44 protein-coding genes (1 of these 44 running past the window's edge) are annotated in these 46463 nt (G+C 69.3%); 14 read left to right on the top strand and 30 right to left on the bottom strand.

The window, feature by feature from the left end; genetic code table 11:
• Positions 1-144: 144 nt before the first annotated feature.
• From rocD to AC6CHX_RS10215, 8 genes are all read right to left on the bottom strand, one after another.
• Positions 145-1356: an ornithine--oxo-acid transaminase gene (gene rocD / locus AC6CHX_RS10250; RefSeq protein WP_498272729.1), complete on the bottom strand. Its 1212-nt coding sequence runs from the start codon at positions 1354-1356 to the stop codon at positions 145-147.
• On the bottom strand, positions 1353-2231 hold the full coding sequence (gene ddaH, locus AC6CHX_RS10245) for a dimethylargininase (RefSeq protein WP_498272728.1): 879 nt from the start codon (positions 2229-2231) through the stop codon (positions 1353-1355). The genes rocD and ddaH overlap by 4 nt, the downstream gene beginning before the upstream one ends.
• 171 nt (positions 2232-2402) lie before the next feature.
• Positions 2403-3404, bottom strand: coding sequence for an NAD(P)-dependent alcohol dehydrogenase (locus tag AC6CHX_RS10240; protein ID WP_498272727.1), 1002 nt, complete (start codon positions 3402-3404; stop codon positions 2403-2405).
• Positions 3401-3637 (bottom strand): helix-turn-helix transcriptional regulator, encoded by a 237-nt coding sequence (locus tag AC6CHX_RS10235; protein WP_498272726.1) that lies wholly within the window; start codon positions 3635-3637, stop codon positions 3401-3403. Before AC6CHX_RS10235 ends, AC6CHX_RS10240 begins: the two co-directional genes overlap by 4 nt.
• A complete protein-coding gene (locus tag AC6CHX_RS10230; protein WP_498272725.1) occupies positions 3637-4071 on the bottom strand; it encodes a hypothetical protein in 435 nt (144 codons plus the stop codon). Before AC6CHX_RS10230 ends, AC6CHX_RS10235 begins: the two co-directional genes overlap by 1 nt.
• Positions 4072-4276: 205 nt before the next feature.
• Positions 4277-7933 (bottom strand): proline dehydrogenase family protein, encoded by a 3657-nt coding sequence (locus AC6CHX_RS10225; RefSeq protein ID WP_498272724.1) that lies wholly within the window; start codon positions 7931-7933, stop codon positions 4277-4279.
• 142 nt (positions 7934-8075) lie between these two features.
• Positions 8076-9473, bottom strand: coding sequence for a Re/Si-specific NAD(P)(+) transhydrogenase subunit beta (gene pntB / locus AC6CHX_RS10220; RefSeq protein ID WP_498272723.1), 1398 nt, complete (start codon positions 9471-9473; stop codon positions 8076-8078).
• Entirely contained in the window at positions 9470-11023 is a 1554-nt protein-coding gene (locus AC6CHX_RS10215) for a Re/Si-specific NAD(P)(+) transhydrogenase subunit alpha (protein ID WP_498272722.1), read from the bottom strand. The genes pntB and AC6CHX_RS10215 overlap by 4 nt, the downstream gene beginning before the upstream one ends.
• Positions 11024-11209: 186 nt before the next feature.
• Here AC6CHX_RS10215 and AC6CHX_RS10210 point away from each other — a divergent pair, with 186 nt between their 5' ends.
• Genes AC6CHX_RS10210 through AC6CHX_RS10200 form a run of 3 tightly spaced genes read left to right on the top strand, consistent with a single transcriptional unit; the run spans position 11210 to position 13067 of the window.
• Positions 11210-11914 (top strand): hypothetical protein, encoded by a 705-nt coding sequence (locus AC6CHX_RS10210; RefSeq protein ID WP_498272721.1) that lies wholly within the window; start codon positions 11210-11212, stop codon positions 11912-11914.
• Entirely contained in the window at positions 11911-12471 is a 561-nt protein-coding gene (locus tag AC6CHX_RS10205; protein ID WP_498272720.1) for a DUF4352 domain-containing protein, read from the top strand. The genes AC6CHX_RS10210 and AC6CHX_RS10205 overlap by 4 nt, the downstream gene beginning before the upstream one ends.
• Positions 12468-13067: a hypothetical protein gene (locus AC6CHX_RS10200; RefSeq protein ID WP_498272719.1), complete on the top strand. Its 600-nt coding sequence runs from the start codon at positions 12468-12470 to the stop codon at positions 13065-13067. Before AC6CHX_RS10205 ends, AC6CHX_RS10200 begins: the two co-directional genes overlap by 4 nt.
• On the opposite strand, the gene AC6CHX_RS10195 is transcribed toward AC6CHX_RS10200, so the two are convergent.
• A complete protein-coding gene (locus tag AC6CHX_RS10195; protein WP_498272718.1) occupies positions 13022-14422 on the bottom strand; it encodes a hypothetical protein in 1401 nt (466 codons plus the stop codon). The two genes, AC6CHX_RS10200 and AC6CHX_RS10195, sit on opposite strands and share 46 nt — an antisense overlap.
• Before the next feature lie 43 nt (positions 14423-14465).
• Entirely contained in the window at positions 14466-15026 is a 561-nt protein-coding gene (locus tag AC6CHX_RS10190; RefSeq protein ID WP_105723880.1) for an acyl-CoA thioesterase, read from the bottom strand.
• A gap of 131 nt (positions 15027-15157) precedes the next feature.
• Here AC6CHX_RS10190 and AC6CHX_RS10185 point away from each other — a divergent pair, with 131 nt between their 5' ends.
• On the top strand, positions 15158-15667 hold the full coding sequence (locus AC6CHX_RS10185; protein ID WP_168429446.1) for a GNAT family N-acetyltransferase: 510 nt from the start codon (positions 15158-15160) through the stop codon (positions 15665-15667).
• 66 nt (positions 15668-15733) lie between these two features.
• Here AC6CHX_RS10185 and AC6CHX_RS10180 read toward each other — a convergent pair whose 3' ends face one another.
• The 3 genes from AC6CHX_RS10180 to AC6CHX_RS10170 form a co-directional block, all read right to left on the bottom strand.
• Positions 15734-16885: an acetyl-CoA C-acetyltransferase gene (locus AC6CHX_RS10180; RefSeq protein WP_498272717.1), complete on the bottom strand. Its 1152-nt coding sequence runs from the start codon at positions 16883-16885 to the stop codon at positions 15734-15736.
• Positions 16886-17036: 151 nt separating this feature from the next.
• Positions 17037-18191, bottom strand: coding sequence for an MFS transporter (locus AC6CHX_RS10175; protein WP_498272716.1), 1155 nt, complete (start codon positions 18189-18191; stop codon positions 17037-17039).
• Between the two features lie 8 nt (positions 18192-18199).
• Entirely contained in the window at positions 18200-19375 is a 1176-nt protein-coding gene (locus tag AC6CHX_RS10170) for an L-tyrosine/L-tryptophan isonitrile synthase family protein (protein ID WP_498272715.1), read from the bottom strand.
• Between the two features lie 555 nt (positions 19376-19930).
• On the opposite strand from AC6CHX_RS10170, the gene AC6CHX_RS10165 reads away from it, so the two are divergent.
• The gene (locus tag AC6CHX_RS10165; RefSeq protein WP_498272714.1) at positions 19931-20365 is read left to right on the top strand and encodes a hypothetical protein; all 435 of its coding nucleotides are present in this window, start codon (positions 19931-19933) and stop codon (positions 20363-20365) included.
• On the opposite strand, the gene AC6CHX_RS10160 is transcribed toward AC6CHX_RS10165, so the two are convergent.
• Genes AC6CHX_RS10160 through AC6CHX_RS10145 form a run of 4 tightly spaced genes read right to left on the bottom strand, consistent with a single transcriptional unit; the run spans position 20340 to position 24375 of the window.
• Positions 20340-20780 carry an ASCH domain-containing protein gene (locus tag AC6CHX_RS10160; protein WP_498272737.1) on the bottom strand — a complete coding sequence of 147 codons (441 nt, stop codon included), beginning with the start codon at positions 20778-20780 and terminating at the stop codon, positions 20340-20342. The genes AC6CHX_RS10165 and AC6CHX_RS10160 overlap by 26 nt on opposite strands.
• Positions 20781-20835: 55 nt before the next feature.
• Positions 20836-22623: a cytochrome b/b6 domain-containing protein gene (locus tag AC6CHX_RS10155; protein WP_498272713.1), complete on the bottom strand. Its 1788-nt coding sequence runs from the start codon at positions 22621-22623 to the stop codon at positions 20836-20838.
• A 2-nt stretch (positions 22624-22625) separates the two neighbouring features.
• A complete protein-coding gene (locus AC6CHX_RS10150) occupies positions 22626-23597 on the bottom strand; it encodes an electron transfer flavoprotein subunit alpha/FixB family protein (RefSeq protein ID WP_498272712.1) in 972 nt (323 codons plus the stop codon).
• 1 nt (position 23598) lies between these two features.
• Entirely contained in the window at positions 23599-24375 is a 777-nt protein-coding gene (locus AC6CHX_RS10145) for an electron transfer flavoprotein subunit beta/FixA family protein (RefSeq protein ID WP_498272711.1), read from the bottom strand.
• 140 nt (positions 24376-24515) lie between these two features.
• Between AC6CHX_RS10145 and AC6CHX_RS10140 the strand changes: the two genes are divergently transcribed.
• Positions 24516-25052 (top strand): MarR family winged helix-turn-helix transcriptional regulator, encoded by a 537-nt coding sequence (locus tag AC6CHX_RS10140; protein ID WP_136040610.1) that lies wholly within the window; start codon positions 24516-24518, stop codon positions 25050-25052.
• 54 nt (positions 25053-25106) lie between these two features.
• Positions 25107-25550 carry a YdeI/OmpD-associated family protein gene (locus AC6CHX_RS10135; protein ID WP_498272710.1) on the top strand — a complete coding sequence of 148 codons (444 nt, stop codon included), beginning with the start codon at positions 25107-25109 and terminating at the stop codon, positions 25548-25550.
• Between the two features lie 96 nt (positions 25551-25646).
• Here the strand turns inward: AC6CHX_RS10135 and AC6CHX_RS10130 are convergent, their stop codons facing one another.
• The 4 genes from AC6CHX_RS10130 to AC6CHX_RS10115 all read right to left on the bottom strand — a co-directional run bounded on the left by AC6CHX_RS10130 (position 25647) and on the right by AC6CHX_RS10115 (position 30193).
• Positions 25647-26423, bottom strand: a complete 777-nt coding sequence (locus AC6CHX_RS10130) for an enoyl-CoA hydratase-related protein (RefSeq protein ID WP_498272709.1) — start codon at positions 26421-26423, stop codon at positions 25647-25649.
• Between the two features lie 164 nt (positions 26424-26587).
• Entirely contained in the window at positions 26588-27475 is an 888-nt protein-coding gene (mmsB, locus tag AC6CHX_RS10125; RefSeq protein WP_498272708.1) for a 3-hydroxyisobutyrate dehydrogenase, read from the bottom strand.
• A complete protein-coding gene (locus tag AC6CHX_RS10120) occupies positions 27472-28653 on the bottom strand; it encodes an acyl-CoA dehydrogenase family protein (protein WP_498272707.1) in 1182 nt (393 codons plus the stop codon). Before AC6CHX_RS10120 ends, mmsB begins: the two co-directional genes overlap by 4 nt.
• A 37-nt stretch (positions 28654-28690) precedes the next feature.
• Positions 28691-30193, bottom strand: coding sequence for a CoA-acylating methylmalonate-semialdehyde dehydrogenase (locus AC6CHX_RS10115; protein WP_498272706.1), 1503 nt, complete (start codon positions 30191-30193; stop codon positions 28691-28693).
• Between the two features lie 418 nt (positions 30194-30611).
• On the opposite strand from AC6CHX_RS10115, the gene AC6CHX_RS10110 reads away from it, so the two are divergent.
• Positions 30612-31196, top strand: a complete 585-nt coding sequence (locus AC6CHX_RS10110) for an antibiotic biosynthesis monooxygenase (RefSeq protein WP_136040623.1) — start codon at positions 30612-30614, stop codon at positions 31194-31196.
• A 1-nt stretch (position 31197) separates the two neighbouring features.
• Here AC6CHX_RS10110 and AC6CHX_RS10105 read toward each other — a convergent pair whose 3' ends face one another.
• From AC6CHX_RS10105 to AC6CHX_RS10080, 6 genes are all read right to left on the bottom strand, one after another.
• On the bottom strand, positions 31198-32679 hold the full coding sequence (locus AC6CHX_RS10105) for an MFS transporter (RefSeq protein ID WP_498272705.1): 1482 nt from the start codon (positions 32677-32679) through the stop codon (positions 31198-31200).
• Positions 32680-32834: 155 nt separating this feature from the next.
• Positions 32835-33968 carry a bifunctional 2-methylcitrate synthase/citrate synthase gene (locus AC6CHX_RS10100; protein WP_498272704.1) on the bottom strand — a complete coding sequence of 378 codons (1134 nt, stop codon included), beginning with the start codon at positions 33966-33968 and terminating at the stop codon, positions 32835-32837.
• Positions 33969-34045: 77 nt separating this feature from the next.
• Positions 34046-34954 (bottom strand): methylisocitrate lyase, encoded by a 909-nt coding sequence (gene prpB, locus AC6CHX_RS10095; protein WP_498272703.1) that lies wholly within the window; start codon positions 34952-34954, stop codon positions 34046-34048.
• A 124-nt stretch (positions 34955-35078) separates the two neighbouring features.
• On the bottom strand, positions 35079-36605 hold the full coding sequence (locus tag AC6CHX_RS10090; RefSeq protein ID WP_498272702.1) for an MmgE/PrpD family protein: 1527 nt from the start codon (positions 36603-36605) through the stop codon (positions 35079-35081).
• 3 nt (positions 36606-36608) lie between these two features.
• The gene (locus AC6CHX_RS10085; RefSeq protein ID WP_498272701.1) at positions 36609-37274 is read right to left on the bottom strand and encodes a GntR family transcriptional regulator; all 666 of its coding nucleotides are present in this window, start codon (positions 37272-37274) and stop codon (positions 36609-36611) included.
• A 38-nt stretch (positions 37275-37312) separates the two neighbouring features.
• Positions 37313-38314: an EamA family transporter gene (locus AC6CHX_RS10080; RefSeq protein WP_498272700.1), complete on the bottom strand. Its 1002-nt coding sequence runs from the start codon at positions 38312-38314 to the stop codon at positions 37313-37315.
• A 39-nt stretch (positions 38315-38353) separates the two neighbouring features.
• Here AC6CHX_RS10080 and AC6CHX_RS10075 point away from each other — a divergent pair, with 39 nt between their 5' ends.
• From AC6CHX_RS10075 to AC6CHX_RS10050, 6 genes are all read left to right on the top strand, one after another.
• Complete coding sequence (locus AC6CHX_RS10075) at positions 38354-38890, top strand: CGNR zinc finger domain-containing protein (protein ID WP_498272699.1); 537 nt, start codon at positions 38354-38356, stop codon at positions 38888-38890.
• A gap of 329 nt (positions 38891-39219) precedes the next feature.
• Complete coding sequence (locus tag AC6CHX_RS10070; RefSeq protein WP_498272698.1) at positions 39220-39795, top strand: glucose-6-phosphate isomerase family protein; 576 nt, start codon at positions 39220-39222, stop codon at positions 39793-39795.
• 9 nt (positions 39796-39804) lie between these two features.
• Entirely contained in the window at positions 39805-41295 is a 1491-nt protein-coding gene (gene xylB / locus AC6CHX_RS10065) for a xylulokinase (protein WP_498272697.1), read from the top strand.
• Positions 41295-42302 carry an NAD(P)-dependent oxidoreductase gene (locus AC6CHX_RS10060; protein ID WP_498272696.1) on the top strand — a complete coding sequence of 336 codons (1008 nt, stop codon included), beginning with the start codon at positions 41295-41297 and terminating at the stop codon, positions 42300-42302. The genes xylB and AC6CHX_RS10060 overlap by 1 nt, the downstream gene beginning before the upstream one ends.
• Entirely contained in the window at positions 42299-43255 is a 957-nt protein-coding gene (locus AC6CHX_RS10055) for a shikimate dehydrogenase (protein ID WP_498272695.1), read from the top strand. Before AC6CHX_RS10060 ends, AC6CHX_RS10055 begins: the two co-directional genes overlap by 4 nt.
• Complete coding sequence (locus tag AC6CHX_RS10050) at positions 43255-44226, top strand: phosphotriesterase family protein (RefSeq protein WP_498272694.1); 972 nt, start codon at positions 43255-43257, stop codon at positions 44224-44226. Before AC6CHX_RS10055 ends, AC6CHX_RS10050 begins: the two co-directional genes overlap by 1 nt.
• Positions 44227-44280: 54 nt before the next feature.
• On the opposite strand, the gene AC6CHX_RS10045 is transcribed toward AC6CHX_RS10050, so the two are convergent.
• From AC6CHX_RS10045 to AC6CHX_RS10035, 3 genes are all read right to left on the bottom strand, one after another.
• Positions 44281-44862 carry a VOC family protein gene (locus tag AC6CHX_RS10045; RefSeq protein ID WP_136043260.1) on the bottom strand — a complete coding sequence of 194 codons (582 nt, stop codon included), beginning with the start codon at positions 44860-44862 and terminating at the stop codon, positions 44281-44283.
• A 250-nt stretch (positions 44863-45112) separates the two neighbouring features.
• Positions 45113-46114, bottom strand: a complete 1002-nt coding sequence (locus AC6CHX_RS10040; RefSeq protein WP_498272693.1) for an ABC transporter substrate-binding protein — start codon at positions 46112-46114, stop codon at positions 45113-45115.
• Positions 46115-46272: 158 nt separating this feature from the next.
• Positions 46273-46463, bottom strand: partial view of an ABC transporter permease gene (locus tag AC6CHX_RS10035; RefSeq protein WP_205820392.1) — the 3' portion only. It continues 844 nt past the right edge of the window; only the last 191 of its 1035 coding nucleotides appear in the window; the start codon falls outside the window, past its right edge; its stop codon occupies positions 46273-46275.

Genomic DNA, 46463 nt, shown 5'->3' with positions numbered 1-46463 from the left:
GCATCCGGCATCCGGCATCCGGCATCCGGCATCCGGCATCCGGCATCCGTGCCACATGTCGGACGGATGCACGGATGCAGGGCGACACGCCGTGTTCCGCCCCGACATCCGTCCGTTCTCCCGACATCCGAGCCGGGACCTCGATCAACCGAGCACGAGCTTGAGCTGCTCCACCGCCCAGTCCAGTTCGGTCGCGCGGATCACCAGCGGCGGCGCGATGCGGATGGTCTGACCGTGCGTGTCCTTCACGAGCACGCCCCGATCGAGCAGCTTCTCGGCGATCTCGCGGCCCGTCCCCTTGGCGGGGTCGATGTCGACGCCCGCCCAGAGACCGGCGATGCGGACGCCTGTCACACCGTGGCCGATCAGCGGCTGCAGCGCCTGCTCGAGATGCGCGCCGAGTGCCCGGGCACGCTCCTGGAACTCACCCGTCTGCAGCATCTCGACCACGCGCAGGCCCACCGCCGCAGCGAGCGGGTTGCCGCCGAAGGTCGAGCCGTGCTCACCCGGACGGATCACACCGAGCACGTCGCTGTTTCCGACCACGGCCGAGACGGGGAGGATGCCGCCGCCGAGGGCCTTGCCGAGCAGATACAGGTCCGGCACGACGCCCTCGCGGTCGCAGGCGAACGTCTCGCCCACGCGTCCGAGTCCCGCCTGGATCTCGTCGGCGATGAACAGCACGTTCTTCTCGTCGCAGATCTCGCGGATGCGGCGCAGGTAGCCCTCCGGCGGGATCACGACGCCGGCCTCGCCCTGGATCGGCTCCACGAGCACGGCGGCCGTGTCGTCGGTGATCGCCGCGGCGATGGCATCCGCGTCGCCGTACGGCACGACGTCGAATCCCGGCGTGTACGGACCGAAGTCGTCGCGTGCCTGCTCGTCGTCGCTGAAACTCACGATCGTGGTCGTGCGGCCGTGGAAGTTGCCGGCGGCGACGATGATGCGCGCCTTGCCTGCAGCGATGCCCTTGACCCGGTATCCCCAGGCGCGGGCGACCTTGATGCCGGTCTCGACGGCCTCGGCGCCGGTGTTCATCGGCAGCACGAGGTCTTTGCCGGCCAGCTCCGCGAGCGCCGCGGCGAACGGCTCGAGCCGGTCGCTCTGGAACGCGCGGCTGACGAGCGTGACCCGGCCGAGCTGCTCGGTGAGCGCGGCCACGAGCGCCGGATGCCGGTGTCCGAAGTTCACGGCCGAGTATGCGGCGAGCAGGTCGAGGTAGCGCTTGCCCTCGACATCCGTCACCCAGGCACCCTCACCGCGGGCGATGTTGACCGGCAGCGGGTGGTAGTTGTGCGCGACGTGCGGCTCGGTGTTCGCCTCGACGGCGCCGTCGGCGATGTCGACCGCGGTCACTCGGCACCCCGCAGCTCGAGCGTGCAGCACTTGATGCCGCCGCCGCCGAGCAGCAGCTCGGAGAGGTCGACGGTGATGGGGTTGTATCCGCGCTCGCGCAGCTGCTTCTCGAAGCCCTTGGCGCGCGGCGAGATGATCACGTTGTAGCCGTCGCTCGACGAGTTGAGGCCGAACACCGCGCCGTCTTCGTCCGACACGAGGATCGCGTCGGGGAAGCGCTTCTCGAGCTCGGCGCGGCTGGCGTCGTCGAAGGCGCCCGGGAGGTAGGCGATGTTCGCGCGCTCGGGGCCGCCGTTCTCCGTGCCCTGCACCGGGTCGAGCACGGCGATGGCGGTGTCGAGGTGGTAGAAGCGCGGGTCCACGAGGTTCAGCGAGACGACCTCGCGGCCGAACACTTCGCCCACCTCGCTGTGGCTGTCTCCTGTGGAGCGGAAGCCGGTGCCGGCCAGGATCACGTCGCCGACGAGCAGGAAGTCGCCCTCGCCCTCGTTGACCTCCTTCGGCATCACGGTGTCGTAGCCCGCCGCGCGGAACCAGTCGGCGAACGCCGGGGCCTCACCCTGCCGCTCGACGAAGCGGAACTCGGGCACGTATGCGCGGCCGTCGATGAGGAATCCGCCGTTGGCCGTGTAGACCATGTCGGGGTAGCCGGCGAGCGGCTCGATGAGTTCGACCGTGTGGCCGAGCTCGAGGTAGAGGTCGTGCAGCTTCTGCCACTGCGCCACTGCGTTGGCGGTGTCGGTGGGCCGCGACGGCTCCATCCACGGGTTGATGGAGTAGTTCACGGTGAAGTGCTCCGGCTTGCACATCAGGTAGTGACGGCGGTGCGCGGTGCGGGCAGGTGCGGTGGAGACGGCGGCTTCAGGCGTCGACATGGATGCTCCTCGAATGGACGGGCGCGGCGGACGCTGTCCTGGGGCCCGGCGGTCCTTCGACCCGCTGCTCGTTCAGAGCCGGCGACGGGGAAGATGCGACTCGGGCACGCCGGAGTCCATTGTGTCACCCGCCCCCTGTGCGCCGCCAGAGCCGCGCCCCATCCGAGGCCGTCACACTCCCGAGCTGCGGACGATGACCTTCCCGACAGTGTGCCCGGCCTCGAGGTGGGCGAGGGCGGCGGATGCTTCCGCGAACGGGTACTCGCGCTCGATCACGGGCACGATACGGCCGTCGGCGACGAGCTCGAGGAGCTTGGCCAGCACCTCGGGTCGCGGCGTCGCGGCGAGGGGACGGATGCGCCGCGAGCCGATCGACAGCACCGCAGCCCGCAGCATCCGCGGGATCGGTCCCAGCACGTGCCCGCCGTCGCCGGTGACCAGCACGATCCGGCCGCCGTGCCCGACGAGGCGCTGCAGCTCGCGCAGCGGCATCCCTCCGGCGATGTCGACGATCGCGTCGAAGCGGCCGGCCGGGATCTCGCTCAGCGGCGACTCGCGGTGGTCGAACGTGCGCACGGCGCCGAGGCGCTCGACCAGCGGGGCGTTGCGGGCGCTGCACGCGGCCCAGACCTCGGCCCCACGGAGCGCGGCGAGCTGCACCGCGAACGTGCCGACGCCGCCGGATGCGCCGATGATCAGCACCCGCGGAGCCTCTCCTCCACGCAGGCCGACGCCGGCGAGATCGAGGGCCTGCCACGCGGTGCCGCCGGCGATCGGGAGGGAAGCCGCGGCCTCGGCCGTGATGTCGGGCGGGGTCGGCACGAGCCGGGAGGCGGGCACCCGCACGTACTCGGCGAGTCCTCCGCCTCCGACCAGCTCGCCCACGACGTCTTCGCCGATCTCGGCGCTCACGACGTCGGGACCGACCGCGACGACGGTGCCGGCGACCTCCATGCCGCGCACCGGGTGCTTCGGACGGGTGAGGCCGAAGATCGGGCGCACGAGCAGTGGATCACCGAGCAGCAGCCGCACATCACCCGCGTTCAGCGAGGTGGCCCGCACCTTCAGGAGCACTTCTCCGCGATGCGGCACCGGCACCGGGATCTGCTCGAGACTCACCCCGGACGACGGGCCGTAGGTCTCGCGTCGCCAGGCGTTCATCGTCTCGGTCATGATGCTCCTCCGGATGCGGGTGGGGCGGGGTAGGTGAAGAGGTCATCGAGCCCGACCCCGAACGCCCGCGCGATCTGGAACGCCAGCTCCAGTGTGGGCGAGTACTTCTGCTGCTCGATGGCGATGAGCGTCTGCCGGGTCACACCGACGGTGCGGGCGAGCTCGGCCTGGGTGAGGCCCGCCTGCTCGCGATGTGCACGGATGCTGTTGGAGACGAGGGTCGGCTTGACCATCAGATGAGCCCCCGCCGGTAGGCGATCACGCGGGCGACGCCGCCGACGAGCGCCGAGATCGCGAAGCCCAGGTACATGGTGTTCGCGATCCAGAAGACGTCGGCACCGACCGCGCACAGCGCGATGACCCCGAGCCCGGCGATCACGACGAAGGCCTGCTCGACCCGCCCGCCCATGCGGCTGATGTCACGGTCGCGGATGTCGGAGCGGCCGGCGCCGTCCGGGTCCTTCATGCCGGCGAGGATGCCCCAGACGATGCTGATGACGATCGTCGCGACGATGCCTCCGACGATGGTCCACAGCATGAGCGGGAACCAGTCGACGGTGGTGAGCGGCGCTCCCCCGGCCTGCTGGAGCACCAGCACGACGTAGACGATCAGCGCGATCGGGCTGACGATGAGTCCCGCCCAGGCGTTGCGTTCTTCGTAGACCATGATGCCTCCGATGTAAAAGATTCTTGACACTCACGCTACGCCCGCGGGGCGGTTGTGTCAAGAATTCTTTACACGCCTACGCATTCCGGTCGCAGTTCCTGCCGCACCCACGCGAATCGGGCGGCAGGAAGTGCGACCGGAGCATCAGCAAGCGGCAGGAAGTGCGACCGGAGCATCAGCAAGCGGCAGCGGGCGGCAGCCGAGCTCAGATCACGTCGCTGCTCCAGGGATCGAGGTTGCCGTAGCGGTGCGCGGTGATCGAGATCGACTGCTCGTGCACGAACGGCAGCAGCTCGATCCGGGCGGCCGCCGTGACCTCGCCGTCGTATACCGCGAGGTCGGGATCGCCCCCGGATGCCGTCGCCAGGGCCGTGTGCAGCGCGGCGACCGCGGCGCGACCGCCGACCAGCCGCACCCGGTCGCTCACGGGCAGCGCGGCAACGCCCTCCACGGCATCCTCCGCGCGGAGCATCCGCTGCATCCACTCCTCGTCGGTCTCGAGGAAGACCGCGGCGTCGAGGTCGCCGAGCGCGCGGCGCACGTCGGCGGGCAGGCCGACCGGCGTCGAGAGGACGAAGTCCGCTCCCGAGCGCACGCCCGCGATCACCACGCGCAGCAGATCCTGCAGCGCCGCATCTTCCGTGGCCCGGATCTCGACCGGCACCGGACGGTACCGGAAGAGGTTCCGCTCCACTCCGAGGTGCGACACGTCGCGCACCTGCCCGAACTCGCGGTCCCAGGCCAGGGCATCCGAGAGCGCTGAGCGCCGCAGCCATTCGAACGCCTCGTACTCGAGCGACGACTGCGCCGACTCGATGAGCGCGGTGATGCGGGAGTCGAGCCCTCGCAGATGCAGCGTGCTGGATGCCGGTCCGCCCGGCTGCGAGCGCCAGGATCCGAGCCCGATCAGGTAGTTCGGGCCGCCCGCCTTGGCGCCGGGACCGACGGCCGAGCGCTTCCAGCCGCCGAACGGCTGCCGCTGCACGATCGCCCCGGTGATGCCGCGGTTCACATAGAGGTTGCCCGCCTGCACGCGGTCGAGCCAGAAGGCGAGGTCGTCCCGATCCTGGGTGTGCAGCCCGGCGGTGAGCCCGTAGGCGACGGCGTTCTGCAGCTCAACGGCCTTCTCGAGGGTCGGCGCGTGCATCACCCCGAGCACCGGCCCGAAGAACTCCTCGGTGTGGAAGCGCGACCCCGGCTGCACGCCGACGCGGATGCCGGGCCGCCACAGCCGCCCGCTGCCGTCGTCTCCGGCGTCGAGGGCGGGCTCGATCAGCCACTGCTCCTCGCCCTCGAGCTCGCTCAGCGCCCAGGCGAGCTTGCCCTGCGGCGGCTCGATCACCGGGCCGACCTCGGCGAGCGGATCGGTGGGCGGGCCGATGTGCAGCGAGCGCACGGCATCCGCGAGCTGCCGCTTGAACCGCGGCGACCGGCCGACGGGTCCGACGAGGATCGCGAGAGACGCGGCGGAGCACTTCTGCCCCGCGTGCCCGAACGCGCTCTTCACGAGGTCGGCGACGGCCAGGTCGAGGTCGGCCGACGGGGTGATGATCATCGCGTTCTTGCCGCTGGTCTCGGCGAGCAGCGGCAGGTCGGGTCGCCAGGAGCGGAACAGTGCGGCGGTGTCCCATGCGCCGGTGAGGATCACGCGGTCGACCGCGTCGTGCGTGATGAGCTCGCGGCCGAGCTCGCCCTCCTCGATGTCGACGAGCGCGAGCAGGTCACGGGGGATGCCCGCCTCCCACAGCGTCTCCGCGATCACCGCGGCGCAGCGGCGCGCCTGCGGGGCCGGCTTGAAGACGACGCCCGAACCTGCGGCGAGCGCGGCGAGCACTCCGCCGGCCGGGATCGCGAGCGGGAAGTTCCACGGCGGCGCGACGACCGTGACGGATGCCGGCACGAACACCGCACCCGCGATCGCGTCCAGCTCGCGCGCGGTGGCCGCGTAGTACCGGGCGAAGTCGACGGCCTCGCTCACCTCGATGTCGGCCTCGGCGAAGATCTTGCCGGTCTCGGAGGCGGCGACCTCGATCAGGTCGCCCCGTCGGGCTTCCAGCGCGGCCGCGGCGCGCAGCAGCACCTCGGCCCGTTCGGCGGCGGGGCGGGCGCCCCAGGCCGGAGCCGCGCCTCGGACCCCCTGCACGATCCGCTCGAGGGATTCCGCATCCTCGATGCGCGCGGCCGCGATCGTGGCGTCACCGAGCTCGGACGAGGCGATGCGCTCCCGCACCCCGCGCGCCCAGTCGCGGTTCACCGGCAGCGCCGGGTCGCTGTCGACCGAGTTCGAGAAGCCCGGAGCACCACCGGCATCCTGCTCCAGCTCGCGGGCGGAGTACACCGCCGTCTCGAGGAAGGCCTCGCGACCGCCGCCGTCGTCGGAGCCGCGCGAGATGCCGAGCACGGCCTGGGTGAGGTCGGTCTCCGGCAGCGGGGCCACGGGCGAGGGACGCAGCGCTTCGTGCACCGGTGCGCTCCGATCCTGCGTGCGACGCGGTCCGGTGCGCAGCGTGGGATCGTCCGAGCGGTCGAGTGCGTCGAGGAACCGATCCTGCTCCCGCACGAACAGGGCCTCGTCATCGCCGAGCCGGAACGCGGCGGAGAGGAAATTGTCCGGAGAGGCGTTCTCCTCGAGCCGCCGCACCAGATAGCTGATCGCGACGTCGAACTCGGCAGGCGCCACCACGGGCACGTACAGCAGCACGGGCCCGACCTCGCGCGAGACGGCCTGCACCTGCCCCTGCGCCATGCCCAGGAGCATCTCGAACTCGACGGCCTCGCGCACGCCCCGCTCCCCGGCGAGCAGCCAGGCGTAGGCGATGCCGAACAGGTTGTGTCCGGCGACGCCGAGCTTCACGGCGGCGGCATGCTCGGGGCGCAGCGCCCAGTCCAGGCAGCGCAGATAGTTCGCGTCGGTGTCGAGCTTGGTGTCGTAGGTCGCGGGCGTCCAGCCGTGCATCCGCGCCTCGACCTGCTCCATCGCGAGGTTCGCGCCCTTGACGAGGCGCACCTTGATGCGGGCGCCGCCGTGCGCGACGCGGTCCTGCGACCAGGCGGTCAACTCCTGCAGCGCGGGCAGGGCGTCGGGGAGGTACGCCTGCAGCACGATCCCGGCCTCGAGCCCGGCGAGCCGAGGGTCTTCGAGGATGCGCGTGAACACCGCGATCGTGAGGTCGAGGTCGCGGTACTCCTCCATGTCGAGGTTGATGAAGGTGCCGTCCGCCGCGGCCGTCAGATACAGCGGGAGCAGCCGCTCCACCACCTCGTCGACGATCTCGTCGAACGCCCACATCGACAGGTGGCTGACGATGGCCGACACCTTGACCGAGACGTAGTCGACATCCGGCCGCCGGATCAGGTCGTGGATGCCGTCGAGGCGCCGCTTCGCCTCGGCCTCGCCCAGCACGGCCTCGCCCAGCAGGTTGAGGTTCAGGCGCGAGCCCGTGGCCCTGATGCGTGCGATGGCGGCTTCGAGTTTGGCGGGTCGCGCGTCGACCACGAGGTGCCCGACCATGTCGCGGAGCACCTTCCGCGCGATCGGCACGACCGGCGACGGCAGGATCGGCGCGACTCCCCCGCCGAGACGCACGACCGAGCGCAGGTACCAGGGCAAGAACTCCGGCACGATCGGCGCGATCCGATGCAGCTGCGAGGCCGCGGCCGCCAGGCTCTCCGGGCGCATGACGCCGTCGACGAAGCCGAGCGTGAACGGCAGCCCGTTCGCATCCTGCAGCACTCCGGCGAGACGGGCGGCAGCGGGGTCGGGTTCGATCGCGGCGGCCTCGATCGCCCACCGCCGAGCAAGCTCGACAGCACGGTCTGCGAGGGGTGCGGATGCCACGGCATCCGCCGGGATGTCAGCCATGACTTTCACCCTAGGTCTGGATGCGCCCGATTCCGCGCCGCGCCGCCCGTGCTCGTTCCGTTCCGGTCGCATTTCCTGCCGCTTTCTGGCGTGCGGAGCGACAGCAAGTGCGACCGGAACAGGGTGAGCACCGGGGGGACAGCTACAGCGCGGCGATGATGTCCTCCACCCGCTGCTTCGCGTCGCCGAACAGCATCTGCGCGTTGTCGCGGAAGAACAGCGGATTCTGCACGCCCGCGTACCCGGCGGCCATGGAGCGCTTGAACACGATGACGTTCTCGGCCTCCCACACCTTGAGCACCGGCATCCCCGCGATCGGGCTGCCCGGGTCTTGCGCGGCGGCGGGATTCACGGTGTCGTTCGCGCCGATCACGAGCACGACCGAGGTCGAGGCGAGGTCGTCGTTGATCTCGTCCATGCTGAGGACGATGTCGTACGGCACCTTGGCCTCGGCCAGCAGCACGTTCATGTGCCCGGGAAGACGGCCCGCCACCGGATGGATGCCGAACCGCACGTCCACGCCCCGCTCGCGGAGCCTGTGGACCAGGTCGGCCACCGGGTACTGCGCCTGAGCGACCGCCATGCCGTAGCCGGGGGTGATCACGACACTGCTCGCCGCGGCGAGCATCTCGGCCGCGCCCTCGGCGGTGATCTCGCGGTGCTCGCCGTACTCGGCGTCGTCGGCAGTCGGTGCCGCAATGCCGAAGCCGCCGGCGATCACCGAGAGGAAAGAGCGGTTCATGGCCTTGCACATGACGTAGGAGAGGTACGCACCCGACGATCCGACCAGTGCGCCCGTGACGATGAGCAGGTCGTTGTTCAGGAGGAATCCGGCCGCAGCGGCCGCCCACCCGGAATAGCTGTTGAGCATCGAGACGACGACCGGCATGTCACCGCCGCCGATAGATGCGACCAGGTGCCAGCCCAGCGCGAAGGCGAGCACGGTGACCGCGATCAGGAGCCACAGCTGCTGGTCGTTCACGAACCAGACGGTCAACGCCACGAAGGCGACGAGCGCCCCGATGTTGAGCCCGTTCTTGCCCGGGAGCATGAGCGGCTTCGACGACATCTTCGCCGAGAGTTTGAGGTAGGCGACGATCGAGCCGGTGAAGGTGACCCCGCCGATGAAGACGCCGATGAAGACCTCGGCGTTGTGGATGCCGACGAGCTGAGGGGCGATCTCCGGATGCGCGAGGTAGCCGTTCCAGCCCACGAGCACGGCCGCGAGTCCGACGAAGCTGTGCAGGAGCGCGATGAGCTCCGGCATCCCCGTCATCTCGACCCGCCGTGCCCGCCACAGGCCGACGGCCGCGCCGATGAGCACAGCGGCGACGAGCAGACCGAGTCCGAGGAACGCGCCGGTGCTCCACGCATCCGCCACGGTGAGGGCGACGGTCGCGACCAGCGCGATGGTCATGCCGGCGATGCCGTAGACCACGCCGGCACGGGCGGACTCGTGGCGGCTGAGGCCGGCGAGGCTGAGGATGAACAACAGGGCGGCGACGATGTAGGCCGCCCCGGCGAGCGCGTCGACGGTCACTTCCGGCCGCCCTTCGCTGAATTCCCGAGGGTGAACATCGCGAGCATCCGGCGGGTGACCGCGAACCCTCCGAAGATGTTGATGGAGGCCAGCAACACCGCCACAGCGGCGAGCACCTGCACGACCGGCAGCGGCGAGGTGATCTGCAGCATCGCGCCGACCACGATCACACCCGAGATCGCATTCGTCACCGACATGAGCGGGGTGTGCAGCGCGTGGTGCACCTTGCCGATCACGTAGAAGCCGATCACGACCGAGAGCACCAGCACCGTGAAGTGCTGCGGCAGTGGAGCCGGCGCGAACGCGTTCACGGCGAACAGTGCGGCGATGCCGACCACGATGAGGGCGATGCGGCGCGCGGTGGACATCTTCTTCGGCGGCGCGACCTCGACCGGTGCCGCCGCAGCCTTCGCCGCGGGGGCGGCCGCGACCTGCACGGCGGGCGGGGGCCAGGTGACCTCCCCGTCGCGCACGACGGTGACCGAGCGCTGCACGACGTCGTCGAAGTCGATCACCAGTTGCCCGTCCTTCGCTGGAGTCAGCAGGGCCACGAGGTTGGCGAGGTTCGTGCCGTAGAGCTGCGAGGCCTGGGCCGCCAGGCGCGATGCGAGGTCGGTGTAACCCAGAATGATCACGCCGTTGTCGGTGACCACCCGCTCGCCCGCGACCGAGCCCTCGACGTTGCCGCCGTGACCCGCAGCCATGTCGACGATCACGCTGCCCGGCTTCATCTGCGCGACATCGGATGCCGTGATCAGGCGCGGCGCCGCACGCCCGGGGATGAGCGCCGTGGTGATGACGATGTCGACGTCGGCGGCCTGCTCGGTGTAGATCTCGGCGGCCCGGCGGTCGTAGTCCGCGCTCGTCGCCTTGGCGTAGCCGTCGGTGGAGGCGGCGACCTCGACATCGACCGGAAGATACGTGCCGCCGATCGAGGTGACCTGGTCGGCGACCTCGGGACGCGGATCGGTGGCCCGGACGATCGCGCCCAGACTCGAGGCGGCGCCGATGGCTGCGAGCCCGGCGACGCCGGCACCCGCGACCAGCACCTTCGCCGGCGGCACCTTGCCCGCGGCGGTCACCTGCCCCGTGAAGAAGCGACCGAACTCGTGCGCGGCCTCGACGACGGCGCGATACCCGGCGATGTTCGCCATCGAGCTGAGCACGTCCATCGACTGCGCGCGCGAGATCCGCGGCACGGCATCGAGCGCGACGGCCGTGATCCCCCGCTGCGCGAGCGACTCGACCAGGTCGGGGCGGAGCGCCGGCGAGAGCAGCGCGATGAGGGTCGCACCATCGGAGAGGAGCGCGATCTCGTCGGGGCCGGGCGCCGTGATGGCGAGGACGACCTCGCTCCCCCAGGCATCCGCGCGGTCGACGAGTGTCGCCCCCGCCGCCGCGTATTCCGTGTCGGGGTATGAGGCGGCCGCGCCCGCTCCCCGCTCGACCCTGACCGTGTGACCCAGCTTCCCGAGCGACGCGATCGTCGCCGGGGTGGCCGAGACCCGTGCTTCGCCCGCAGGCTCCCGCACGATGCCGATGACTGCCACTGCATCCTCCTCCGCCCGTCTGCGTCGACGGGATCACCGGGGCGTCTCTGCCCCTGACTTCCCGCTCAGAGTACTGAGGCGCGCGCCGGAAGTGCCCGTCCTGAGCCCGCATGACGCAGAAAGATGTGTCGTTCTTGTGGAAAGCGGAGGAGCGATCCGCCGCCCGCGCGGTCCTAAGCTGTTGCCGTGACCACGACGCCGCCGGAGAGCCCCGCCCAGGGGCAGGATCCGGCCGTCACCGCGGCGAATGCGAGCGCGAGGGCGAAGGTCCTCGGTTGGGCTCGACGCAGCATCGACCTCATCCCGACCTCGTGGCTCATCACCGGCGCCGGCGCCGTGCTGCTGGCGACCACCGCCGTGTTCGGCGGACTCGAGGCCGCAGCAGTCGATCCGATCCCGGTCGTCGAGGTCGGCGAGACCTTCACGGGCTCGGAACTGGAGATGACCGTCGTCGGTGTGGAGCTGCGCGACGAGCTGAGCGCTGAGAGCGGCCAAACCCTGGTCTTCCCGGACGAAGAGAAGGGCGAGCGAATCCTGGTCGTCACGGTCGACGTCGTCAACACGTTCGACAAGCCGCGACCGTCGACGGCGAACGGCCCGCAATCCCCGGTCCTCGACGGCATCCGCATCGAGGGGCTCGACGCAAAGGGCGATGTCCTCCGTGCCGACGACGGCGAGGGCGCACCCCGGTTGCAGCCCGACGTCCCCGCCCGCATGCTGCTCACCTGGATCGTCGGGCGCGACGACTTCCACGACGGCGACGAGATCACCCTCACCCTCCCCGAATCCGACCACTACGTCGGGCAGAGCGTGATGCGCGGCGACTACTGGCAGGACGTCCGCGTCGGAGCGACCCTGCCGGCGACCATCGACGAGGTGACGCTCCCGTGAAGAAGCACGTCCTCATCTGGCTCGCCACCGTCGCGCTCCTCGTCTGCGCGTGGGGCGTCTCGAAGGCGACGCTTCCCGACGACGCCCCGAACGCCCCGTTCCCCACGGTCGCGAAGATCGGCGAGGAGGCCTCGACGCGCAACCTCGTCGCGACCGTGACCGACGTCCACCTCGCGGATCGGGTCACGGATGCGAAGGGCTGGTCGGCCGTCGGCACCTGGCTCGTCGTCGACCTCGAGGCCGCCACCGGCGTGACTCAGGATCTGAGCTCGTCCCGACTCGCGGAGCTCACGATCGGTGACCGCACCTTCAGCGCGACCGATCGCGGCACGACGTTCGCCGCGGAGCGGCTGGTCACCGGCGTCCCCCGCTCCGGGAGCCTCGCGTTCGAGCTGCCGGATGACGTGACCGGCGATCGGGCGACGCTCCGTCTGGGCGTGCCGGGGTCCGGGGTCGGCGAGGTGGTGCGCGATGCCGTGATCGACCTGCCGATCGACCTTTCCGCGCTGCCCGTCGAAGCCGAGGTGCTCCTCGACGAGAACGGATGGGCCCGATGACGATCCCGCTCCCACCCGTCCCGCCCGCACCTCGCGAAGACCCGGCGATGGCGGATGCCCCGGCGAAGCCGCCGTCCTGGTGGCGGCGCAACGCGCTGGCGCTGGTCGCGCTCGTCCTCCTCCTGCCGGCGACCGCCATCGCGGTGGGGTGGCAGGAGTGGTACCAGTACTTCGGATTCGGCGCCCGCGCGGTCACGCCCGTGGTGGTCGCCGAAGACGAGAAGACGGATCTCGCCGGCGCCGGCTGGGGTCCGGTGCGCGGCGGCGAGATCGAGGATCTCTCGGGTCTCGACGTCCCCGACGGCACGCGCCTGATCGCGGTCGGGGTGCCGGTAGATCCTGATGCCGAGGGGATGGGATGCGAGACGCCGACCCTCGTGGAACAGTCGACGGGACGCGAGTGGAGTCCCGTCCGCGCGGAGATCGGGCTGGAATGGAGCGCGGACGAACCGGAGACCTGCGTCAGCGATCAGACCGGCTCCTACGAGCTGATCGTGCCGTTCGTGGTGCCCGAGGATGTCGAGGGCCCCTTCTGGGTCGACGTGCGCCCCTACGACGCCGGCGGCTCCTTCGTGAGGTTCGAGTTCGAACCCTGACCTTCGACGCCGTCCCTGACGGGGGCTGTGACCATCGCGGCGGCGACGGCATCCACCGACGAGGGCAGGAGGCCTGCGGCATCGGCGACCGCGCGCATCTCACCCTCCTCCGTCGAGACGCCCGCCGTGTCCGTGCGGTCCTGCTGGCGCTTGCGCAGCCGCGCGAGGGTGGCGTCGTACGCACCGCTGATCACCGCGATGCGCACCGGCTCCATGAGCAGCAGCGGCACGAGCGAGACGAGAGGTGCGGCGATCGCCCAGAACACGTAGTCCTGCGGGCCGACCAACCGGGTGATGCCGAAGCCGAGATAGGACTCGAGCGCCTTCACGATCACGTAGAGCAGCGCGTAGGAGCCGACGAGCAGGGGTCCCGCGCGCCACATGAGCAGCAGCGCGCGTCCGATCGGGCGGAAGCGGGCGCCGAGCTCCTCGCCGAGATCCTTGAGCCGGCGCACGAGTGGGTTGGGGATGACGGCCGCATGGGCACGCACCCGGGCGATCAGTTCGCTCTCCACCCGCAGCTTCTCGGCCACGATCGCCTGGCCGAACACCACACCCGCGATGGTGAGCCACGCCAGCGGAGCGAGGAGCACCGGCCCCGCCTCGGAGAGCAGCCAGCCGATCCCCTCCCACAGCCAGCGCAGCGGGGCGACGGCATCCAGGATCTGCTCCCTGACCGTCTCGAGGAAGGCCATGGCCGCGCGGCTGTCGACCCACGCCTTGATCGTGTCGAAGATGTCGCCGAGCACCATCACCGAGAAGAAGACCCAGACGACCTCGAAGTAGACCGCGACCGGCGACAGCCACTTCGCGAGCGTCGCCGACCACTTCGACCACGCCCAGCGGCCGGCGAACGCGAGCACGATGATCGAGATGGTCCAGACGTTGATCGGCAGGTTGAGCACGGTGTCGACCGAGCTGACCGGATCGTCGCCGTTGACAGTCGCCCACGCGATGATGCCCTGGCGCACCTCGAGAGCGCGCATCGAGTACGCCCGCACGTCTTCGCCGAGCAGCCCCTGCGCCCAGTAGACCGCGAAGAAGGGGAGGATGCCGGCGAGCAGCGCCGAGAGGAAGGTGCGGCGGCGGTCCGCGGCGGCCTCGGGCAGGGGGGCGACTTCCTGCAGGTTGCGCAGCCCGTCGCGCAGGACCAGGAACATCGCGACCAGGCTGATCAACCGTGCGAGGATCCCGATCGGCAGGACGAGGAACCCGACGGTGGCGGAGTACGCGCCGATGAACCCGGCGATCTCGGTGATCACGTAGTGCACCAGCACACCGGCGAGATACCACGCCATGAGCGCGGGCCAGTGTCTCCACAGCACGCGCCCGGTGGTCTTCAGGATCGCCAGCACACGGTCAATATATCGCTGCTCGTGCGCGGCGCTGAGGACGAGGTCAGCCCCAGACGCTCGGCGCCTTCACCCGCACGGGCGGGAGGGCGGATGCCGCGGCCCAGTCGTGCACCCACGCATCGATCTCCGGCACGCCCTCGGGCTTGCCGACCGCGGCGAACAGCTCTTCGTTGCTGACCGTGCCGCCGGTGCGACGCAGCATCCGCGCCCGCACGATCGCCCGCGCGTAGACCTCGCCGTCGACCACGGCGCGGTGCTCGAGGAACAGCGCCTTCTCGTCGTGGCCGATGAACCGCGACTGCACCTCGAACCGCTGCCACAGCTGCAGCGACTTGCGGAACGTGATCGTCTCGCTGGAGACGACCGCGTACCAGCCGCGATCCTTCATCGCGTCGAACAGCCCGGTGCGGATCAGCTGATCCCAACGTCCGAGGTCGAACAGCGACAGGTAGCGGCCGTTGTTCATGTGGCGCAGGATGTCGAGGTCGGTCGGCAGAGTGGTGATGGTGATGCTGCCCACCGCCGTCGGGTCGAGGGTCTTCCCCCGCCGCACGCGGCGCCGGGCGCCGAGGATCACCAGGAGGGTCCGCCAGATCACGTTCACGAGGAACGATCGTAGCCAGGCGTGCACGATCTGCGAACATCGTTGTACGAACCCTCCAAGCCGGCACGTCGAGTGTCATCGAACATCCACCCGATTTCCGCTTCGCGGATGCCGCGCGTAGAGTCACGATCATGAGCGCCGAAGCCCAGCCTGAAGTCATCGTCCGTCCGGTCCGTGATGTGGATGCGGAAGCCCTCGGTCGCGTGCACGCGCAGTGCTGGCACGAGACCTACGACCACCTGATCAGCAAGGCTGCGCTCGAGAAGGTCTCGCCCCGCCGCATGGCCGAGCTGTGGACGCACTGGGCCTCGCAGGGTCCCGAGTTCAAGATGAACGCCGCGCTCGTCGACGGCGAGATCGTCGGATTCGTCGGCTCCGGCCCCGCCCGCGACAAGGATGCTCCGGCGTTCCGCGAGCTGTACTTCATCTACCTGCTCGACGCGTACCACTCCACCGGCATCGGCCAGAAGCTGTTCGACGCCGCGGTCGAGACCGACGAGCCGCTGTATCTGTGGGTCGCCGAGGACAACCCCCGCGCGCACCGCTTCTACACGCGCAACGGTTTCCGGCTCGACGGCGCGACGCACACCGAGCCGTTCCTCGGCGAGACGCTGACCGAGGTCCGCTTCGTCCGCCCCTGATCCCGATTTCCGCTGAAGCGGGCCGCTTCCCTTCGGGGAGGCGGCCCGTCTCGTTTCGGGGAGCGGTCAGAGACGCTCGATGATGGTGACGTTCGCGACGCCGCCGCCCTCGCACATGGTCTGCAGGCCGTAGCGCCCGCCGGTGCGCTCCAGCTCATTGAGCAGGGTCGAGAGGATGCGCGTGCCGGTCGCGCCGATCGGATGCCCCAGAGCAATGCCACCGCCGTTGACGTTGACCTTCTCGTGCGGCACCCCGGTCTCCTGCATCCAGGCCAGCACGACCGAGGCGAAGGCCTCGTTCACCTCGAAGAGGTCGATGTCCTCCGGGCGCAGGCCCGTGCGCTCCAGCGCCTGCCGCGTCGCGGGGATGGGCGCGGTCAGCATGAGCACCGGGTCGTCGCCGCGCACCGACAGGTGATGGATGCGGGCGCGCGGAGTGAGTCCGTGTTCCTCCACCGCGCGCTCGCTCGCGATGAGCACGGCACTGGACGCGTCGCTGATCTGCGAAGCGACCGCGGCGGTGATCCGACCGTTCGGGGCGAGGGGCGCAAGGCCCGCCATCCGTTCCAGCGATGTGTCACGGCGCACGCCCTCATCGTGGTCGAGGCCGTTCAGCGGTGCGATCTCGTTCGCGAAGCGGCCCTCGTCCTGCGCGCGTGCCGCGCGGCGATGGCTCTCCAGGGCGAACTGCTCCATCTCCTCGCGGGAGATGTCCCACCTCTCGGCGATCAGCTCGGCGCCACGGAACTGCGAGATCTCCTGGTCTCCGTAGCGGGCGCGCCAGCCGGGTGATTCCGCGTAGGGGGTGGTGAAGCCGTATGCCTCCCCCACGGTCGCCGCCGCGGTGAGCGGCACCTGCGACATGTTCTGCAACCCGCCCGCGATGACGAGGTCGCTCGTGCCGCTCATCACCGCCTGCGCCGCGAAGTGCACGGCCTGCTGACTCGACCCGCACTGTCGGTCGATCGTCACTCCTGGCACGTGCTCGGGGAATCCAGCCACGAGCAGTGCGGTGCGGGCCACGTTGCCCGCCTGTCCCCCGATCGCGTCGATCGTTCCGAAGATGACGTCGTCGACGGCGCCGGGATCGATGCCCGTGCGCTCGACGAGAGCGGTGAGACTGTGCGCGCCGAGGTCGGCCGGATGGATGTCGGAAAGCGAGCCGCCGCGTCTGCCGACAGGTGAGCGGACCGCGTCGACGATGTATGCCTCTGCCATGTTCTTCCTTTCGTGGGGTGCGCCGCCGCCGTCTCGATGCGTGCGCCGATCATCGCATAGGAGACTGGCTGTGACAGCCCGCGTGGGGACTACTTCTGACGATCGACTGTCGGTCAGCCACTTCCACCACCGCCCCAGGGCCCAACCGGCCTCACCGCGCGTGCCGCGCCTGAGAAACGAAGAGCAGCGCGAAAACCAGGATGAGTACGCCCCCCACTTGCGCGAGGACAGGATAGCCGAGGGTCGTCACGACAACGCCTCCGAGAATCGACGCGACTCCAGCAGATACGTTCATGGCGAAGTCCGAGGTGCCCTGTGCAACGATGCGGTGCGCTTCCGTCGACCCCTGCGAAACCAGAGTCGACCCCGCGATCACGGAAGCAGACCAACCGACGCCCAGCAGAAGCAGGCCGCCGCCGAACACCCATGGACTCGTATGATGAGCGCTCGCACTGGCGAGCGTAGCCGCTGAGACGAACAGGACGATTCCGCCGAAAAGCGCGACCGGCAAGGCTCCGAATTTCGAGGAAGCGAGCCCGAAGATCGGGCTGAGAGCGTACATTCCTACGAGATGGATACTCATGGACAATCCGATGAGCACTGGAAGGAGATTCGCCTGATCGAGATGAACTGGAGCCATCGACATCAAAGCGATCATCATCGAGTGAGCGACGGCACTGATGCCGATTCCGAACGCGATCTTTCGTTCGCGCAGAATTCGGAACGATATACCTTTCGGTTTTAGATCGCCCTCGGCGGGTAGCGGCGCAACAAAGGAGACGACAAGCGCGGCGATCAGATATATCCCTCCGACCATGAGAAAGGCGAGACTGTCAGATCGGCCGACGAAAGAAATCATATTCGGCCCCAGCAGGGAACCGACGGCCGCAGCCCAAAGCACGTAAGAGATTTGTACAGACCGCTCGCTTGCACTGACACCTTCCGCGGCCGCGAATCTCAAGGAGAGGCTTGCAACGGTGCCTCCACCGACAAAAAAGAGCCCGAGCAACACCAGCGGCCAAGTCGTGAGCAAGGCCCCCCACGAGGCGATCGTTGAACCGATGACGGCCACGAGAAACGCCGCGAGCATCGCCACCTTGCGACCACGTCGCGCCGCGAGCCACATCGCTGGAAGGGTCAGTAGGCTCGCCCCGATGATCATCGAGGTCTGCGCGAGGCCTCCGATGGCGGTGGAGTCCGAGATTCGAGCAACCGCAACGGTGGCAACGGTGAGCACGAGCCCCGCCGCCGCCGCGGCGAATGCTTGAGCGATGCCGAGAAGGAGCGTTCGCCGATGCCCAGGCATTCAGGTGCCTAGAAGGGCGTCGGCCCGTGCGTCCGACAACGGTAGTAGAGCGGGGCTTCGTCACCAGCGACGAAGACGGCCTCGTAATGTTCGAAATCTTGATAGATCGTAGACTCGTACCGCGTCACGATCGATCCGTCGTCGAATACGATGGGAACGCCATGCCACGGCGATATAGCCGTCCGCTCGTCCGTGAGGCGTGGCGAATACTGGTGGGGTTTGGGGTGGACCGTACCCCTGATGGCCTCAGGGAAGGCGCGACGGATCAGCTGTACCTTTTGCAGCTTCGTCATAAGAACGGCATATTCGAACGCCGTATTCTCGGCTCGCTCTTGCATGATCCTGTCTGCGCGGGCGAAGAATGCCGGGAGGTCAACCTCGGCAGACCTTCCACTTTTGTAGAGTTCAATAACGGCTGCGGAGATTGCGACAGTCTCAGTTCCCTGCCGTAGCGCGCGCGTAAGTGAGGCGCGTTCACGAAAAGTACCATCAGCCCATCCAGCGCGGACTTTCTCACGCACTTCGCGATCAACAGCGCTCAGCTCATACGCGTGTTCCGCCATGAGGTCCTGCATGTCGACCGTCCGAATCTCGCCGGAGGCGCGAATCAGTGCGATCTGACCGTCAAGATTGCGGCCGTACGGCATGGCCTCTTCGTGCATGTACCCATAGAAGGGCCGATAGGCCTTGCCATCGAGGATCAAGACGAAACGAAGTCCTGGCGCATAGATGGTCGCCACGGAGTCAGCGATATTCTTCAGCCTTTGAAGCGCGTACAGTTCGCCGAGATCCGGGGCGACCCTGCGGTGGGCCGCAGGGTTGTGCGGCCTCCCGGCGAAAGACGGCAGCACGATCTCGATCTTCCGCCTGGCGCCGACAGCGGCTCGAACGCGTGCTCGGACGTCACTGTCAGCTGTCGAACTGTGCGCGGCCGACCCCTTTCGGAATTCGGCGTGATTGAGGATGGTGAGGATCGCCTCTGCGGTATCCACCCGAGCGTGCGCACCATGCGAATCCAACACTTTGGCGTGCAGCCCTTGAAAGGTATCCACATCGAACGTTTGGACGGTCGCTGAGGCCATCGGGCGCCAACGTTCAGCTGCATCCAACAGTTTCCAGGGATCTGTTGTCCAATCAGCACTCGTGTAACTCACATGCTCGAAGCGACTTCGTTGGGCATCCAATCTCGCGACTCCTTCACTGTTCAAAGCGATCCTGTACTAACATGCTACCTACTAACACGTGGATAGCAATGAGGAGAAACTATGGCACGGGATCGCACGAAGCTGCGTTCGTTCTGGATGAGTCGCGCCGCTGCGGTTCTGGGCGTCAGCGCAGCGATGGTCCTTGGAACTGCGGCCGCCGCATCGGCTTATGCTCCACCGGCCTGCGTGCCGAAGAACCAATCTCAATACGGCTACATCAGCATCAGCTGGAAATACGCAGGAGGGTGGTACTCAGCGGGCTCTGGTGGATACAAGTACACCTGGGTCGCGTCTTGGTCCGGCGGGTCGGACCAAGGCTCGTCGTCCTGCACCCTCTGACATCGAGTCGAAACGCAACCATTCGGTCTTAATGTGCCAGACCAAGCCGACGCCCGCCCATGCCACGATCCGTGACCTTCCGGCCTGACGAGCGTCGACAGAACCTGCCGGCTTCGACCGCACCGAAGCCGTGCCGTCGATTAGCCTTAAGTCTTGGGAACTATGGCCAAAGGTCATAGACGTGGGGGGAATCGCATGGAACAGCAGGGGACAACGAACGACGTCACACGACGGACGCTGGTGCGCGCTGCGGCCTGGTCCGTACCGGTGATCGCCGCGGCGGTCGCCACACCGCTCGCCGCCGCATCGCGCCGGGCGGAGTTCACCGTGGACATGGCGCCGGCGAGCGTCGTCGGCGCGACGTTCACCTGGCCGGGGGCGGTGATCGAGAACACCGGGACGACGCCGCTGACGCTGACCTGGTCGATCGAGGTGACACCGACGCTCGATTCGCTCAGCGGTCCGCTCACCGGCGCCATCACCATCCCGCCCCAGAGCTCCGCAACCGTGGCGGCCGGCGTGAGCGGCTACTACGTGGCGGCCGCGTGGGAGACGAAGCTGCTCCTGACCCTGATCCATGACGGCGGCTCGCAGACTCCCGAGATCAGCTTCCGGGCCGAGGAGCACTAGCGGGGGCGGCCGGGAGCAGCAGCCGGAAGCGCTCGCAGATCACCGGCATGTCCGGCGCGTAACCGCGCGGGTTCTCGGAGTGCCGGCGCCAGTACCGCTCGTGCACCTCACGCCACTGCGCGAGGGTGCGATCACCCTCACCCTCGGCGAATGCGTGCGCCTCGTCTACCTCGTCGAAGGGCACGATGTCGATGGCGGTGGTCTCGATCACCGCCCGCGGCGCGCCGGCTCCGTCGAGGATGATGCTCAGCTCTCCGACGACCGGCAGCGGGTCTCCGCTCTGCTCGTAGTCCCACAGCGACGAGGCGGTGCCCACCTTGGTCCCGGCGAGCACCACCTCCAGAAGCTCGTCGGCGTGCTCCGGCGTGGCACCGAACGCCCAGGCCTCGGGCTGCTTCTCCGGCAGCTCCGGCATCGCGATCCTCGCGTCGCGCCAGTAGTCCTGGATCCGTGTGGTCTCATCCACCGCGTCAGCGTCCCGAGACCTTGCCGAACACCTTCGCGATCGGCGCCAGCACGAGCGGTCGGGCGGCCACCCAGGCGATCGCGATAACCACGAGCGAGAGGATGAACACCCAGAACCCGGTCCAGGTGACCGCATCCTGCGACGCGAACATGTGGTTCAGGTTGCGCAGGAACCCGGTCAGCATCACGAGCGCGACATGGGCGCTGATGAACGCCACGAAGTAGAGCATGACCGGGAAGTGCAGCGCTCGCGCCCACTCCACCGGGTACGCCTTCGAGAGCTTCTCGGCCTTCTTCGGCCACAGCCCCGACATGCGGAACCCGGTGATGGCCGCCAGCGGCGCGGCGAGGAACACGGTCGCGAAGTAGGCGAGCTGCTGCAGGCTGTTGTAGTTGTTCCAGCCGTTCTCGTGCGGCCAGTCGAACGAGACGTACTGCAGCGCTGCGGACAGCGCGTTCGGGAACACCTCCCAGCTCGTCGGCACGATGCGCACCCAGTGCCCCGTGACGAACAGCAGCACGACGAAGGCCACGCCGTTCACCAGCCACAGGATGTCGAGCGCCTGGTGGAACCAGAGGTTCAGGCTGATCTTGCCCTTCGCATTCCCGCGCGGCGTCCAGAACACCGTCGGCCGCTTCTCGGTGCGCACCTGCAGCCCCGAGCGGATGATCAGCACGATCAGGAACATGTTGAAGAAGTGCGCCCAGTTGGCCCACGGCGCGAAGCCGGGCTCCACCGCGATCGCCGGCTCGTACTCGCCGGGGAACGCCGCGAGGAAGTCCTGCATGAACGGGAAGCTCAGGAGCGCACGCACGAAGGCGATGGCGGCGCCCGCCAGCACCCCGAGCGCCGCGGCGCCGAAGAGGACGGCGATGGCCTGCGGCCAGGTCGGACGCGGGCGACCCGAGGCCGGAGCGGATGCCGGAGCCTCGGTGACGTGTCGCGGGGCGCGACCGTTCCACACCGTGCGCGTCCAGGGCAGCGGGACGGCGAGGTCGGCGAGCACCGGGACGACCGCGGAGCCGGCGGCCGGGGCGGAGCCGGCGCCAGGCGCGGCGGCGGGCTCCGGGGCGGCCGAAGCTGTGGGCGACTCGCCGACAGCGGACTGGGCGACAGCGGGCTGGACGGGCGTGGCTGCGGCCGCGCTCTCGACCGCAGCGGAGGCGGCAGGACTCGTCGCTGCCGCGGTCGGCACGGTGTCTGCGGGCGGCCACGGATCGCCGCCGACGACGCGCGGCAGGCCGCGACGGACACCGCCGGCAGACGCGGCTTGCGCTTCCGCGGCAGGAGCCCCGTGCGGGCCGGCCGCACCGGCAGCGGGGTCGGCGCCGGCGGCAGCAGTCGCGGCGGCAGCACCCTCGGCGACCGGCGCCGCCGCGGTCGCCGCCGTGGTCGTGGCCGCGGCCGAGGCGGGGACGACAGGCGTCGCCTGCGGGGCCGCAGTGGCCGTCGCCGGCACGGGAGCACCATCAGCCGGGGGCCACGGCTCTCCACCGGGCACACGCGGCAACCCACGACGGATGTGCCACTCACCGCTCGCCACGGCGCCGACCACGGCGGCAGGAGCCACGGCGACAGGCGCCGCGACTCCCTCCGCGTCGGCGACAGCATCCGTGGTCATCGTCGCGGCGGCCGGATCGGCGACGGCGGGCACGACCGGAGCCACCGGCCGTTCCACAGCATCCGACACCGCATCCGACCCCACAGCATCCGACACCACCGCAGCGGCCGGCGGCCACGGCTCCCCGCCCGGCACACGCGGCAGACCGCGTCGCAGCATCCGCGTCGCCATGACTACTTCTTCCGCGCCTCGAGTGCGGCGATCACCTTCGGGACCACCGCGAACACGTCGCCGACGATGCCGAAGTCGGCGACGTCGAAGATCGGCGCCTCCGGGTCTTTGTTGATCGCGACGATGTTCTTCGACGTCTGCATGCCCGCGCGGTGCTGGATCGCTCCCGAGATGCCGAGGGCGACATACAGCTGCGGCGACACCGAGACGCCGGTCTGGCCGACCTGGTGCGACTGCGGGATGTATCCGGCGTCCACGGCGGCCCGTGACGCACCGACGGCGGCACCGAGCGCATCGGCGAGCTCTTCGACGAGCACGAACTTCTCCTTCGACGCGAGACCGCGCCCACCGGAGACGACTCGCGTGGCTCCGCGGAGCTCGGGGCGGGAAGAGGCGACCTCGACCGCCTCCACCGGACCGGCGGTCGCTGCGACCGCACCGGATGCCGTGACCGCGAGCGCCCCGACCCGGGGTGATGCCACCGCCTCGGCGCGGGCATCCACGGCCCCCTGACGCACCGTGATCACGGGCGTGCCGAACGTGGGCGCGGAGTCGACGAGGTAGGCCCCGCCGTAGACCGAGTGATGGGCGACGATGCCCTCATCGTCGCGGGAGACGCCGACGGCATCCACCGACAGCGCGCTCTTCGTGCGCACGGCGAAGCGGCCGGCCACGTCGCGCCCGGTGATCGAGTTCGAGATGAGCACGGCGTCGGGGTGCACCTGTGCCGCCGCGGCCTCCAGGGCATCGACGATCGGAACCGTGAGCGACGACGGATCGCCGTCGGCGGTCAGCACGACGCTCGCGCCGGCCGCTGCGGCCTGGTCGACCGCAGCCTGGCTTCCGCCGACGATCAGCGCGATCGGTGCGCCGACCTGCGAGGCCGCGCCGAGGAGCCCGGCCGTGCTGCTCGCGGCGTTGCCGGACGGGTCGACGTCGACGAGGACGAGGATCGGGTTCTCGGGGTACGTCATCTCACACCAGCCTGTTCTGCACGAGGTACTCGACGAGCTTGTCGGCCGCGTCGCCTTCATCGGTGATCTTCACGCCGGCGGCCCGCGGGGGCTTCTCGGACACGGCGGTCATGATCGTCCGAGGTGCCGCCGACGGATCGGCCGAGACGTCGAGGTCGGCGAGCGAGAGCACCTCGAGGGGCTTCTTCTTCGCCGCCATGATGCCCTTGAAGTTGGGGAAGCGCGCGTCGGGGAGCGCCTCCGTGATCGAGATCACCGCGGGCAGCGGGGCCGAGACCGGCTGTCCACCGGCGTCGGCGGCGCGGGTGCCGGAGACCTCGGAGGCCGTGATCTCGACGGAGCTGAGCGCGGTGGCCTGGGCGAACCCGAGGTGCTCCGCGAGCATCGCCGGGATGACACCACCGGAGCCGTCGGTCGAGAGGTTGCCGGTGATCACGAGGTCGGGCGCGCCGCGGCGGATTGCAGCGGCGAGCACTTCGGCGGTGAGACCGAGGTCGGCGCCGGCCAGCTGCTCGTCGGCGATGTGCACGGCCGATGCGGCACCGATCGCGAGTGCGCGTCGCACCGAGGCGGTCGAAGCAGCGGGGGCCATCGACAATGCCACCACCTCCGTGCCCTCGTTCTTGTCGGCATAGCTGAGCGCGACTTCGAGAGCTCGCTCCGTGATCTCGTCGAGGACGACATCGCCGGCGGCACGGTCGGCGAGTCCCGTCTCGAGATTCAGCTTGCGATCGCCATAGGTGTCCGGCACCTCTTTGACCAGGACGAAGATCTTCATCGAATGCTCCTCACGACTGCTGCAATTCTAGACGGCGATACTGAGTTCCAGCTCACCTGCGACCGAGACTCAACGAAGCCCGCGACGGGTGCGTCGCGCGCCATCGCCGCGCCTCGCCCTCGCGCCAGTACCGTAGAGAAATGGCTCGACCTCGTCCGCTCCCCATCGATCCGCTTGCCGAAGCCAAGCGGCAGTGGCTCGCGCACGGATGGACGGATGCCGCCGACGGCATGGCCCTGGTCACCTCGGTCATGCGGGCCCAGCAGCTGCTGCTCGCCCGGGTCGATGCCGCTCTCAAGCCGTTCGCCCTCAGCTTCGCCCGGTTCGAGGTGCTGCGCCTGCTGGCCTTCAGCCGCTCTGGCCGACTCCCCCTGTCGAGCGTCGTCGCCCGCCTCCAGGTGCATCCGACCACGGTGACCAGCACGGCGGAGCGCCTGGTCCGCGATGGGCTCATCGCGCGGGAGCCGCACCCTCACGACGGACGCGCGGCGCTCCTCGCGCTCACGGATGCCGGTCGAGAGCTGGTCGAGCGCGCCACCCAGGCGCTGAATTCCGAGGTCTTCGCCGACCCCGGCATGAGCCACGACGATGCCGCCGAGCTCGTCGCGATCGTCGCCCGCCTCCGCAAGGACGCCGGCGACTTCGCGGATCCGCGCCCGCAGCCCGACGCCCTCTGACATGGCGCGGTTCGTGCTCGCGGAATTCGGGAGTCCCGGGCGTACTCTTTCGGCATGAGCGAACTGCGCCTGCACACCGTCCTCACCGGCCGTGGCCCCGCCGCGGCGATCCTGCTCAGCGATGAGGAGGTCGCGTCCTTCGGGGCGGGAAAGGCGTTCCCCGTCGCCGTGACGATCGGCGGACGCACGGCCCGACTGCGTGTGGCCCGCATGGGCAGCGAGAACATGATCGGCTTCAGCAAGGCCGCGCGCACGGACCTCGGGCTCGAGATCGGCCAGGAGATCGATGCCGTGATCCGCGTGGATTCCGCCGAGCGCACGGTCGACGTTCCCGCCGAGCTCGCCGCCGCATTGGATGCCGACCCCGCGGTGGGCGCCGCCTTCGACGCCCTGTCGTACTCCGTCCGCAAGGAGCACGCCCGCTCCGTCGCCGAGGCGAAGCAGGATGCGACCCGTGAGCGCCGCATCGCGAAGATCGTCGACGCCCTCCGCGGCTGAGGCCGTGCACAACTCCGCAGAAATCCTCCCGACGTGAGCGCCGAGGCAGCGCGGAGGCCGGCCCGACGACTTTTCTGAGGAGTTGTGCACGGGCGGTCAGCGGTTCTGGAAGTCGGGCGCCCGCTTCTCCCGGAAGGCCGACATGCCCTCCTTCTGATCTGCGGTGTCGAACAGCGCGGCGAACGCCTGCTTCTCGTGAGCGAGCCCCTCGGCCAGGGTCGTCTCCATCGCGGCATCCAGTGCGGCCTTGGCGGCGTAGACCGACGGCAGCGACTTGGAGGCGATGGTCTCGGCGAGTTTCTCGGCTTCCGCCGGAAGCTCGGATGCCGGCACGACGCGGGAGACGAGCCCGGCGCGCTCCGCCTCCTCCGCACCCATGAACCGCCCGGTGAGCACCAGCTCGGCCGCCTTGTAGTAGCCGACCGCGCGGATCAGGCGCTGCGTGCCGCCCATGCCGGGGATGACGCCGAGGTTGATCTCGGGCTGGCCGAACTTGGCGTTGTCGGCGGCCAGGATGATGTCGCACATCATCGCGAGCTCGCACCCACCACCGAGGGCGAAGCCGGAAACGGCCGCGATGACCGGCGTGCGCACGGCGGCGAACTCATGCCAGACACCGAAGTGGTCGGTCTCGAGCATCTGCGCCGCGGACATGCCCTCCATCTCCTTGATGTCGGCACCGGCGGCGAAGGCCTTCTCGGATCCGGTCAGCACGATCGCTCCGACACCCTCGTCCACATCGAAGGCGACCGCCGCGGCGGTGACCTCTTCCGCAAGCCGGCTGTTCAAGGCGTTCAGCGCCTCGGGACGGTTCAGGGTGATCCACCCGACCCGTCCGCGCTGCTCGACCAGGATCGTCTCGTACTCGGTCATATCGCCTGCCTTCGTGTCGTGTCGTGTCGTGTCGTGTCGTGTCGTGTCCAGTATCGTCCTTCGCCCCGCACCCGCCCACGCCGCGCTGAGGGGTCACATCACGCCGCATACCGCACGGGGGGCGCGGCGTGTTGTGACCCCTCACGGCCGCGCGAGCACAGGGATCAGACGACGCCGTCGCGGATATCGGTGATGATGCCGGAGAAGTCCCGCGTCGCACCCTCGCCCGCGGCGAAAGCGGCATACAGCTCCTGCGCGAGCCGACCCATACGCGCATCCGTCGAGGTCTGCTCGATCGCCTGCAGCGCGAGGCCGAGGTCCTTCGCCATCAGCGCCCCCGCGAAACCGGGCTGGTAGTCCCGGTTGGCCGGGCTCGTGGGCACCGGACCGGGAACAGGGCAGTTGGTCGTGATCGACCAGCACTGACCGGATGCCTGCGAGACGACGTCGAACAGCGCCTGGTGCTCGAGTCCGAGCCGCTCCCCCAGCACGAAAGCCTCGGCGACGGCGATCTGCGAGACCGCGAGCACCATGTTGTTGCAGACCTTCGCCGCCTGGCCGAGCCCCGGTCCGCCGCAGTGCACGATGCGCTTGCCCATGACCTCGAGCAACGGGAGCGCTGCCGCAAAGTCGTCATCCGATCCGCCGACCATGAACGCGAGCGTTCCGTTCTCGGCGCCGACGACCCCGCCCGAGACCGGGGCGTCGACGTTGCGGTGCCCCGCGGCGAGCGCGAGCGCGTGGGCGGCACGAGCCTCGTCGACGGCGATGGTCGACGACTCGATGAAGAGGGTGTTCGGCCGGGCCGCCGCGAGCAGCTCGGTGCGATACGCCTCGATCACGTGCTTCCCCGCGGGGAACATCGTGATGACGACATCCGCATGGGCCACGGCATCCGCCCCACTCGCCGCCACCGGGATGCCGGCTGCCTGTGCCGCCTCGATCGCCGCGGGGACGAGGTCGAAGCCGTGCACCTCGTGGCCGGCGGCGACTAGGTTCTTCGCCATCGGCAGGCCCATGTGCCCGAGGCCGAGGAACGCGACACGCGTCATGACGCACTCCGCATCGACGTCGAGCCCGCGGGTCGCAGCATCTCGCGTCCGACGATCAGTCGCATGATTTCATTCGTCCCTTCCAGGATCTGGTGCACCCGCAGGTCACGGACGACCCGCTCGATCCCGTAGTCCTGCAGGTACCCGTACCCGCCGTGCAGCTGCAGCGCCCGGTTGGCGACCTCGAAGCCGGCGTCGGTGGCGAACCGCTTGGCCATCGCGCAGCGCATGGTCGCGTCGGGCGCCTGCTCGTCGACCGCCTGGGCTCCGTCGCGCACCATGAGCCGGGCCGCGTGCAGTTCGGTGCGCATGTCGGCGATCGCGAACAGGATCGACTGCTTCTCGGCGAGCGGCTCCCCGAACGCGACCCGCTCATGCACGTACCGCACCGCATTGTCGAGCGCCCACTCCGCTCCTCCGAGCGAGCAGGCGGCGATGTTGAGGCGACCGCCGTTGAGCGCCGACATCGCGATCGCGAAGCCGCGCCCCTCGTCGCCGAGCATGGCGGATGCCGGAACGCGGAGGCCGTCGAAGATCACCTGACGGGTCGGCTGCGCGTGCCATCCCATCTTCTTCTCGAGCGGGCCGAAGCTCAGCCCCTCGGCGTCGCCGGGAACCAGGAACGCGCTGATGCCGCGGGCGCCGGGCTCCCCCGTGCGCGCCATGACGACGTACACGGCGGCTTCGCCGGCACCGGAGATGAACTGCTTCATCCCGGTGAGCACGTAGTCGTCGCCCTCGCGGACGGCACTGGTCGCGACGTTCGCGGCATCCGACCCGACTCCCGGCTCGGTGAGGCAGTAGCCGCCGAACTCCTGCATCGCGGTGAGCTTCGGCAGCCATGCGGCGCGCTGCGTCTCGTCGCCGTAGGTGTCGATCATCCACACGACCATGTTGTGGATCGAGATGTATGCGGCGACCGCCGGATCGCCCTTGGCGAGCTCCTCGAAGATCGCGACGGTGTCGCTGCGACTCAGGCCGGTTCCGCCGAAGTCCTCGCGCACGTAGATGCCGCCGAGTCCGAGCTCGCCGCCGCGGTTGAGCGATTCACGCGGGAAGAGGTGCTTCTCGTCGCGCTCGGCGGCGAAGGGGGCGAGCTCGGCTTCGGCGAACTCGCGGACGGCGGCGAGGATGGCCTCGCGCTCCTCGGCAGTGGTGGTGACGGTGGTCATGGTCATCATGTGTCCTTGTGGGATCTCCTGACGGGACGTGGGGTCAGTGCATGGTGGGGATGACGAAGCTGGCTCCGTCGCGGATGCCCGCCGCGGGCCAACGGCTCGTCACCGTCTTGGTCTTCGTGTAGAAGCGGAAGGCGTCGGTGCCGTGCTGGTTGAGGTCGCCGAAGCCGCTGCGCTTCCAGCCGCCGAACGTGTAATACGCGATCGGCACCGGGATCGGGACGTTCACGCCGACCATCCCCACCTCGACGCGTGCGGCGAAGTCGCGGGCGGCGTCGCCGTCACGGGTGAAGATCGCGACGCCGTTGCCGTATTCGTGCTCGGAGGCCATCCGCAGCGCCTCTTCGTAGTCGGCAGCGCGGGCGATCACCAGCACCGGACCGAAGATCTCCTCGCGGTAGATCGCCATGTCGGTGGTGACGTGGTCGAAGAGCGTCGGCCCAAGGTAGAAGCCCTCCTCGTGACCTTCCACGGTGAAGCCCCGGCCATCGGCGAGCAGGGTCGCCCCCTCGTCGATGCCCTGCTGGATGTAGCCCTCGACCCGTTCGACGGCCGCGCGCGTGACCAGGGGTCCGTAGTCGACGTCGGCCGCGAGCGAGGGACCGATCCGCAGCTGGGCGACGCGCTCGGCGAGCTTGGCGGCGAGAGCATCCGCCGTCTCCTGCCCCACCGGGACCGCGACCGAGATGGCCATGCAGCGCTCGCCTGCCGAGCCGTAGCCCGAGCCGATCAGCGCATCGACGGCCTGGTCGAGGTCGGCATCCGGCATCACGATCATGTGGTTCTTGGCGCCGCCGAAGCACTGGGCGCGCTTGCCGTGGGCTGTCGCGGTCGCGTAGATGTACTCGGCAATGGGCGTGGAGCCGACGAATCCGACGGCACGGATGCGGTCGTCCGTGAGCAGCGCGTCGACGGCCTCTTTGTCGCCGTGCACGACGTTGAGGACGCCGGCGGGGAGGCCCGCTTCGAGGAACAGTTCCGCCAGGCGGACCGGCACCGAGGGGTCGCGCTCGCTGGGCTTGAGCACGACGGCGTTGCCGGCGGCGAGCGCGGGGCCGGCTTTCCAGAGCGGGATCATCGCGGGGAAGTTGAAGGGGGTGATCGCGGCGACGACCCCGAGCGGCTGCCGCATCGAGTACACGTCGATGCCGGTTCCCGCGCCCGTCGAGTACTCGCCCTTCAGCAGGTGCGGTGCTCCGGCGGAGAACTCGATGACCTCGAGTCCGCGCTGGATATCGCCCTTCGCATCGTCGACCGTCTTGCCGTGCTCGCTCGCGAGCAGCTCGGCGAGTGACGTCATCTCGCGCTGCACCAGGTCGAGGAACCGCAGCAGCACACGAGCGCGCTTCTGGGGGTTGGTCGCGGCCCAGGCGACCTGCGCCTCTTCGGCGTTCGCGATCACGCGGCGCACCTCGTCGGTCGAGGCGAGCGGCACACGCGCCTGTACGGCGCCGGTGCTCGGATCGAACACGTCGGCGAAGCGACCGGAGTCAGAGGTGAGAAGCGATCCGCCCACGAAGTGCGGGATAGTACGAGTCATTGTGTGACGTCCCTCCGTGCCGTCGTTGGCACAATGAGGAGTTTAGTCGGAGCACCGGATATTTACTAGGACATCCTTGTATTTGGGCTTCGCGACCCGAGTGCCCCGAATCGCGGTTGTTCGCGCCCCGTTCACCGCCGCGTCATCTCGCCCGGGTACAACTGCAAGTGCGCGGACAGAGACTCAGACCGGATCGGGTGTCACGTCTACCGCGCGCACGGTGAGCGCTCTCGCTCCCGTCGCGGCGCCCACGCCGCGAGACCCCCGCCGAATCGGGTCGGCGGGGGTCCTCTCCGTCCGGGCCGGAAGCGGCCTGCGAAGCCCCGCATCCGAATTAGAATCGACGATGCGCCGCCACCCCTGGCGCATCCGCTTCGGCGTCCCGACCCCGGCCGCCCGTTCCCCCGAGGACCGCACCATGTCCGAACCCCTCACCGTGTCCATCCGCCGCGAAGTCGACCCCGAGCGCATCGTCGAGGCGACAGCCTGGGTGCAGACGGGGGTGAATCTCGCTACGAAGTATCCGGGCTTCCTCGGCTCGGGCTGGGTGCGCGCCGGCGAGGATTCGCAGGTCTGGCACATGCTGTACCGGTTCGCGAGCGAGGACTCGCTCACCGCGTGGGAGCAGTCGGCCGAGCGGGCCTGGTGGCTCTCGATGGGCGAGGGCTTCGTGCGCAGCGAGCGCTCCAAGCGGCGCACCGGCATCGAGGGCTGGTTCGACGAGCCGACCACCGGCACGATCACGCTCCCGGCAGCCGACGGCACGACCGAGACGGTCACCGTCGCCCCCGCTCCCCCGCGTTGGAAGCAGGCGACCTCGATCTGGCTGGGGTTCTTCCCGGTCAACCTCGCGTTCACCTACGCGATGAGCCCGGTGCCGGGATGGAACGAGCTGCCGATCTGGCTCCGCGTGCTCGTCACGACCCTCGTGCTCACGCCGATCATGGCGTACTGGGTGCTGCCGTTCGTCACCCGTTCGCTGCGGAGCTGGCTCGCCCGCTGACTCAGGTCCCCTTCCCCGGCGAGACCCCCTCATCCGGCGAGTCCACGAGCGACAGCGGATCCGCGATGTCCTCGAGCGACTTGCCCGCCGCGCTCACCCCGAAGATGCCGCAGACGACGCCACCGAACATCATGATCGCGGCGCCGAGCACGTAACCCCAGAACAGGGGGCCGCGGTCGCCCGACTCGGCACTCGCGCCGATCAGGGATCCGTAGAGCACCGGAGCGATGGCGCCGACGAGCTGCCCGATCGAGAAGACGTACGAGATCACCTGGCTTCGCAGCTCCAGCGGGAAGATCTCGCTCACCGTCAGGTATGCCGCCGACGCACCGGCCGAGGCGAAGAAGAACGACGCGCACCAGAAGGCCGTGTGCGTGGCCGCATTCAGCGCGCCCGCGTTGAACAGGAACGCGCTGACGAGGAGGATCAGGCCCGCGAGCACATAGGTCGAGAACAGCATCCGCCGCCGGCCCCAGGTGTCGAAGAAGTGCCCGAGGATGAGCGCGCCGGCGAGGTTCCCGACCGCGAACACGATGAAGTACTGCGACGCCGAGGCCGGCGGGGTGTCGTAGAAGTTCTCCAGCACGAGGGCGTAGGTGAAGAAGATCGCGTTGTAGAGGAACGACTGGGTGACCATCATCGTGATGCCGACCAGCGTGCGCCGCGGGTACTTCTTGAACAGCACCTTCGCGATGACGAGGAACGGGACGCTGCCGTACTCCTTGACGGTGATCGCCTTGCTCTCGTCGACCGGTTCGATCGTCTTGCCCTCCTTGCGGATGCGCTCCTCGATCTGGTCGACGTTGCGCTCGGCCTCGTCCTCGCGCCCGTGCGTCATCTGCCAGCGCGGGCTCTCCGGGATGTGACGACGCAGCCAGATGATGAGGAGGCCGAGCACCGGTCCGACGAAGAAGCTGAGGCGCCAGCCGAGGTCGGCGGGGAGGATGTCGGTGTTGAGGAAGAACATGTTCGCCACGGCGCCGAGGGCCGCACCACCCCAGTAGGTGCCGTTGATCGCGATGTCGACGCGACCGCGGTACTTCGCCGGGATGATCTCGTCGATCGCCGAGTTGATGGCCGCGTACTCACCGCCGATTCCCGCGCCCGCCACGAACCGCCAGATGTAGAAGAACCAGGGGGCGAAGGAGAGACCGGCGATCGCGGATCCGACCAGATACACCGCGAGCGAGACGAGGAAGAGGTTCTTGCGTCCGAGGCGATCGGCGAGGCGTCCGAACACGAGCGCACCGAACACCTGACCGAGCAGGTAGCACGTGCCGGCGAGGCCGACCTCGGCCGGGCCCATGCCGAGGGTCGCGGCATAGCCGTTCGCGGCGACGATCTGCACCTCGAGCCCGTCCAGGATCCAGGAGAACCCGAGTCCGGCGACGATCATCCAGTGGAATCGCGACCACGGCAGCCGGTCCATGCGTGCCGGGACGAGTGACCGGACCTCCTTGACGGTGGCGTCGGATGCGGACATGGACCCTCCTTCGTACGCGGGCGAAATCGCCCCGGCATCTGTCTTACTCGGCGGGAGAATTCGTCGCACCGCCTTGACCGCGGGGATCGCACCGCGCTAAGCACGGCAGAAGGCCCCGATGTGCTCGACACATCGGGGCCTTCGGTCACTGCAGGTCAGCTCTCGACGTGCCGTTCATTCGGGCCGTCGTAGTGCGACAGCGGGCGGATCAGCGCGTTCGATCCGGCCTGCTCGATCACATGCGCGGTCCACCCGGTGACCCGCGCGGCCACGAACAGCGGCGTGAAGGTCAGGGTGTCGAATCCGATCAGGTTGTACGCCGGACCCGACGGGTAGTCGAGGTTCGGGTAGATGCCCTTGCGCGCGACGAACTCCGACTCGAGGGCGTCGTAGAGGGCGGCGACCTCGGGCCGGTCGTAGTGCTCCACGAGGGTGTCGAGCGCCGCCTTCATGGTCGGCACCCGGGAATCGCCCTTCTTGTACACGCGGTGGCCGAAGCCCATGATCTTGCGCTTCTCGGCGAGAGCCTTGTCGAGCCAGGGAACCACATTCTCGGCCGTGCCGATGTCGTCGAAGATGTGCAGCACGGCCTCGTTGGCACCGCCGTGCAGCGGACCCTTGAGGGCGCCGATCGCACCGACCACGGCCGAGTAGATGTCGCTCAGGGTCGAGGTGATGACGCGCGCCGTGAACGTCGAGGCGTTGAAGGAGTGCTCGGCGTACAGGATCATCGAGCGGTTGAACGCGTCGACCACGACGTCGTCCGCCTCTTCGCCGAACGTCATCCAGAGGAAGTTCGCGGAGTAGTCGAGGTCGTCGCGCGGCGCGATGATCTCCTGCCCGCGACGCCGACGCTGACCGTAGGCGACGATCGCCGGCAGTGCGGCGAACAGGCGGATGCTGCGCTCGAGGTTCTGCTCCGGGCTGCCGCCGGCGTCGAGCACCGATCCACCGGCACCGGGGTCGGAGGCGCCGATCAGGCTGACCGCGGTGCGCACCTCGTCCATCGGGTGGGCGTCGAGCGGCACCAGGTCGATCGCGGCCTTGACGTTGTCGGCGAGGGCGCGGTGCGTGCGCTCATCGAGACGGAACGCCGCGAGCTCTTCCGGCGTCGGCAGCTCGCCGTTCCAGAGGAGGTAGGCGACGGCCTCGAACGGCTGCGTGTCGGCCAGTTCCTGCACGGGGTAGCCGCGGTACAGCAGGCTGTTCGTCTCGGGGTTGACCTTCGAGATCGCGGTCGTGTCGACGACGACCCCCGCGAGGCCCTTCTTGATGTCCGGCTCGGTCATGGTCACTCCTTCGTGTACTTCGACTCGTCGCTTCGCTCCTCGCTCAGCAACCGGGTCGGATGTCCGCTTCGCTGCGCTCAGCGACCGGTGTTGTCGACTGTGAAGTTGAAGACGCCGGAGTCGAAGTGGTTGTACGACTCGTAGTCGATCAGATCGTAGAGATCGGCGCGGTGCTGCATCTCGCCGAGCTTCGAGGTCAGGTGCCCCTCTTCGTTCAGAGTATCCAGTGCACGGCCCGCTGCCCCCATCGAGATGCGCAGCAGCGACACCGGCCAGATGACCAGGTTCACGCCGGCGTCCCGCAGCTGGTCCGTGGAGAACAGCTCGCTCTTGCCGAACTCGGTCATGTTCGCCAGGATCGGCACGTCCAGCGCCTCGGCCATCGCCTCGAACTCGGCGAGTGTGCGCATCGCCTCGGGGAAGATCGCGTCGGCACCGGCATCCACCAGCGCCTTGGCACGGTCGATCGCCGCATCCAGACCCTCGATCGCGCGGATGTCGGTGCGCGCCATGATGAGGAAGTTCTCGTCGCGGCGGGCGTCGGCGGCGGCCCGGATGCGCTTGATCGCGGTGTTCTCGTCGACCACGGCCTTGCCGTCGAGGTGGCCGCAGCGCTTCGGGTTGATCTGGTCCTCGATGTGCGTGCCGGCGAGGCCCGCGTCTTCGAGTTCCTGGATCGTACGGGCGACGTTCATCGGTTCGCCGAAGCCGGTGTCGGCGTCGACGATCGCGGGCAGGTCGGTCATGCGGGCGATCTGCTTCGCACGTCCGGCGACCTCGGTGAGCGTCGTGAGGCCGATGTCGGGCAGGCCGAGGTCGGCGGAGAGCACGGCGCCGGAGATGTAGACCCCGTCGAACCCCTTCTGCTCGATCAGGCGGGCGCTCAGCGGGTTGAAGGCCCCGGGGAAGCGCAGCAGTTCGCCGCTCGCGAGCCGCTCCCGGAACAGCCGCCGCTTCTCGGCGGGCGTGACGGTGGAGTACAGCATCAGAGGTTCCTTCCCTTTCGGGCGGCCGGTGCACAACTTCGGAGATCGGATGCGACACGCCGGGGGACGGAAGCCCCGGCCGGTGCGTCGCCCGCCATCTCCGAAGTTGTGCGGGGGTACAGCATCAGAACAGTCCCGCAGGGGCAGGGGCGGCCTCGAGCAGCCCGGGCTTCGCGACGATCGACAGCTCGCCGACCTCGGCAGCCGTCAGCTCGGGCAGGCGCTGCACGAGGGCCAGGAACCGCTCGATCTCGGCGGGCTCGAGCACGGGCTCGGCGAGCAGACGGAACTTCGCGATGTAGTTCTCACGCGCGAAGGGACGTGCTCCGAGCGGATGCGCATCGGCCACGGCGATCTCGTCGACCACGGTCGAACCGTCGGTGAGCCGGATCTCGACGCGACCGCCGAAGGCCTTCTCGTCGGGGTCTTCGGAGTGGTAGCGGCGCGTCCACTCGGCATCCTCGGCCGTGGTGACCTTGTGCCACAGCGCGACGGTGTCGGCGCGGCCCGCACGCTCCGGCGTGTAGGAGTCGACGTGGTGCCAGCCGCCGTCCTGCAGCGCCACCGCGAAGATGTACGGCACCGAGTGGTCGAGCGTCTCGCGCGACGCGGTCGGGTCGCACTTCTGAGGGTCGTTCGCCCCCGAGCCGATCACATTGTGGGTGTGGTGGCTGGTGTGGATGACGATCGAGTCGATGTTCGCGGGGTCGCGGAGTGCCGGGTTCGAGGTTCCGAGCTTGCGGGCGAGGTCGATGAGCGCCTGGGCCTGGTACTCGGCCGAGTGCTCCTTCGTGTACGAGTCGAGGATCGCGCGCTTGGGCTCGCCCGCAGCGGGCAGAGGCACGTCGTAGGAGGCGTCCTTGCCGTCGAGCATCCAGGCGATCACGCCGTCTTCGCCTTCGTAGATCGGCGCCGGGCTGGTCTGGCCGCGCATCGCCCGGTCGACCGCTTCGACGGCCATCTTTCCGGCGAAGGCCGGGGCGTGCGCCTTCCAGGTCGAGATCTCGCCCTTGCGGCTCTGACGCGTGGCGGTCGTGGTGTGCAGGCCCTGTCCGACGGCCTGGTAGATCGTCTCGACGTCGAGGCCGAGGAGGGTGCCGATGCCGGCGGCGGCCGATGTGCCGAGGTGGGCGACGTGGTCGATCTTGTGCTTGTGCAGGCAGATCGCGCGCACCAGGTCCATCTGGATCTCGTAGCCGGTCGCGATGCCGCGAACCAGTGCCCGACCGTCCTTGCCGACGTGCTGCGCGACCGCGAGGATCGGTGGGATGTTGTCGCCCGGGTGCGAGTATTCCGCGGCCAGGAACGTGTCGTGGTAGTCGAGCTCGCGCACGGCCACGCCGTTCGCCCAGGCCGCCCACTCGGGGCTGGTTCGGTGGTCGAGAGCCGCGCCGAACAGGTTCGCGCCGACGCCACCGGTCGAGACGGGGTGGCTGAACGCCTGCGCGCGGGCGGCGTTGATCGGTGCGCGGGTCAGGGATGCCGCGGCCACCGAGGCGTTGTCGATGATGCGGTTGATGATCATGTCGACGACGTCCTGATCGACCTCGACCTGGTCGGCGGCGACCTCGGCGATCTTCCAGGCGAGCTGGTCTTCGCGCGCGAGGTTCTCGGAGCTCGCGTACACACGGACGTGGTGGGAGACGGTCATTTCTTATCCTTCACGGTTGCTGGAGTCGAGGGAGTCGAGGATGCCGGCGAGGGCATTGTGCAGGTGCACGTGGGTGGCGTGGGCGGCGAGGTCGCCGTCGCGGGCGGCGAGCGCCTCGGCGATCGTGCGGTGCTCGGCGGCGGAGGCTGCGAGCCGAGCCGGCTTGTCGCGGGCCATCCGGCGCACACGCACGAGGTGCGTGCGCACGGTGCGCAGGGCCGAGGCGATGTAGTCGTTGGCGACCGCCGCGTCGAGGGCGGCGTCGAACCGAGCGATCAGGGCGTAGTAGGCGTCACGACCTGCGGGACCGGCGAGGTCGACGTGCGCGAACTCGTCGGCGAGCTCGGCGAAGAGATGGGCATCCCCACGCACGGCGGCCAGGCGCGCAGAGCTCTCCTCGAGCGCGCGGCGGATCTCGAAGAGCGAGCGGATGTCGTCGGCATCCAGATCGGCGACCACGGTGACGCGCGGCGACTGCTGCACAACGAGCCCGTCGGCCGCGAGCCGGCGAAGGGCCTCGCGCATCGGGGTGCGGCTGACGCCGAGGCGCTCCGCCTGCTCGACCTCGCCGAGCACGAACCCGGCGGGAAGCGCGCCGGACTGGATGTCGTCGAGCAGGGCCGTGTACGCGCGATCACTCGCGGAGAGGCGCTCGACGGCAAGAGTCATGCCCTCAGTGTATACATAAAGGGGCTCCGCCTGGCGCTTCAGTCTTTGGGAGCCGGCTCCCGGTATACATTGTGTGTGGCAGGGTCGGGCTCCATGAACTCCGGAGCGACGGGCTCACCGAGCTTGACCACCACGACACCCACGAGCACGAGCACTCCGCCGAGAGCCTGCAGCAGGTCGGGAAGCTGTCCGAGCAGCAACCACCCGAACAGGAGCGCGGCCACGACCTCGGCGAGCGCGACGAAGGAGGCGAGCCGCGAACCCAGCATCCGCGTCGAGGCGATGCCGAGCAGATACGCGAGCGCTGTCGCGACGACGCCCATCGCCAGCACGGGCACGAACCAGGGCACACTGCCGAACCGGTAGGCGATGTCATCGGTCGTCCACGCGATCGGCAGGACGCCGATCGCCCCGGCGGCGGCGAGCCCGAGCGCCCCGAGCAGCAACCCGCTTCCCGCGAGGGCGACCGGAGGCAGCCCCGTATCAGCCTTGGCCGACAGCACGAAGTAGGCGGCGGCCCCGACCATCGCGCCCAGAGCCCACAGGATCCCGGCCACGTTCACGTCGGCTCCGGTGAGGATGTCGAGCATGAGCACCAGCCCGACGAAGGCGATGGCTGCGCCGATGACGCTCTTGCGACTCGGGCGCTCGCCCCGCCGGATCCAGAGCCACAGCAGCACCGCGACCGGCGCCGTGTATTCGATGAGCAGGGCCAGCCCCACATCCATCACGGCCACGGCCTGGAAGTAGAAGAGCTGGGTGGCGGCGACCGCGAACAGCCCGTACGCCAGGATCATGCCGGCATTGCGACGCAGCAGCCCCCATCTTCCTCGGAGAGACACGAGCGTCGGAACGAGCAGCACGAGGGCGGCGACCCCGATGCGCGCGAGGACCGCGGCCCCGGGCGTCCACCCCGCGTCGATGAGCCCGCGTGCCCACCCGCCCGACATCCCGAAGGACAGCGCCGCTGCGATGGCGAGCGGCAACCCCCAGCGCGCGCCATGCGGCATTCCGAGAGTGTCATTCCTCACCTTGCTCATGATCGATGACGCTACGCGCGGGGAATGTAAGATGTCAACATGATCTTCACCGATGACACGGAGGAGGGCCTCCGCGCGGCCGTCTGGCTCGCCAACTCGGCCGAAGACCCCGACACACTGGTCGACATCGAGGACGAGATCGCGTTCCTGCGCGAGTTCCCGTACACCGGTCGGCTCGACCACGATGCAGAAGAGCTCGCCTCGCTCCGCCGCCTTCGCCCGCGACTGCGCGCCATGCTGCTCGCACCGCGCGACGAAATGGCCGCACTCGTCAACGACGCCCTCGCCGAGTCCCGGCTCACGCCTCGACTGCTCCGTCACGACGGTGCCGACTGGCATCTGCACGCCGTGGCCGACGACCATCCGCTGGCCGAGCGCGTGCTGATCGAGACCGCGATGGCGCTGATCGACGTCATCCGCTCCGACGAAGGATCGCGCCTCACCGTGTGCGACGACGACACGTGTCAAGCGGTCGCGCTCGACCTCTCGCGCAACCGCTCGAAACGGTACTGCTCCACCACCTGCGCGAACCGCAACGCCGTCGCCGCGTATCGCGCGCGCCGCGCCGGAGCCTAAGCCGGCGCGGCTCCGGCCGACCTCCACGGCCCGACCCCCACGCTCCGGTCGCCCCCACCCTCCGGGGACTCCCACGCTCCTCCACGCTCCGGTCGCATTTCGTGCCGGATTCTTCGCGATCAGGCGGCACCAACTGCGACCGGAGCAGCAGCACGCAGCACCAACTGCGACCGGAGGGCCACCGCCGACACCGCGGCGCGTCGCGCGCAGATGCGCGTTGCGGATCGCGCGCGAGCGCAGCCCCTCTGGACGCAACCTGTCATAACAGGTACAGTGAACCTGTCATTACAGGTTGCGCAGCGCCGCAGCATCCGTTACGAGGAGCACCGATGCCCGAGTTCCACACCCCGCCGATCTCTCCGATGGCGATCACCTTCGACGCGGAGAGGCTGACGCTCTCACCCGAAGGACCGACCCTCACCCGGCGGATGTCCGACCTCGAAGGACTTTTCCTCGACGCGGATGCCTGGGCCGCAGCATCCGTCGGCGAGAACCCGGTGGTCTACACGGTCGTCAGCTCCCCCGTGCCCGAGGCCGACCGCGAGCTGCCCCAGTCGATCACCACGATCATGCCCGGCGACACGGCCGGCGAGCTCTGGATGACGAAGGGCCACCAACATCCGGATCATCAGGGCGAGATCTACCTGGCACTCAAGGGCCGGGGCGGACTGCTCATGTTCGACGGCGAGCGCACCGAGTGGATCGACATGCTGCCCGGCACGATCGGCTACATCCCCCCGGGCTGGGCGCACCGCTCGGTCAACGTCGGCGACGAGCCCTACGCCTTCCTCGCGGTCTACCCGGGAGGGGCGGGGCACGACTACGGATGGGTGCTGGAGCACGGCATGGGTTCGCGGGTCTACCGCGCGACCTCCGGCGTCGACCTGCGTCCCTACGCGGAATAGGCTCCGGCCATGATCATCGCGCACGACCTGGGCACCACCGGGAACAAGGCGTCGCTGCACCACGACGACGGCCGTCTGATCACGGCGGTCACGGTCCCCTACCCCGCGCACTTCGCCGCGGGTGGCGTCGCCGAGCAGAATCCCGTCGACTGGTGGGACGCCGTCGTCGAGGCCACACGCGATCTGATCGCCCGCACCGGCACGGCTCCGACCGACGTCGCCGGACTCGTGGTGAGCGGTCAGATGATGGGCGCCGTCCTGCTCGACGCGGACGGCGAGCCTGCCCGCCCGGCGATCATCTGGGCCGACACCCGGTCCGGTGCGCAGCAGCGCGAGCTCGAGGCCGCGATCGGCGCCGAGCGCGCCTACGGCATCCTGGGGCACCGGCTCAACCCCACGTACTCCGTCGAGAAGATCATGTGGGTGCGCGACAACGAGCCGGACACCTGGGCGCGCGTGCGACGCGTGTGCGTCGCGAAGGACTTCATCGTGCTGCGCCTCACCGGGCGCCTCGCGACCGACCGCTCCGACGCATCCGGCACGAACGCCTACGACCAGGCGACCGGTACGTGGTCGGCGGAGGTCCTGCACGCCGCGCGCCTCGACCCCGCACTGTTCCCCGAGATCCTGGAATCCACACAGATCGCCGGCACGCTGACGGATGCCGCCGCCGAGGCACTCGGCCTGCCCGCGAGCGCCCGCGTGGTGATGGGAGGCGGCGACGGTCCGATGGCCGCCGTCGGCTCCGGCATCGTCGCACCGCAGGATGGCGCCTACGTCTGCCTGGGCACATCGTCGTGGATCTCATTCGCCGCCGACGCCCCGCTGCACGACCCCGCGATGCGCACCTTCACGTTCGACAACGTCGTGCCCGGATCGTTCGTGCCCACTGCCACCATGCAGGCGGGCGGAGCCTCGGTGCAGTGGATCGCCGAGGCGCTCTCCCCCGACCCCGCACACCCCGAGACCCCACGCCTGACGGCCGAGGCCTCGGCCGCCGTCGACACCGACGACCTCTACTTCCTCCCCTACCTCCTCGGCGAGCGTTCTCCGATGTGGGATCCGGATGCCCGGGGCGCGTTCGTCGGCCTCGCCCGACACCACGGCAGGTCGCACCTCGTGCGGGCCGTGCTCGAGGGCACCGCGTTCAACCTGCTCAGCTGCATCCAGGCGTTCCGCGAAGCCGGTGCCACGATCGACCGCATCGACGCGGTCGGCGGCGGAGCGCAGAGCGATGTGTACCTCTCGGTGCTCGCGGACGTGTGGGGCGTGCCCGTGCGCCGCCGGACGATCGTCGAAGAGGCGAACAGTCTCGGCGCCGCCGTCACCGCCGCGGTCGGGCTCGGTCTCACCGACTTCTCGGCCGCGCGCGCTCTGAGCGAGGTCACGGCCGAGTTCACCCCGGATGCCGCCCGTCACGCCGTCTATGCCGACCGGCACACCCGCTTCGTCGACGCGTACACGGCGCTCGCTCCGTGGTTCGCCGGACGGCCGCGCTGATGAGCGTCATCCTCGTCACCAGCCGCTCGTTCTCGGACGGCGACCTCGACCTCGTCGAACGTGCAGCTCAGGCCGGGCACCGCATCCTCCGGGGACCCGCGCACCACGACCTCGACGAGCTGCGGTCGCTGCTGCACGGTGCCGATGCCTGGATCGCGGGCACCGGAGCCGTCACGGATGCGCACTTCGCCGCGGCTCCGAAGCTCAAGGTGCTCGCCCGCTACGGCGTCGGCACCGAGTCGGTCGACCTCGCGGCTGCGAGAGAGCGCGGCATCCCGGTGACCAACACCCCCGGCGCCAACGCCGACGCGGTCGCCGATCACGCCGTCGGCCTCATGCTCGCCGCGCTCCGCTTCGTGCCGGACGGAGACCGCCGCGTGCGCGTCGGCGATTGGAGCGTGCGTCGCGGGCGGGAGCTCGGCGCCGCGACCGTCGGGATCGTCGGCTTCGGGCGCATCGGACAGGGGGTCGCCGCACGGCTGAGCGGCTTCGGGTCGCGCGTGCTGGCGGCCGATCCGTTCCTTCCCGACGAGGTCGTGCGGGCTCGCGGTGCGGAACCCGTCGCGATCGACGACCTGTTCCGCGCCGCTGACGTCATCACGCTGCACGCCCCGGGCGGGCAACGGCTCGTCGACGCCGACCGTCTCGCCGGCATGCGACGGGGAACCATACTGGTCAACACCGCCCGCGGCGACCTGATCGACGAGGCGTGCGTGGCCCAGGCGCTGCACGACGGCACTCTCGCCGGTTACGCGGCCGACACCCTCGACGGCGATACGGCTGCCCACGACAGTCCGTTGCTCGCCCCGGAACTCGCCGACCGCGTGATCGTCACCCCGCACCTCGGCGCGCAGACCACCCAGGCGGTCGACAACATGGGCTCCCTCTCGCTCGCCGATGTGATCGCGATCCTCGCAGGGCTCGAGCCCACCCACCCCGTCCCCGTCCCTGTCCCCGTCCCCGTCCCCGTCCCCGTCCCCGTCCCCGTCCCCGAGGAGACCCGATGACCACCACCGACGCCGTCAGCATCGCGCCCGCCACGGCATCCGCCGACTACATGGGCTTCGTCGGTGTGACCACCGCGTCGTCGTCGATCATGAAGGTCTTCCCGCTCTGGGCCGACATCCTGCACCTGCCGACCCGCACCCTGGTCGGCCACGACCTGCCGATGGATGCCGATTCCGCGCAGTACCGCGCCATGGTGGAGCAGATCCGCGACGACCCGCATCACCGCGGGGCCCTCGTGACCACGCACAAGATGAACGTGTACGCCGCGGCCGCCGACCTCTTCGACGAGCTCGACCCGTTCGCGGTGTCGTGCTCCGAGATCTCCAGCATCTCGAAGCGCGGTCCGATCCTGTCGGGCCGGGCCAAAGACCCGATCACGGTCGACCTCGCGCTGAACGACTTCCTTCCCGCCGACCACTTCGCCCGCACCGGAGCCGAGGTCGTGATCCTCGGGGCCGGCGGCTCGGGCACCGCGCTGAGCTGGGCCCTGGCCGAACGCGACGACGCCCCGGCGAAGATCACGGTCACTGCCCGCACGCAGGACAAGCTCGACCACCTGCGCGAGGTGCACCGCCAGCACGGCACCCGCGAGGGGCTGATCGAGTACGTCGTGACCGCATCCCCCGCAGACGCCGATGCGCTGGTGGCCGCCGCCCCCGCCGGTTCCGTGATCGCCAACGCGACCGGGCTCGGCAAGGACCGGCCCGGCTCACCCCTGAGCGATGCGGTGGTTTTCCCCGAGGGCGGGTACGCGTGGGAGTTCAACTACCGCGGCTCGCTCGAGTTCCTCCACCAGGCCGAGGCGCAGGCATCCGCACGTGGGCTGCACGTCGTCGACGGCTGGCGCTACTTCATCCACGGCTGGTCGCAGGTGGTGGCCGACGTGTTCGAGCTCGACCTGACCCCCGAGATCGTCGAGCAGCTCGCCGAGGCCGCGGAGTCGGTGCGCTGATGCCCGCCGTCGTCCGAACCGTGCTCGGCGACATCGACCCGGCGCTCCTCGGGCGGGTGGACTATCACGAGCACCTGTTCCAGGTGTCGCCGCTGCTGCCGGGCGATGAGCTCGACGACGAGAAGGCCTCGGGAGAAGAAGCGGCTCTGCTGCAGGCGAGCGGGTTCGAGGCCATGGTGGACGCCACGCCGTTCGGCCTCGCGCGCGCCCCGGGAGCGCTCGCCCGGATCAGCGCCTTGACCGGGCTCCGCATCGTCGCGACGACCGGACGACACCGTGAGGCCCACTACGACGCGGACCATCCGATGCAGGCGTGGACCGCCGATCGGTTGGCCGCGCTGTTCATCGCCGACATCACGCGCGGAATGCCCGCCGACGACGCGGAGATCTTCGAAGCACCGGAGGTGCCCCTGGCCGCAGCGCCCGATGGCGGCCCGGTGCGCGCAGGGATGCTCAAGGGCGGCGCCGACTACTGGCGCATCAGTCCGTTCGAGCGCACCACCCTGCTCGCCGTCGCCGAGGCGCACCGCGCGACGGGCGCTCCGGTCATGGTGCATCTGGAGTTCGGCACGGCGGCACACGAGGTGCTCGACCTGCTCGTGTCCGAGGGAGTGGCAGCCGACCGTGTCGTGCTCGCGCATGCCGACCGCGACCCCGACCCCGGCCTGCACGCGTCGCTGGCCGAACGCGGGGCTCACCTCGGCTACGACGGCTTCGCTCGTCCGCGCACCCGCTCCGACGCGGAGCTGCTCGCCCTGACGGTCGCGGTGGTCGAGCGCGGCGCCGGTCATCGGATCGTGCTCGGCGGCGACGTCGCCCGGCGCACGCGGTACATCGCCTACGGCGGCATGCCCGGACTCGCCTACCTCGGCGACCGCTACCTCCCCCGCCTCCGCGCGGCCGTGGGCGACGAGGCCGTGCACCGGATGCTCGTGACCACCCCGGCCCAGCTGCTGGCCCTCGCGCCCTGATCAGGTTCGTCGCAGCTCACCTTCCTCCTCTGCCGCCTCCGACGACCACGCCATTCAGCGATCGAGCCGGGGATCCCGCAAAGATGCCATCGCCTCGACGAGGCTTTCGTGGATGTACTCGAGCTCGGGCGAGGTGAAGCTCGACCAGTCCTCTTCGGCGGCACCGTGATCGTCCGCCTCTTCACCGTCCCCAGAGCCACTCCACGAGGCGGCGTCCGCTCCGTCGGCATCCCACACCTGCTCCTGCGGAACATGGGCGTAGACCCACCAGAGGTTTCCCGAAGGATCGGCGAAGCGCGAGAACGTGTCTCCGAAGAAGTCCGTCGGCCTCGTCACGATACGGGCGCCGAGTCCGACGGCTCGTGCGAGCGTTCCCTCGACGTCGTCGACGTACACCTGGATGAATCCCGGGGTGAAGGGCCAGTCGGGCTTTCGGTCGGCGACGGTGATGACGGAATCGCCGATGCGCAGCTCGGAGTGCAGGATCAGGCCGTCGGTGTCGACGGTGCGGGCCTCGGGGACGTCGGTCGCCTCGAAGACCTCGATCACGAAGTCGATGATGCGGGCGGCGTCATCGGTCATGAGGAAGGGGTTGACGGTGTTCGATCCGGCAGGGAGGGCGGGTGTGCTGCTCATGGTGGGTGTCCTTTCGTCGAGATCACTCTGACAGCCGCCCCGGACAGATCCTGACCTCGATTCCCGGACTCGATCGTCGAACTCCGACCACCGGCCCGTGCACCCGTCGGGAGAAAGCACACATGTCGGGCGAATCGCCGGGGCTCCTTCCTGCATACGGGAATCCTCCCGACATCCGTCCCCACACATCCACCCGGACGCGAAGAAGCCCCCCACCCGACGGTGAGGGGCTTCTTCGTTCAGCGGGGTGTCACTCGTAGAGCACCGCGGCGATCTTCTCGTCCTCGATGTTGCTCTTGTCGTACCAGTACGAACCGGTGTCGTAGAACTCCTCGACGTCGTCGCCGTTGGCCGCGTCGTACGCGGCCTGGACGACCTGCTCGCCGATGCCGATCGGGTCCTGCGTGATCGCGCCGGCCATGGTGCCGTCCTTGATGGCGTTGATCTGCGCGGCACCGGAGTCGAAGCCGACGATGGTGATCTTGCCCTTGTCCAGACCCAACTCGTTGACGGCGTTCACGACGCCGATCGCGGAGCCCTCGTTGGTGCCGTAGATGCCCTTGAGGTCGGGGTGGGCGGCGATGATCGTCTTGGCGATGTCGGCCGACTTCAGGTGGTCGCCGTCGCCGTACTGGATGTCGACGATCTCGATGTCGGGGTAGTCCGCCTCGATCTTCTCGACGAAGCCGTCACGACGCTCGACTCCGGTCGAGTTGATCTGCGAGTGGCCCACGATGGCGACCTCGCCCTCGCCGCCGATCAGGTCGGCCATGTGCTCGGCGGCCAGCGCACCGGCGACCTTGCTGTCGGTGGCTGCGAGGCTCAGGCCCACGTCGCCGTTGCAGGGTGCGTCGAAGTACACGACGGGGATGTCCTTCGACTTCGCCTGCTCGAGCGGAGCGACGCACGCCTCGGGGTCGAGTGCGGCGTAGGCGATGGCATCCGGGTTCTTGTCGATCGCGGCGGTCAGCATCTCGAGCTGCTGTGCGATCTCGGTCTCGGCGGCGGGGCCGTCGAAGGTGATCTTCACCCCGAGCTCCTCGGCCTTCTGCTCGGCGCCCTTCTTGACGGCCTGCCAGAACTGGTGCTGGAAGCCCTTCGAGACGAGGGCGATGTACATCTCGCCGTCGCCGCTGCCGGTGTCGCCGCCGGAGCCCTCCTCGATCACGTCACCGCCGCCGGCACAGCCGGCGAACACCAGCGCGGATGCGGCCACGAGGGCCGCGAATGCGGTCTTCTTCCCGAATTTCATGAGAACTCCATTGTTTGAATACGAGTCGGATGGTTCTGTGTGGTGTCGGCCAGGGCCGACGTGATGGGACATTCCTGGTGCCTGTGCGGATCGCTCCGCGGTTCCGGACGGGTCCGGGTGGGACGGCAGCGGGCACGGGTTTCGCCGCCGCCCTGGTCTCAGGTGCGCTGCCGGTTGCGCAGCGAATCGAGGAAGACGGCGAGCAGGACGACGACGCCGACGACGATGTTCTGCCACTCGGGCTGGATCGACATGATCCGCAGGCCGTTGACGAGGACGCTCATGATCAGTGCGCCGATCACGGTGCCGAGGATCGAACCGCGTCCACCGAGCAGCGATGTGCCGCCGA

Source organism: Microbacterium sp. GQ128, from assembly GCF_059758615.1.
The sequence above is the reverse complement of the archived record's forward strand: the minus strand, read 5'-3'. Positions and strand labels throughout refer to the sequence as shown.

What these genes read in the sequence shown, in the direction of transcription:
- ddaH (WP_498272728.1), bottom strand. Translation starts at nt 2,231, where the DNA reads ATGTCGACGCCTGAAGCCGCCGTCTCCACCGCACCTGCCCGCACCGCG.
- AC6CHX_RS10240 (WP_498272727.1), bottom strand. Translation starts at nt 3,404, where the DNA reads ATGACCGAGACGATGAACGCCTGGCGACGCGAGACCTACGGCCCGTCG.
- AC6CHX_RS10235 (WP_498272726.1), bottom strand. Translation starts at nt 3,637, where the DNA reads ATGGTCAAGCCGACCCTCGTCTCCAACAGCATCCGTGCACATCGCGAG.
- AC6CHX_RS10230 (WP_498272725.1), bottom strand. Translation starts at nt 4,071, where the DNA reads ATGGTCTACGAAGAACGCAACGCCTGGGCGGGACTCATCGTCAGCCCG.
- AC6CHX_RS10225 (WP_498272724.1), bottom strand. Translation starts at nt 7,933, where the DNA reads ATGGCTGACATCCCGGCGGATGCCGTGGCATCCGCACCCCTCGCAGAC.
- AC6CHX_RS10200 (WP_498272719.1), top strand. Translation starts at nt 12,468, where the DNA reads ATGACGATCCCGCTCCCACCCGTCCCGCCCGCACCTCGCGAAGACCCG.
- AC6CHX_RS10185 (WP_168429446.1), top strand. Translation starts at nt 15,158, where the DNA reads ATGAGCGCCGAAGCCCAGCCTGAAGTCATCGTCCGTCCGGTCCGTGAT.
- AC6CHX_RS10180 (WP_498272717.1), bottom strand. Translation starts at nt 16,885, where the DNA reads ATGGCAGAGGCATACATCGTCGACGCGGTCCGCTCACCTGTCGGCAGA.
- AC6CHX_RS10175 (WP_498272716.1), bottom strand. Translation starts at nt 18,191, where the DNA reads ATGCCTGGGCATCGGCGAACGCTCCTTCTCGGCATCGCTCAAGCATTC.
- AC6CHX_RS10165 (WP_498272714.1), top strand. Translation starts at nt 19,931, where the DNA reads ATGGAACAGCAGGGGACAACGAACGACGTCACACGACGGACGCTGGTG.
- AC6CHX_RS10160 (WP_498272737.1), bottom strand. Translation starts at nt 20,780, where the DNA reads ATGCCGGAGCTGCCGGAGAAGCAGCCCGAGGCCTGGGCGTTCGGTGCC.
- AC6CHX_RS10155 (WP_498272713.1), bottom strand. Translation starts at nt 22,623, where the DNA reads ATGGCGACGCGGATGCTGCGACGCGGTCTGCCGCGTGTGCCGGGCGGG.
- AC6CHX_RS10150 (WP_498272712.1), bottom strand. Translation starts at nt 23,597, where the DNA reads ATGACGTACCCCGAGAACCCGATCCTCGTCCTCGTCGACGTCGACCCG.
- AC6CHX_RS10145 (WP_498272711.1), bottom strand. Translation starts at nt 24,375, where the DNA reads ATGAAGATCTTCGTCCTGGTCAAAGAGGTGCCGGACACCTATGGCGAT.
- AC6CHX_RS10140 (WP_136040610.1), top strand. Translation starts at nt 24,516, where the DNA reads ATGGCTCGACCTCGTCCGCTCCCCATCGATCCGCTTGCCGAAGCCAAG.
- AC6CHX_RS10135 (WP_498272710.1), top strand. Translation starts at nt 25,107, where the DNA reads ATGAGCGAACTGCGCCTGCACACCGTCCTCACCGGCCGTGGCCCCGCC.
- AC6CHX_RS10130 (WP_498272709.1), bottom strand. Translation starts at nt 26,423, where the DNA reads ATGACCGAGTACGAGACGATCCTGGTCGAGCAGCGCGGACGGGTCGGG.
- mmsB (WP_498272708.1), bottom strand. Translation starts at nt 27,475, where the DNA reads ATGACGCGTGTCGCGTTCCTCGGCCTCGGGCACATGGGCCTGCCGATG.
- AC6CHX_RS10120 (WP_498272707.1), bottom strand. Translation starts at nt 28,653, where the DNA reads ATGACCATGACCACCGTCACCACCACTGCCGAGGAGCGCGAGGCCATC.
- AC6CHX_RS10115 (WP_498272706.1), bottom strand. Translation starts at nt 30,193, where the DNA reads ATGACTCGTACTATCCCGCACTTCGTGGGCGGATCGCTTCTCACCTCT.
- AC6CHX_RS10110 (WP_136040623.1), top strand. Translation starts at nt 30,612, where the DNA reads ATGTCCGAACCCCTCACCGTGTCCATCCGCCGCGAAGTCGACCCCGAG.
- AC6CHX_RS10105 (WP_498272705.1), bottom strand. Translation starts at nt 32,679, where the DNA reads ATGTCCGCATCCGACGCCACCGTCAAGGAGGTCCGGTCACTCGTCCCG.
- AC6CHX_RS10100 (WP_498272704.1), bottom strand. Translation starts at nt 33,968, where the DNA reads ATGACCGAGCCGGACATCAAGAAGGGCCTCGCGGGGGTCGTCGTCGAC.
- prpB (WP_498272703.1), bottom strand. Translation starts at nt 34,954, where the DNA reads ATGCTGTACTCCACCGTCACGCCCGCCGAGAAGCGGCGGCTGTTCCGG.
- AC6CHX_RS10090 (WP_498272702.1), bottom strand. Translation starts at nt 36,605, where the DNA reads ATGACCGTCTCCCACCACGTCCGTGTGTACGCGAGCTCCGAGAACCTC.
- AC6CHX_RS10085 (WP_498272701.1), bottom strand. Translation starts at nt 37,274, where the DNA reads ATGACTCTTGCCGTCGAGCGCCTCTCCGCGAGTGATCGCGCGTACACG.
- AC6CHX_RS10080 (WP_498272700.1), bottom strand. Translation starts at nt 38,314, where the DNA reads ATGAGCAAGGTGAGGAATGACACTCTCGGAATGCCGCATGGCGCGCGC.
- AC6CHX_RS10075 (WP_498272699.1), top strand. Translation starts at nt 38,354, where the DNA reads ATGATCTTCACCGATGACACGGAGGAGGGCCTCCGCGCGGCCGTCTGG.
- AC6CHX_RS10070 (WP_498272698.1), top strand. Translation starts at nt 39,220, where the DNA reads ATGCCCGAGTTCCACACCCCGCCGATCTCTCCGATGGCGATCACCTTC.
- xylB (WP_498272697.1), top strand. Translation starts at nt 39,805, where the DNA reads ATGATCATCGCGCACGACCTGGGCACCACCGGGAACAAGGCGTCGCTG.
- AC6CHX_RS10060 (WP_498272696.1), top strand. Translation starts at nt 41,295, where the DNA reads ATGAGCGTCATCCTCGTCACCAGCCGCTCGTTCTCGGACGGCGACCTC.
- AC6CHX_RS10055 (WP_498272695.1), top strand. Translation starts at nt 42,299, where the DNA reads ATGACCACCACCGACGCCGTCAGCATCGCGCCCGCCACGGCATCCGCC.
- AC6CHX_RS10050 (WP_498272694.1), top strand. Translation starts at nt 43,255, where the DNA reads ATGCCCGCCGTCGTCCGAACCGTGCTCGGCGACATCGACCCGGCGCTC.
- AC6CHX_RS10045 (WP_136043260.1), bottom strand. Translation starts at nt 44,862, where the DNA reads ATGAGCAGCACACCCGCCCTCCCTGCCGGATCGAACACCGTCAACCCC.
- AC6CHX_RS10040 (WP_498272693.1), bottom strand. Translation starts at nt 46,114, where the DNA reads ATGAAATTCGGGAAGAAGACCGCATTCGCGGCCCTCGTGGCCGCATCC.